The 54,961-nt window shown below is 64.9% G+C and carries 50 protein-coding genes, 3 tRNA genes and 3 riboswitches (2 of these 56 only partly in view); of the genes, 20 read left to right on the top strand and 33 right to left on the bottom strand.

The features are described from left to right. Positions 1-796, bottom strand: partial view of a L,D-transpeptidase family protein gene (locus AC6H0R_RS03600; RefSeq protein WP_497579973.1) — the 5' portion only. It extends 740 nt beyond the left edge of the window; only the first 796 of its 1,536 coding nucleotides appear in the window; the start codon lies at positions 794-796; its stop codon lies off the left edge, out of view. Positions 797-940: 144 nt separating this feature from the next. Here AC6H0R_RS03600 and AC6H0R_RS03595 point away from each other — a divergent pair, with 144 nt between their 5' ends. Continuing rightward, positions 941-1,657, top strand: a complete 717-nt coding sequence (locus AC6H0R_RS03595) for a murein L,D-transpeptidase catalytic domain family protein (RefSeq protein ID WP_497579972.1) — start codon at positions 941-943, stop codon at positions 1,655-1,657. 11 nt (positions 1,658-1,668) lie between these two features. Here AC6H0R_RS03595 and AC6H0R_RS03590 read toward each other — a convergent pair whose 3' ends face one another. Then, positions 1,669-2,859, bottom strand: coding sequence for a lytic murein transglycosylase (locus AC6H0R_RS03590; RefSeq protein WP_497579971.1), 1,191 nt, complete (start codon positions 2,857-2,859; stop codon positions 1,669-1,671). Between the two features lie 124 nt (positions 2,860-2,983). Between AC6H0R_RS03590 and AC6H0R_RS03585 the strand changes: the two genes are divergently transcribed. The 5 genes from AC6H0R_RS03585 to AC6H0R_RS03565 are packed head-to-tail and all read left to right on the top strand — an operon-like array spanning position 2,984 to position 10,015. Beyond that, positions 2,984-4,861, top strand: coding sequence for a peptide-binding protein (locus AC6H0R_RS03585; RefSeq protein WP_497579970.1), 1,878 nt, complete (start codon positions 2,984-2,986; stop codon positions 4,859-4,861). A 7-nt stretch (positions 4,862-4,868) separates the two neighbouring features. Then, complete coding sequence (locus AC6H0R_RS03580; protein ID WP_497579969.1) at positions 4,869-6,251, top strand: ABC transporter permease; 1,383 nt, start codon at positions 4,869-4,871, stop codon at positions 6,249-6,251. A gap of 13 nt (positions 6,252-6,264) precedes the next feature. Further along, entirely contained in the window at positions 6,265-7,437 is a 1,173-nt protein-coding gene (locus tag AC6H0R_RS03575) for an ABC transporter permease (protein ID WP_497579968.1), read from the top strand. Beyond that, positions 7,434-9,071, top strand: a complete 1,638-nt coding sequence (locus AC6H0R_RS03570; RefSeq protein ID WP_497579967.1) for an ABC transporter ATP-binding protein — start codon at positions 7,434-7,436, stop codon at positions 9,069-9,071. The genes AC6H0R_RS03575 and AC6H0R_RS03570 overlap by 4 nt, the downstream gene beginning before the upstream one ends. A gap of 8 nt (positions 9,072-9,079) precedes the next feature. Next, on the top strand, positions 9,080-10,015 hold the full coding sequence (locus AC6H0R_RS03565; RefSeq protein WP_497579966.1) for an AEC family transporter: 936 nt from the start codon (positions 9,080-9,082) through the stop codon (positions 10,013-10,015). 6 nt (positions 10,016-10,021) lie between these two features. Here the strand turns inward: AC6H0R_RS03565 and AC6H0R_RS03560 are convergent, their stop codons facing one another. From AC6H0R_RS03560 to AC6H0R_RS03535, 6 genes are all read right to left on the bottom strand, one after another. Beyond that, positions 10,022-10,981, bottom strand: coding sequence for an alpha-L-glutamate ligase-like protein (locus AC6H0R_RS03560; RefSeq protein ID WP_497579965.1), 960 nt, complete (start codon positions 10,979-10,981; stop codon positions 10,022-10,024). Positions 10,982-10,983: 2 nt separating this feature from the next. Continuing rightward, a complete protein-coding gene (locus AC6H0R_RS03555; protein WP_497579964.1) occupies positions 10,984-12,498 on the bottom strand; it encodes an inactive transglutaminase family protein in 1,515 nt (504 codons plus the stop codon). Beyond that, entirely contained in the window at positions 12,495-13,154 is a 660-nt protein-coding gene (locus tag AC6H0R_RS03550) for an ATP-dependent zinc protease family protein (RefSeq protein WP_497579963.1), read from the bottom strand. Before AC6H0R_RS03550 ends, AC6H0R_RS03555 begins: the two co-directional genes overlap by 4 nt. Positions 13,155-13,397: 243 nt before the next feature. Further along, complete coding sequence (locus tag AC6H0R_RS03545; RefSeq protein WP_497579962.1) at positions 13,398-13,748, bottom strand: hypothetical protein; 351 nt, start codon at positions 13,746-13,748, stop codon at positions 13,398-13,400. Positions 13,749-13,903: 155 nt separating this feature from the next. Continuing rightward, positions 13,904-14,731: a DUF3025 domain-containing protein gene (locus AC6H0R_RS03540; protein WP_497579961.1), complete on the bottom strand. Its 828-nt coding sequence runs from the start codon at positions 14,729-14,731 to the stop codon at positions 13,904-13,906. Positions 14,732-14,831: 100 nt separating this feature from the next. Further along, on the bottom strand, positions 14,832-15,833 hold the full coding sequence (locus AC6H0R_RS03535; protein WP_497579960.1) for a cytochrome-c peroxidase: 1,002 nt from the start codon (positions 15,831-15,833) through the stop codon (positions 14,832-14,834). Between the two features lie 21 nt (positions 15,834-15,854). Here AC6H0R_RS03535 and AC6H0R_RS03530 point away from each other — a divergent pair, with 21 nt between their 5' ends. After that, a complete protein-coding gene (locus AC6H0R_RS03530) occupies positions 15,855-16,208 on the top strand; it encodes a hypothetical protein (RefSeq protein WP_497579959.1) in 354 nt (117 codons plus the stop codon). A gap of 42 nt (positions 16,209-16,250) precedes the next feature. Here the strand turns inward: AC6H0R_RS03530 and AC6H0R_RS03525 are convergent, their stop codons facing one another. The 5 genes from AC6H0R_RS03525 to AC6H0R_RS03505 are packed head-to-tail and all read right to left on the bottom strand — an operon-like array spanning position 16,251 to position 18,747. Next, positions 16,251-16,439: a 4-oxalocrotonate tautomerase gene (locus tag AC6H0R_RS03525; RefSeq protein WP_497572093.1), complete on the bottom strand. Its 189-nt coding sequence runs from the start codon at positions 16,437-16,439 to the stop codon at positions 16,251-16,253. 26 nt (positions 16,440-16,465) lie between these two features. Then, positions 16,466-17,230, bottom strand: coding sequence for a class II aldolase/adducin family protein (locus AC6H0R_RS03520; RefSeq protein ID WP_497579958.1), 765 nt, complete (start codon positions 17,228-17,230; stop codon positions 16,466-16,468). 60 nt (positions 17,231-17,290) lie between these two features. After that, positions 17,291-17,551, bottom strand: coding sequence for a hypothetical protein (locus AC6H0R_RS03515; protein WP_497579957.1), 261 nt, complete (start codon positions 17,549-17,551; stop codon positions 17,291-17,293). Between the two features lie 54 nt (positions 17,552-17,605). Next, positions 17,606-18,154: a chromate transporter gene (locus AC6H0R_RS03510; RefSeq protein WP_497579956.1), complete on the bottom strand. Its 549-nt coding sequence runs from the start codon at positions 18,152-18,154 to the stop codon at positions 17,606-17,608. Next, positions 18,151-18,747: a chromate transporter gene (locus AC6H0R_RS03505; protein WP_497579955.1), complete on the bottom strand. Its 597-nt coding sequence runs from the start codon at positions 18,745-18,747 to the stop codon at positions 18,151-18,153. The genes AC6H0R_RS03510 and AC6H0R_RS03505 overlap by 4 nt, the downstream gene beginning before the upstream one ends. A 112-nt stretch (positions 18,748-18,859) precedes the next feature. Here AC6H0R_RS03505 and AC6H0R_RS03500 point away from each other — a divergent pair. The 4 genes from AC6H0R_RS03500 (at position 18,860) to AC6H0R_RS03485 (ending at position 19,901) form a co-directional block, all read left to right on the top strand. Next, positions 18,860-18,935 (top strand) — tRNA-Gly (locus AC6H0R_RS03500). Between the two features lie 63 nt (positions 18,936-18,998). After that, positions 18,999-19,072: transfer RNA gene (locus AC6H0R_RS03495), tRNA-Cys, on the top strand. A gap of 8 nt (positions 19,073-19,080) precedes the next feature. Beyond that, a tRNA-Gly gene (locus AC6H0R_RS03490) sits at positions 19,081-19,156 on the top strand. Positions 19,157-19,280: 124 nt separating this feature from the next. Continuing rightward, positions 19,281-19,901, top strand: a complete 621-nt coding sequence (locus tag AC6H0R_RS03485; RefSeq protein ID WP_497579954.1) for a hypothetical protein — start codon at positions 19,281-19,283, stop codon at positions 19,899-19,901. Positions 19,902-20,007: 106 nt separating this feature from the next. On the opposite strand, the gene AC6H0R_RS03480 is transcribed toward AC6H0R_RS03485, so the two are convergent. After that, entirely contained in the window at positions 20,008-21,570 is a 1,563-nt protein-coding gene (locus tag AC6H0R_RS03480) for an AAA family ATPase (RefSeq protein WP_497579953.1), read from the bottom strand. A gap of 134 nt (positions 21,571-21,704) precedes the next feature. Here AC6H0R_RS03480 and AC6H0R_RS03475 point away from each other — a divergent pair, with 134 nt between their 5' ends. Next, positions 21,705-22,004: a hypothetical protein gene (locus AC6H0R_RS03475; RefSeq protein ID WP_497579952.1), complete on the top strand. Its 300-nt coding sequence runs from the start codon at positions 21,705-21,707 to the stop codon at positions 22,002-22,004. A gap of 41 nt (positions 22,005-22,045) precedes the next feature. Then, positions 22,046-22,498, top strand: a complete 453-nt coding sequence (locus AC6H0R_RS03470; protein WP_497579951.1) for a hypothetical protein — start codon at positions 22,046-22,048, stop codon at positions 22,496-22,498. A 154-nt stretch (positions 22,499-22,652) separates the two neighbouring features. Here AC6H0R_RS03470 and AC6H0R_RS03465 read toward each other — a convergent pair whose 3' ends face one another. Both AC6H0R_RS03465 and AC6H0R_RS03460 read right to left on the bottom strand, forming a co-directional pair. Continuing rightward, positions 22,653-23,816, bottom strand: a complete 1,164-nt coding sequence (locus AC6H0R_RS03465; protein ID WP_497579950.1) for a CaiB/BaiF CoA transferase family protein — start codon at positions 23,814-23,816, stop codon at positions 22,653-22,655. Between the two features lie 158 nt (positions 23,817-23,974). Further along, positions 23,975-24,868 (bottom strand): LysR family transcriptional regulator, encoded by an 894-nt coding sequence (locus AC6H0R_RS03460; RefSeq protein WP_497579949.1) that lies wholly within the window; start codon positions 24,866-24,868, stop codon positions 23,975-23,977. 93 nt (positions 24,869-24,961) lie between these two features. On the opposite strand from AC6H0R_RS03460, the gene AC6H0R_RS03455 reads away from it, so the two are divergent. Next, positions 24,962-26,152 carry an alkaline phosphatase family protein gene (locus AC6H0R_RS03455; protein WP_497579948.1) on the top strand — a complete coding sequence of 397 codons (1,191 nt, stop codon included), beginning with the start codon at positions 24,962-24,964 and terminating at the stop codon, positions 26,150-26,152. Between the two features lie 88 nt (positions 26,153-26,240). Here AC6H0R_RS03455 and AC6H0R_RS03450 read toward each other — a convergent pair whose 3' ends face one another. The 11 genes from AC6H0R_RS03450 to AC6H0R_RS03400 all read right to left on the bottom strand — a co-directional run bounded on the left by AC6H0R_RS03450 (position 26,241) and on the right by AC6H0R_RS03400 (position 37,286). After that, positions 26,241-26,984, bottom strand: a complete 744-nt coding sequence (locus AC6H0R_RS03450; protein WP_497579947.1) for an HvfC family RiPP maturation protein — start codon at positions 26,982-26,984, stop codon at positions 26,241-26,243. Then, positions 26,981-27,838: an HvfB family MNIO-type RiPP peptide maturase gene (locus tag AC6H0R_RS03445; RefSeq protein ID WP_497579946.1), complete on the bottom strand. Its 858-nt coding sequence runs from the start codon at positions 27,836-27,838 to the stop codon at positions 26,981-26,983. Before AC6H0R_RS03445 ends, AC6H0R_RS03450 begins: the two co-directional genes overlap by 4 nt. A 66-nt stretch (positions 27,839-27,904) precedes the next feature. Continuing rightward, a complete protein-coding gene (locus AC6H0R_RS03440; RefSeq protein WP_497579945.1) occupies positions 27,905-28,192 on the bottom strand; it encodes a hypothetical protein in 288 nt (95 codons plus the stop codon). Between the two features lie 245 nt (positions 28,193-28,437). Next, the gene (locus tag AC6H0R_RS03435; protein WP_497579944.1) at positions 28,438-28,854 is read right to left on the bottom strand and encodes an ExbD/TolR family protein; all 417 of its coding nucleotides are present in this window, start codon (positions 28,852-28,854) and stop codon (positions 28,438-28,440) included. Continuing rightward, a complete protein-coding gene (locus tag AC6H0R_RS03430; RefSeq protein ID WP_497579943.1) occupies positions 28,854-29,699 on the bottom strand; it encodes a MotA/TolQ/ExbB proton channel family protein in 846 nt (281 codons plus the stop codon). Before AC6H0R_RS03430 ends, AC6H0R_RS03435 begins: the two co-directional genes overlap by 1 nt. A gap of 55 nt (positions 29,700-29,754) precedes the next feature. After that, positions 29,755-30,495 (bottom strand): energy transducer TonB, encoded by a 741-nt coding sequence (locus tag AC6H0R_RS03425; RefSeq protein ID WP_497579942.1) that lies wholly within the window; start codon positions 30,493-30,495, stop codon positions 29,755-29,757. 462 nt (positions 30,496-30,957) lie between these two features. Then, positions 30,958-33,453 carry a TonB-dependent siderophore receptor gene (locus AC6H0R_RS03420; RefSeq protein WP_497579941.1) on the bottom strand — a complete coding sequence of 832 codons (2,496 nt, stop codon included), beginning with the start codon at positions 33,451-33,453 and terminating at the stop codon, positions 30,958-30,960. A 117-nt stretch (positions 33,454-33,570) separates the two neighbouring features. Next, positions 33,571-34,536, bottom strand: a complete 966-nt coding sequence (locus tag AC6H0R_RS03415) for a FecR domain-containing protein (protein WP_497579940.1) — start codon at positions 34,534-34,536, stop codon at positions 33,571-33,573. Continuing rightward, complete coding sequence (locus AC6H0R_RS03410) at positions 34,526-35,032, bottom strand: sigma-70 family RNA polymerase sigma factor (RefSeq protein ID WP_497579939.1); 507 nt, start codon at positions 35,030-35,032, stop codon at positions 34,526-34,528. Before AC6H0R_RS03410 ends, AC6H0R_RS03415 begins: the two co-directional genes overlap by 11 nt. A 174-nt stretch (positions 35,033-35,206) precedes the next feature. Then, positions 35,207-36,496: an LLM class flavin-dependent oxidoreductase gene (locus tag AC6H0R_RS03405; protein ID WP_497579938.1), complete on the bottom strand. Its 1,290-nt coding sequence runs from the start codon at positions 36,494-36,496 to the stop codon at positions 35,207-35,209. A 10-nt stretch (positions 36,497-36,506) separates the two neighbouring features. After that, entirely contained in the window at positions 36,507-37,286 is a 780-nt protein-coding gene (locus AC6H0R_RS03400) for a 3-oxoacyl-ACP reductase (protein WP_497579937.1), read from the bottom strand. A 39-nt stretch (positions 37,287-37,325) separates the two neighbouring features. Beyond that, a riboswitch (TPP riboswitch) is annotated at positions 37,326-37,422 on the bottom strand. Between the two features lie 74 nt (positions 37,423-37,496). After that, a riboswitch (TPP riboswitch) is annotated at positions 37,497-37,599 on the top strand. A gap of 44 nt (positions 37,600-37,643) precedes the next feature. Between AC6H0R_RS03400 and AC6H0R_RS03395 the strand changes: the two genes are divergently transcribed. Beyond that, positions 37,644-39,095, top strand: a complete 1,452-nt coding sequence (locus AC6H0R_RS03395; protein ID WP_497579936.1) for a sodium:solute symporter family transporter — start codon at positions 37,644-37,646, stop codon at positions 39,093-39,095. 102 nt (positions 39,096-39,197) lie between these two features. Here the strand turns inward: AC6H0R_RS03395 and AC6H0R_RS03390 are convergent, their stop codons facing one another. Then, positions 39,198-41,312 carry a TonB-dependent siderophore receptor gene (locus AC6H0R_RS03390; RefSeq protein WP_497579935.1) on the bottom strand — a complete coding sequence of 705 codons (2,115 nt, stop codon included), beginning with the start codon at positions 41,310-41,312 and terminating at the stop codon, positions 39,198-39,200. A gap of 68 nt (positions 41,313-41,380) precedes the next feature. Beyond that, positions 41,381-41,479, bottom strand: a riboswitch (TPP riboswitch). Between the two features lie 171 nt (positions 41,480-41,650). Between AC6H0R_RS03390 and AC6H0R_RS03385 the strand changes: the two genes are divergently transcribed. Next, positions 41,651-42,082 carry a DUF6491 family protein gene (locus AC6H0R_RS03385; protein WP_497579934.1) on the top strand — a complete coding sequence of 144 codons (432 nt, stop codon included), beginning with the start codon at positions 41,651-41,653 and terminating at the stop codon, positions 42,080-42,082. A gap of 163 nt (positions 42,083-42,245) precedes the next feature. After that, positions 42,246-44,414: a TonB-dependent receptor gene (locus AC6H0R_RS03380; protein ID WP_497579933.1), complete on the top strand. Its 2,169-nt coding sequence runs from the start codon at positions 42,246-42,248 to the stop codon at positions 44,412-44,414. 80 nt (positions 44,415-44,494) lie between these two features. Here AC6H0R_RS03380 and AC6H0R_RS03375 read toward each other — a convergent pair whose 3' ends face one another. Next, the gene (locus AC6H0R_RS03375) at positions 44,495-45,403 is read right to left on the bottom strand and encodes a LysR family transcriptional regulator (protein WP_497579932.1); all 909 of its coding nucleotides are present in this window, start codon (positions 45,401-45,403) and stop codon (positions 44,495-44,497) included. A gap of 105 nt (positions 45,404-45,508) precedes the next feature. Here AC6H0R_RS03375 and metE point away from each other — a divergent pair, with 105 nt between their 5' ends. After that, a complete protein-coding gene (gene metE / locus AC6H0R_RS03370; RefSeq protein WP_497579931.1) occupies positions 45,509-47,830 on the top strand; it encodes a 5-methyltetrahydropteroyltriglutamate--homocysteine S-methyltransferase in 2,322 nt (773 codons plus the stop codon). 158 nt (positions 47,831-47,988) lie between these two features. Here the strand turns inward: metE and AC6H0R_RS03365 are convergent, their stop codons facing one another. Next, positions 47,989-50,397: a hypothetical protein gene (locus AC6H0R_RS03365; protein ID WP_497579930.1), complete on the bottom strand. Its 2,409-nt coding sequence runs from the start codon at positions 50,395-50,397 to the stop codon at positions 47,989-47,991. Continuing rightward, the gene (locus tag AC6H0R_RS03360) at positions 50,394-51,323 is read right to left on the bottom strand and encodes a PIN domain-containing protein (protein ID WP_497579929.1); all 930 of its coding nucleotides are present in this window, start codon (positions 51,321-51,323) and stop codon (positions 50,394-50,396) included. Before AC6H0R_RS03360 ends, AC6H0R_RS03365 begins: the two co-directional genes overlap by 4 nt. A gap of 629 nt (positions 51,324-51,952) precedes the next feature. On the opposite strand from AC6H0R_RS03360, the gene AC6H0R_RS03355 reads away from it, so the two are divergent. Next, positions 51,953-52,789 (top strand): secretin N-terminal domain-containing protein, encoded by an 837-nt coding sequence (locus AC6H0R_RS03355; protein WP_497579928.1) that lies wholly within the window; start codon positions 51,953-51,955, stop codon positions 52,787-52,789. A 90-nt stretch (positions 52,790-52,879) separates the two neighbouring features. Here the strand turns inward: AC6H0R_RS03355 and AC6H0R_RS03350 are convergent, their stop codons facing one another. Together AC6H0R_RS03350 and AC6H0R_RS03345 are read right to left on the bottom strand one after the other, a co-directional pair. Further along, complete coding sequence (locus tag AC6H0R_RS03350) at positions 52,880-54,127, bottom strand: type II toxin-antitoxin system HipA family toxin (protein WP_497579927.1); 1,248 nt, start codon at positions 54,125-54,127, stop codon at positions 52,880-52,882. Positions 54,128-54,131: 4 nt separating this feature from the next. Then, positions 54,132-54,422, bottom strand: a complete 291-nt coding sequence (locus AC6H0R_RS03345; RefSeq protein ID WP_497579926.1) for a helix-turn-helix domain-containing protein — start codon at positions 54,420-54,422, stop codon at positions 54,132-54,134. A 502-nt stretch (positions 54,423-54,924) separates the two neighbouring features. Here AC6H0R_RS03345 and AC6H0R_RS03340 point away from each other — a divergent pair. Beyond that, positions 54,925-54,961: the start of a CsbD family protein gene (locus tag AC6H0R_RS03340; protein ID WP_497579925.1), read on the top strand. It continues 164 nt past the right edge of the window; the window shows 37 of its 201 coding nt (coding positions 1-37); its start codon is at positions 54,925-54,927; its stop codon lies beyond the right edge, outside the window.

Below are 54,961 nucleotides of genomic sequence, written 5' to 3'. Positions count from 1 at the left end.
AGCGCCAGCGTTCCAGATTGGCGCGGCTGCGGTCAATGCGCTGCTGCAGGCTGAGGTTGAGCATGGCACGCGTGGCTTGGCCCAGCACGCCGTCCGGCTGCAGGCCATGTGTGTACTGGAAGCGGATCAGTGTTTCTGCCAGGCCGACATCGAAGAAGTCGCCCATGTCCGGCAGTTCCGACGTGAAGCCGTGGCGGGTGAGGCGTTCGCGCAGCAGCTCGACCGCCGGGTGGCGAACGCCTGCGCGCAAGGTAATGGCGTCGGGCAGGCGGGCCGGCTCCGGCGTGGCGACGTCGGTGCGCAAGTCAGCGAGGTGCTGGCGCAGCGCCGCATACACCGGCTGTGTCGGCCGCAGGGTCGCGAAGGCTGTGGAGATGTCCTGCAGCCCCGCTGCGGCATGCTGCGCCAGAGCGGTGGCCGTGATGCCCGTTGCGGTCGGGTCGGTGCGCCACAAGGGCTCGACGTCGGCTTGCTGCAGCCGGCCGTGCGCGAGATCGTCGAGCGCGCGCAGATAGGCCGTTGTGGCCAGTGTTTCGACGCAGGCGGACTGCATGCGCGACGCCCGGCGCAGCGCGGCGAGGCCGTAGTCGTCCGGCTCGAGACCGTCATCGCGCAGGTCCGCGAGCGCGCTGTCGAGGGCCGCCAGCCGTCCTGGAACAGACCACACGGACTGTTGCGCAGTCAGAACCTCAAAGCTCGCCAAGGCCTCCTCGAACTGCCCGGAAGCCGCCAGGGGCGTGCTCCACAGCGACAGCGCCATGCACAACGGCAGGGTTCCGCTCAGAAATCGATACAAGAGTTGTTCCAAATCAGTGCCTTCCAGGGCTTGAATTGCATGTGACTTGTCGCCATCCTCTCGCCTGCGATCCGCTGGCAATCTTGCCTGACGGGTCCGGTAGCGGGTCTGCCCAGGACTCGAGACTCAGGGAGATGCGGGCGCATGCTCAAACGGATCGGCCGGCAACTGCTGGCAGCAGGGAGTGCTTTTGCCTTGTGCGCGCAGGTGCAGGCCGTGCCGACGGTGGCCGGATCCGTTGTGGCGGAGCTTTCCGCACGCGCTCCAGCGCTGGACCGTCAGGTCCTGCAGCACGCCGTGTCGGCCATGCAGTGCGCCGTCAGCCATGGGGCCGAGCCGGCCCAGCGTCTGGCGGTCATCGATTATTCGCTGCCATCCTCCGAACGCAGGTTATGGATATTCGACCTGTCAAAGCGTGAATTGTTGCTGGCGGACTATGTTGCGCATGGCAACAAGTCGGGCGACAACCAGGCCACGGCATTTTCCAACGTGATCGGTAGCCATCAGTCCAGCCTTGGGCTGTTCCGTGCGGCCGAGACCTATCACGGCAAGCATGGCTACTCGCTGCGCATGGACGGGTTGGAGCCGGGGGTGAACGACCGGGCGCGCGAACGCGCCATCGTGATCCACGGTGCGGATTACGTCGATCCGTCGTGGATCACCAGGCAGGGCCGCATCGGCCGCAGTCAGGGTTGCCCGGCAGTGCGTCAGGAAATTGCCCGCACCGTGGTCGATACGCTCAAGGGCGGGCAGTTCGTGTTTGCGTGGTACCCCGACCAGGATTGGCTGCAATCTTCGGCCTATCTCAATTGCGATCCGTCGCGTGTGGCGGCCATGCTGGGCAAGGGTCGCGAGGGCTGAGTCCTCAGGACTTACCGACGCGACTGTCTGAGCGCTTTCAGCAGTTTCTTGCCTGCACGGCCATCCGCTTCCAGCCCGAGTTCGGGCTGGATCTCCTGGATAACGCGGCGGGTGTTGGTGCCGATCATGCCGTCTACCGCGCCGATGTCGTGGCCGCGCGCGATCAGCAATTCCTGCACTTCACGGCGTTCGACACGCGACAGGCCGGGGTCGTCGGTTGGCCACGGTGTGACGAAGGGCGCACCGCCGCGGATGCGGTCGGCCAGATGGGCGATGGCCAGCGCGTAGCTCTCCGCCGCGTTGTAGGAAAAGATCGCGTCGAAGTTGCGCGTGACCATGAAGACCGGGCCCTCGGGGCCGGCGGGCAGCAGCAGCGCGGTCGAGGTTGTGCCGCTTGGCAGCGGTGAACCATCGACCTTGCGTACCCCGCGTCGGGCCCATTCGCTCATGGCCTGCTTGCTGCGGCGGCCGGCGGTGGAGGCGTCAAAGCCTGCCGGCAGCTTGACCTCGAAGCCCCAGGGCTCGCCACTGAGCCAGTTCGAACGGGCGAGGTAGTTGGCAGTCGAGGCCAGTGCGTCGGCCGCGTTGCCCATCAGGTCACGCCGGCCGTCGCCGTCGAAATCCACTGCGATGCGGTTGAAGGTCGAGGGCATGAACTGGGTGTGGCCGAAGGCGCCGGCCCACGAGCCGTTGAAGGCCTCCGGTTCAATATGACCGTCCTCGAGGATCTTCAGCGCATGGAACAGTTCGCCACGGAAATAGCTCTGGCGCCGTCCGATGCACGACAGCGTGGCGAGCGAGCGCACCACCGGACGTTTGCCGAAGCTGCCGCCGTAGTTGCTCTCCACGCCCCATACCGCCACCACCACGGCGCGATCCACGCCGTAATCGCGCTCGATCACGGCCAGTTCCTTGCTCCAGCGTTCCAGCATGGCGCGACCGTCGCGCACGCGTTCTTCGTCCACCAGGCCGGCCATGTAATCCCAGATCGGGGTCGTGAACTCGGGTTGGCGGTCGAGCAGGGCGATGACGTCCATGTCCGGTTCGAGCGCCGAAGTGTGGCGGTCGAAGGTCTCGGCCTGCACGCCGCGCTTGGCGGCCTCGCCGCGCAAGTCAGCGAGGCAGGCGCGGAAGGCGTCGTCGGCGTGGGCAGCCGGCAGAGCGGTGATCAGGGCGGCGGCGAGGAGGCTGGGGCGGAGCATTGCGGGGTGTTCCGTGGTCGGCTGCAAGAGTCCTGATGGTACGTCAATCAAGGGGCCCGGCGCCCGGCACGAATTGCGTTAAAGTTTGTCCGATGCGCGACTATCGGGGCTTCGGACAAACGGTATGAAGAACGGAACGGGTACGGCACGCTGGATGTTCTGGGTGGCTTTCAGCGTCATCGCGGCGCTGATCGTGCTGGTCATGATCCAGATCGACCGCCAGTGGCAGCGTATGGGCGACATGACGCGCGTGATGCAGGAGCAGGCCGAGGACATCCGCCGTACGCGCGGTCTGTTGCGGGATCTGGAAGAGAGCCTGCGCAACGCCGAATTCCGCAGCGCGCCGGGCGCGTCCGGTGCTTTTTCCGGCGCCAGTTCGGGGTCTGACGCCTTTACCCGTGCTCGCCGTGCCGCAGCCAATCCCGATCATGCGTCGGGCGACTGGCTGATGCTGGCCTTCGGTACGGGCCTGAAGACCATCACGCCGCTGGTGTCCAGCGACGCCTACGCGACCGAGGTGCAGAACTACGTGATCGAGTCGCTGCTGTCGCGCGACCCCGACACGCTGGAATGGCAGGGCCTGATCGCACAGGACTGGGCCATCTCCGATGACGGGCTGACGATCACCTTCCGCCTCAAGCGCGACGTGAGCTTTTCCGATGGCGAACCGCTGACGGCGCACGACGTGGCCTTCAGCTTCGAGTTCATCATGAACGAGGTCATTGCCGCACCCCGCCACCGCGCCTACCTCGCAAAGGTCCAGCGGGTAACCGCGCTCGACGACTACACCGTCGAATTCGTGTTTGCCGAGCCGTATTTCAACAGCCTGCAACTGGCGGGTGGCATGGAGATACTGCCCGAGCATTTCTATCGGCGTTTTCTGGACGATCCCCGCACGTTCAACGAGAGTCGCGGTCTGCTGCTCGGCTCCGGCCCCTATCGCCTGGCCGACCCCGAGAGCTGGACGCCGGATCAGGGGCGCGTTGAGCTGGAGCGCAATCCGCGTTATTGGGGGCCGGTAGATCCGCCTCTCGACCGCATTGTGTGGCGCGTGATCGAGAACGACAGTGCCCGTCTGACAACCTTCCGCAACCAGGACATCGACCTCTACAGCGCCCGCCCGCGCGAATATCAGCAACTGCTCGACGACACCGCGCTGGCCGAGCGCAGTCATCATTTCGAATACATGAGTCCGACGGCGGGCTACAGCTACATCGCCTGGAACCAGGAGCGTGCCGGACAGCCGACGCGCTTTGCCGACCCGCGCGTGCGCTTGGCGATGACCCACCTCACGGATGTGGAGCGCGTCATCGAAGAGGTTTATCTGGGCTATGCCGAGCGCGCGGTGAGCCCTTTCAATCCGCGCTCCAAGCAGCATGACGTGGCACTGATGCCGATCCCGCACGATGTCGAACGCGCGCAGGCCTTGCTCGCCGAAGCCGGTTTTGCCGACCGCAACGGCGACGGCATTCTCGAGGGCGAAGACGGCAAGCCCTTCGAGTTCGAGTTGACCTTCTTCCAGGACAGCGAGGACACCCGACGCATGGTGCTGTTCCTGCGTGACCTGTATGCGCGTGCAGGCATCGTCATGAAGCCGCGCCCGACCGAGTGGTCGGTGATGCTGGACAACATCAACCGCAAGGATTTTGACGCCATCACGCTTGGCTGGACGTCCGGCGTCGAGACCGACATCTTCCAGATTTTCCACTCCAGCCAGATCGTCGATGGGGGTGACAACTTCACCACCTACCGCAATGCTGAGCTCGACCGACTCATCGACGCCGCTCGTGCCGAGGTGGACGAGGACCGTCGCATGGCCTTGTGGCGCCAGGCCGAGCGCGAACTGGTGACGGATCAGCCCTACACCTTCCTGTTCCGACGCAAGACCCTGGCCTTCATCGACCAGCGCATTGCCGGGCTGGAAAACACCGCGCTGGGCCTGAACCTGATGGCGGTGCCGGTGGAGATCTGGGTGCCGGCGGCACAGCAGCGGCGCAGGTAAGCGGGGCATGCTCAACTACCTGCTGCGCCGCGCGCTGTTGATGGTGCCGACCCTGCTCGGCATCACATTGGTCGTGTTCGTCGTGATGGCTGCGGCCCCCGGCGGGCTCACGGCGCAGTCGCTGGTCGACGGCAACAACATCGAGCCCGAAGCGCGCAAAGCGCTGGAGGACTACTACAACAAGCTCTACGGGCTCGATCAGCCAGCGCCGGTGCAGTATCTGCGCTGGCTCAACAATATCTCGCCGATCGGCTTCGAGCGTGAGGCCGACGGCACGCTGGGCGACTTCTCCTTTACCAAGGGGCCCGACCTCGGTCTCAGCTTCCGCTACGGCCGCCCGGTCACCGATCTGCTGGCCGAGCGTCTGCCGATCACCTTGCTGCTCAATCTGCTGTCGATCCCGTTGATCTACGCGGTTGCGATTGCCATCGGCGTGCAGGCCGCCCGAACGCGAGGCGGGCGCTTCGATGTGGCCTCCAACATCGTGCTGCTCGGCTTGTGGTCGGTGCCGACCATGCTGGCCGGTGTGCTGGCCATCGGCTTTCTGGCATCGGAGCAGTACTGGCGCTGGTTTCCGACCGGAGGCCTGGTGCGGCGCGAGGCTGTGGATCAGACCTTCCTGCCCTGGCTGGCGAGCGGTTCCGGCGTGTTGCTGATGCTGCTCATCGTCGCGCTGTGCACTTCGCTGCTGGTGTGGGCGGTGGCCACGGCTGTGCCGCGCACACGCAATATCGGCGGGGCGGTGTTGGGTGCGGTGTTGGGTTACGCCATGGCGGCTGATCTGGCCGGATGGGCGCCGGGCCTGTTGCATGTGCTGCTGACACTTGCTGGCGCGGGCTTGCTGGGCGCGCTGGCGGGCATTCCGGGTACGGCGCTGCGCATCGCGATTGCGGGCGGGCTGGGTCTGGTGCTCGGTGTGGTGGTGGCGCGAGCGGCCGGCGTGCAGGTGCTGCAGGCCGGCTACCTGTTCGACCGCGCCTGGCATCTGGTGTTGCCGGTGGTCGCGCTGTCCTACGGCGGGCTGGCCTTCCTGGCCAAGCTCACGCGTTCGTCGCTGCTGGAGAACCTCGCCGCTGACTACGCGCGCACCGCGCGCGCCAAAGGCGTGGACGAGGAGACGGTTCTGTGGCGCCACGTCTTCCGCAATTCGCTGCTGCCGCTTATCACGGTATCGGCCACGCTGCTGCCCAGCCTGCTGGCCGGTTCGGTGATCATCGAGAGCCTGTTTTCCATCGACGGCATGGGCAAACTCGCCATCGAGGCGGTGCAGACGCGAGACCGCGAGCTGGTGTTGTCGGTGACGCTGGTCTCCGGCTTGCTGACGCTGGCCGGCTATCTGCTGGCCGACATCGCCTACGCCATGGCTGATCCGCGGGTGAGTTATGACTGAGCGGAGCGCCACCTTGAAACCGTCGCCTTCGTGGTCGTCGCAGGTGCTCGGCGCGCTGCTGCTGCGCACTTCGGTGCGCCTGGGGCTGGCGTGGATCGGTTTGCTGGTGCTGGTGGCTGCCTTCGCGCCTTTTCTGGCCAACAGCCATCCGCTATACATGGTGGTCGATGGCGAAGCGCGTTTTCCGGCCTTCAGCCATCTGCAGGCCATTGACGTGACCTGGCTGGCCGGCCTGCCGCTGGCCATCGTCGCATGGCGTCTGCGCGGACCGGTGTTTCTGCGCTTTGCGGGCTGGTTCGTCGCGGTGGCTGTGGTCGGAGCCACGGCCTGGGCCACGGTCGTTCCGCCGCCGCTGGTGGTGTATGAGCAGTACCGTGAGCTGGAAAAGGCGGGGCGGGTGGACAGCATCGTGCGTGCGCCGATTCCGTATTCCGCCAAGGACTACCTGCGCGACTACGGCGACACCGGCATCGAGGCGCCGCTCAAGGGCGAGGACGGGCGCACGCACTGGTTCGGCACCGAAGACAGCGGCGCCGACGTGGCCGCGCGCATGATCGAGGCCACGCGCATCGCGCTCGGTATCGGCTTCATCGCCACCGGCATCGCGCTGGTCATCGGCACTATCATCGGCGGGCTGATGGGCTATTTCTCGGGCGTGATGGACATCATCGGCATGCGCCTGGTCGAGATCTTCGAGGCCATCCCCACGCTGTTCCTGCTGCTGACCTTCGTGGCGTTTTTCGGGCGCTCGATCTGGATGATGATGATCATCATCGGCATCACCTCATGGTCGGGCTACGCACGCTACGTGCGCGCCGAGTTCCTGCGCCTGCGTGAGCAGGATTTCGTGCAGGCGGCCATCGCTTGCGGTCTGCCGCTCCCCTCCATCCTGTTCCGCCACATGCTGCCCAACGGCGTGGCGCCGCTGCTGGTTGCGGCGAGCTTCGGTGTGGCTTCGGCCATCCTTGCCGAGACCACGCTGTCCTTTCTCGGGCTGGGGCTCGTGGATGATCCGTCGTGGGGTCAGTTGCTCAACCAGGCCGTGCAGTCTTCGACCTTCAACTGGTGGCTGGCGGTGTTCCCGGGCGGCGCCATCTTCCTCACCGTGTTCGCCTACAACCTCGTCGGCGAGGCGCTGCGCGACGCGGTGGATCCGCACACCCAGCGGCGAGGCAAGCGCGCATGAGCCGGCTGCTGGAAATCCGCGATCTCGTCACCGAACTGTCCGACGGCGAGCACTGGATGCGCGCCGTGGATGGCGTCAGCCTGGAGATCAAACGCGGCGAGACCTTCTGTCTGGTCGGCGAATCCGGCAGCGGCAAGTCCGTCAGCGCGCTGTCGGTGATGGGGCTGCTGCCCTATGCGCGGCATCGCCATCCGGCCGGCGAGGTGCATCTGTATGACGAAGCCGAAACCGGCGTACAACTGCTAGGCGCCGACGATGAGGTGATGACCGGTGTGCGAGGCGGGCGCATCGGCATGATCTTCCAGGAGCCGATGACCTCGCTGAACCCGGTGATGACGATTGCCGAACAGCTCGACGAGGTGCTGCAGCTTCACCGCCCGGAACTGGGCGTGGACGGGCGCGCCGAGCGCATCCGCGCGGCACTCGAAGAAGTGCGCATCCCCGATGCCGCCAGCCGCATGCGCGAATACCCGCACCGTCTTTCGGGCGGGCAGCGCCAGCGTGTGATGATCGCCATGGCGCTGATCTGCGAACCGGCGCTGCTGATTGCGGATGAGCCGACTACTGCGCTGGATGTGACCGTGCAGGCCGAGATCCTGCGCCTGATGCGCGAGCTGCAGCAGCGGCGCGGCATGGGCATGCTGTTCATTACGCACGATTTCGGCGTGGTTGCGCGCATTGCAGACACAGTGGGCGTGATGCGCCACGGCAAACTGGTGGAATGCGGGCCGGTTGCGGAGGTGCTGCGCAATCCCACCCACGAATACACGCAGAGCCTGATTGCCGCGTTGCCCGAACGCCTGCCGCGCATCGTGCGCGGCGAGGCGCGTGCCGCGCCGCTGGTCGAGGTGCGCGATCTGGCAGTGCATTTCCCGGTACGGCGCGGCCTGTTGCGGCGCGTGGTCGATCACTTCCGCGCGGTCGATGGCGTGAGCCTGGACGTGCACCCCGGCGAGGTCGTCGCGCTGGTCGGCGAATCGGGCTGTGGCAAGACCACGCTGGGCCGCGCGCTGCTGCGCCTGATCGAACCCACCGCCGGCACGCTGGCGCTGGAAGGGCAGGACATCACGCATCTGTCCGGCAACGACATGCGCGCCCTGCGCCGTCGCATGCAGGTGGTGTTCCAGGACCCCGGCTCCAGCCTCAACCCGCGCCTGCCGATCGCTACCACGCTGATCGAGCCGATGCGCGTACACGGCATTGGCGCGAGCGACGACGAACGCCGAGCCCGCGCAGCCGCATTGCTTGAACGCGTCGAGATGCCCACCGACAGCCTGTGGCGCTATCCGCACGAATTCTCCGGCGGCCAGCGACAGCGTCTGGCCATTGCCCGTGCGCTGGTGCTCGAACCGCGCTTCATCGTGTGCGACGAGATCACCTCGGCCCTCGACGTCTCGGTGCAGGCCGGCATCCTCAAGCTGTTGCGCCGACTCGTCGACGAGGAGGGGCTGGGCATGCTGTTCATCACCCACAACATGGGCGTGGTGGAATACCTGTCCGACCGCATGGCCGTGATGCATGCCGGCAAACTGGTCGAGACAGGCCGCACGGTCGAGGTGCTGGCCGATCCGCAACACGAATACACACGCAAGCTGCTGGCGGCGGTGCCGCGGCTGGATGCGCTGGCTGCGTAGGAGGGCGCGTGGACATCATCGTCGGCATCATCCTCCCCATCTTCGGCACGCTCGGCATCGGCTACGCCGCGGCGCGCTTCGGGGTGTTCGACGAGGCGGCCAACCGTGGTTTGTCGGTGTTCGTGTTCAACTTCGCGATGCCGCTGATGCTGTTCCGCTCGATCGCGCAGACCGACCTCCCCGACAGCATGCCGTGGGGTTACCTGCTGTCGTATTTCGGCGGCACCGCGCTGGCCTTCGGCGCGGCCATGCTGGTGGGGCGGCAGTTTTTTGCGCGCCGCCTCGACGAGCAGGGCGTGATGGGGCTGGGCGCGAGCTTCTCCAACACCGCCATGCTGGGCATTCCGCTGGTCATCACGGCCTACGGCCCGGACGCGGCGCTGCCGCTGTTCGCGCTGATCGCCTGCCACAGCCTGGTGCTGCTGCCGCCGACCACCATCCTGATCGAGGCTTCGCGCGGAGAGGGGCAGAGCGTCGGCACACTGCTGTGGACGCTGTTCAAGGGGGTGGTGGGCACGCCCATCATCTGGGGGCTGACCGCAGGCCTGGTGTTCGCGATGGCAGATTTCCCGCTGCCGGGGCCGGTGGATTCCATCGCCAAGGGCATCGGCGCCGCCGCTGCGCCGTGCGCGCTGTTCGCGCTGGGTGCTTCGCTGACGCGCTACAAGCTGTCCGGTAACCTGCGCGAGCCCTTGGCGGTGGTGGCGCTCAAGACGCTGGTGCATCCGTTGCTGGTGTGGCTGCTCGCCACACAGGTGTTCGACGTGCCCGAGCTGTGGGTGGTGGTGGCAGTGACGCTGGCGGCGCTGCCGGCCGGCGTCACGCCGTATCTGTTCGCGCAGCGCTATCAGGTGTGTCTGGCCAGCACCGCGTCGACGGTGTTCATCTCTACGCTGTTTTCGGTGGTGACGCTGTCGGCGCTGCTGTTCGTGGTGCGCGGCTAGGCGGACTTAGGCCGCTATGGCGTGCGTGCTGCGGTTGAAATGCTTCACCGAGAAAGCCACGCGCTCTTCCACGTTGCGGCCTTCGGGCTGGGCTTCGATCAGGTCCAGCCGGCCTCTGAGCCCCTCGCCGTTGGCCATCTGGATGGCCAGGCCGGGCCGGGCGTTGAGCTCCAGCAGCATCGGGCCGAGATCGCGGTCCAGCGCCAGATCAGCACCGAGATAGCCCAGGCCGGTCATTTCATAGCACGCCGCGGACAGCTTCAGCAGGGTGTCCCAGTCCGGGATGCGCAATGAGGCGACTTCTCGCCCGGTATCCGGATGCGCCGAGCACGGGCGGTCGAACTGCACCGCGCGCACGGCCGTGCCGCTGCCGATGTCCAGCCCGACGCCGACCGCGCCCTGATGCAGGTTGGCCTTGCCGTCGGAGGCGGCGGTGGACAGCCGCATCATCGACATCAGCGGGTAGCCGCGAAACACGATCACGCGGATGTCCGGCACGCCTTCGAAGGTGTAGTCGGCAAAGCGCTCGTCGAAGTTGATCAGCGTTTCGACAATGGCCACGTCCGGTGAGCCGCCAAGCGAATACAGCCCGGACAGGATGTTCGAGACGTGGCGTTCGAGATCATCCCGCCCGATGCGTGCGCCGCTGGGTTTGACGTACTCGTCGCCGTCGATGCGTTCTACCACCAGAATGCCCTTGCCGCTGCTGCCCTTGGCCGGCTTGATGACGAAACCAGGCCGCATCGCGACCATGCTGGCCACTCCGCGCACCTCGAACTGCGAATGCACGGTGCCGATCAGCGCCGGCGAGGTGATGCCGTGTTGGGTGGCGAGCAGCTTGGTCTGCAGCTTGTCGTCCACCAACGGATACAGCCGTCGGTCGTTGTAGCGGCCGATGTAGCGGCTGTTGCGCTGGTTCATGCCGATCACGCCTTTCGCGCGCAGTGCGCCTGCAATGCCCCACATCCTCATTGCTCCGCCAGCGGCTTGAAGCGCCGCAGCTCAAGCAGGCGGTAGCCCGTGTAGTTGCCGATCATCAGGATCAGCGCCATCAGGATCAGTTGCACGCCGAGGAAGTTGAAGGTGATGTGGCGCACCCACGGATTGGTCATCGCCAGATAGGCAATGACGGCCGTGAGCAGGCTGCCGCCGCCCTGGATCAGCACTTCCTTCGGGCCTTCCTCCTCCCACAGGATGGACATGCGTTCGATGGTCCACGACAGGATGATCATCGGGAAGAAGGTGATGGTCAGTCCGGCGTTGAGTCCGAAACGCCAGGACATCACCGAGAACACCGAGATGATGCCGATCACGGTGATGATCACTGCCGATACCCTGGCTACCAGCAGCAGATTGAGGTGCGAGAGGTAGCTTCGGATCACCAGCCCCACGGCCACCACCAGCAGGAAGCCGATCAGACCGGTCAGCAGCGAGGTCTGGATGAAGGCCAGCGCGATCAGCACCGGCATGAAGGTGCCGGAGGTCTGGATGCCGACCAGGATGCGCAGGATGACCACGATCAGCGCGCCGATCGGGATCAGCAGGATGGTCATGAACAGCGCCTGCTCTTCCAGCGGCAGGCTGTGGATCGAGAAATTCAGGATGGTGCTGTCCAGGTTCAGCCCGCGCAGCGCGGCACTGGCGGGCTGGCTGTGCTGCAGCATCGAGAAGCTGACCTGCGAATTGGTGCCGCCCTCCACCTGCAGCACCGGGCCGCTGTCCGCCTTCCACAGCATCATGCCGTCGGGACGCCCTTCGCTGCCGGTAGCCGGGTCGAGCAGGATCCACTCTTCGCCGTCATATACCTGCAGATACGGCGTCAGCACCTGCCGGCGGCGCCCGTCGCGCAACTGCAGGCCGGCCACTTCGCGCGCGGCGATGCCGGCCTGGTTGAGCAGACGCACGATCAGCTCCGGTGCGCTGAAGGGTTCCAGCAGCAGGCGTGCGTTCTCGCCCTGGGCTTCTCCGCTGATGCTGCTGACCAGTTCTCGCGCGAAGCTGAACGGGTCGGCCGAGCGCTGCCAGGCGTTGGCGATCAGTGCTTGCGCGGCCACGTCGTAGGGCGGTTCCCACAGCACCTCGTCCGGTACCGGCGGGGGCGGCAGTGCCGTACCGCGTTCGTTCGGCGCAACCATGACCTGAGCGGTGTAGTAGAGCTGCTGACTGCCGTTGGCGCTGCGGATGGCCCAGCGTGCCCGGCGTGCGCCGGGTGCGTCATCGAAGGTCAGGCCATAACCGGCCGAGGCCGTATGCTCGGTGAGCACGCGAAAGCCTTCCTGGTCCGATGGCAGGGCCAGATCGACGCGCACCGGCTCACCGTTGGCACGCAGATTGACCTGGGCCTGGACCTCCCACACCTCGCGCTCATCCCCGGGCGTCCATGGCACCTCGAAGCTGATATGGCGATGCACGCTGAGCGCAATGCCGCCGATCAACAGGCCTGCGATCAACAGCCAGAACGGCAAGCGCGAGAGCTTCTTCATTCTTCTTCCGCCGCTTCGTCGTCATCCTGGTCGCGCGCGGCGCTGGTGGCCGGCTCGCCACCGGGGAACTCGGGACGTGGGTGGGAGTAGCTCTGGCCGATGTCGATCACCGCGATGTCCATCATGAAGCGCCGGCCGAGCAGCACAGGATAGGTCAGATGGCTGCGGTCGTTGAGCGTGAACTCCACGCGCTGCTCGATGGGTCCGAGGGTCAGCGGCAGGCTGATGACCGGGCGACGGTCCGAGCCTGAGGCCTGCACGATGCGCACCTGACGCACCACCTTGGCCTCGAACTCCTGTTCGCGGACGGACGGCACCACGGCGGCGTCCTCGCTCAGCGCGAGGCGGAAGCGCACCCAGTTCTCGCCATCACGTTCAAACGGCGTGATGTCGCTGGCCGACAGGGACGAGGTGTTGGCGCCGGTGTCCAGGCGCGCCTTGAAGTACGAACCCAGCGAGGGCAGGCCGACCCATTCGGCGCGGCCCAACACCTGCTTGTCGCCGGCGCCGCCACTTTGCTTGCATTCGGACGCGGTCGAGCGCTGGCGGGCATCGGCATCGGCGACTACCTGTTGATGTACTTCGTCGAGCTGTGTCTGGACCTTGCCGAGGCCTGCGAACTGGTCTTGGGTGCGCACGTCACGATGGGCGCACATGTCTAGCACCGAGCGTTCGAGCGCGTCGAGGCGGGACAGGAGTTCAGGCGTATCGGAGGAGGGAAGGGTGCTGCAGGCAGCGAGGGAGAGGAGCAGAAGGCAGGTCGAAACTGTTTTTTTTAAGGGCATTGATCCGGTCTGGTTGTCCTGGGGAAGGGCGCCAAGAGGCGCCGGATTGGTCTGAACGCCGGGTGGTGGCTGAGTTCCGCCCGGCATGTTTCGGATTGTGGCGGGGGCGCGGGCTCAGCGTCCGGCGTTGCGATCACGCAGTGCGGTGGCGACTGCCGGCCAGGCGAAAGCGAAAGTCAGCAGGCCCGAGCCGAGTGCGATCGCCAGCAGTTCCAGCCAGTCGCTCCAGTCGGCCACCGCGCCAAAGCTCATGCCGGTGAGGCTTGGCACCATGAACAAGGCCGACACGCTCGACACGATGGCGGCAAACACCGCCAGCGGGCGTGTGGGCCGCCAGCGTGCGCCGCCGCGCCGCACGGCTACCGCCATCAGCACGATCCATGCGATGAACACCCCGGCCACCAGCAGGAAGTTGGCCGAGATCAGATCGGCAAGACGTTCAAGAATGCGTGGCAGTTCGTTCATGCGGTGATTCTCCAATCGGCTTCGGGCCGGATTCAGTTCTGCACAGGCTGCGGGGACAAGGCTGTGCGTGGGCCTGTGGATAAAACGCTTGTAGCTTGAAAGAGCGGAAAAAAGTCACACTGCCTTATTCTGCAGCAGCTGTGCCCTGCAGCGGTTCAGGCCCGGAGTTTACGGGGCTGCGGCGGGGGGCGGAACTGACGTGTGTCGCGATAGTAGTCGGCGCAGGCATTGTCCGGCGTAACGCCGGGGATGCCGAGCAGCGGCAGCGGGCGCAAGGCGCGCGGGCTGTTCAGCGCCGTGCCGGCGGCAATGCATCCGGCCAGCCAGACGTCCGCCTCGCGTTGCCGGGCCTGCGGTGCCAGCTCGAACCATGCGGGCGTGACCACACGGTGCAGCGTCTTGGCGCACAGGCCCACGAAGGGGCTGCGCAATTGCTCCCAGCTGCCGTGTCCCAACATCAGGAAGACGGTGTTGCCGGCCAGCTGTGCGCGGCGCTGCCAGAACACTTCGTGCCATTCGTGCGCAGCCAGCAGGGCCGGGATGTCGGGGTTGCTCGACACCACCAGCAGGCCGCATTCGTCGAACTGCGTGAGCGCGTCGCGCAATGGCCCGCGTCCGGCAATGCCGGCGGCGCGGCGAGCGGCGATTTCGCGCACATGGGCAGAATTCAGCGCGGCTTTGCTATGCGGCCACACGCACCACGACAGCGCGTTGAAGAAGTCGTGCCAGTCTGCGCTGCGCGTCGGCACGGCACCGGTGTCGTGAATGCGCGCCTCGTAGCCTTCGAGCGGCGCCGGCCCGGTGTCGAAGCGCACGGGCTGGCCCGAGGCCGTGGCGGTGCCGGGCGCGACTTCCTGCAGCAGTGCGTCGAGCGTGGCCACCTCCGGCAAGGACGCGGCGTCGAAGCGGCGCAGCAAGTGTGCGATCGGTTCGAACAGCTTGCGGTCGGCGTGGCAGGCAGGCGTTTCGGGCTGCGGATTCATTGGCAGGACGGGATGTGGCGAGCCGGGATTGTACCCGCCGGGCCGGCACCAAAAGAAAAGCCCCGCCAGGGCGGGGCTGTGACGGCGGCTGCGGCCGGGTTCAGTCGAACGGTGTCGGGCGCGGCGTGAGATCGGCCGACGGCGGCAGGATCGGCAGCGTGAAGTTGGGCTGGTCGCCGGTCAGCGTCTTCAGGAAGGCCACGATCTTAGCGTTCTCGTCGAGCGTGAAGTGACGGCCCAGTTGCAGGCGGCCCATGATGTCCACCGCTTCAGACAGCGTGTTGGCCGCGCCGTCATGGAAGTACGGGTAGGTCATCTCGACGTTGCGCAGCGTCGGCACCTTGAAGTTGAAGCGGTCGACGTCCTTGCCGGTCACGCCCGCGCGGCCTTCGGCCCCGCTGGCGGACTGGTAGGGCTCGACGATGCCCATCTTCTGGAAGGAGTTGCCGCCCACGGCCTCGCCGTTGTGGCAGGCCACGCAGCCGCTGTTCTTGAAGATCTCGTAGCCTTCGCGCTCATAGGCGCTGATGGCGGTGTTGTCGCCCAGCAGCCACAGGTCGAAGCGCGAGTTCGGTGTGACCAGCGTCTTCTCGAACTCGGCAATGGCGGCGGTGACCTGCTCGATGCCGATCTTCTCGGTCCGGAAGACCTGACGGAAATCGCGCACGTAGGCCGGGATGGATTCGAGCATGCCGATGGCCAGCGTGTGGCTGAAGGCCATCTCGCCGGGGTTGGCGATGGGGCCACCGGCCTGTTCCTGCAGGTCGGCCGCGCGACCGTCCCAGAACTGCGCGAGGTTCAGGCTGGAGTTGAGCACCGTCGGCGAGTTGATCGGGCCTTGCTGCCACTTGTCGCCGATCGAGGTCGGCAGGTTGTCGCTGCCGCCGCGCGACAGGTTGTGGCAGGAGTTGCACGAGATGAAGCCGGATTTGGACAGCCGTGGGTCGAAGTACAGCTTCTTGCCCAGTTCGACCATGCCGAGGTTGACCTCGGCGACCGGGCGGATGGGAGTGATCGGTTCATTCTTCACGGCTTGCGCGGCGGCCTGGATGGCGATGCCTCCGAGCAGCGCGAGGGCGACGGCGAGTGTCGTGCGCTTCATGTGCTTCTCCCTTCTCTTCGCGTGGTTATCGAGGCCGATTATCCGCGCTGCGCTTTCAGCAGGCTTGACCTGAATCAAGCTTTCCGCCCGGATCGAGCCGGATCGGCGCTACCATCCAGCGGTGATTCTTCAGGGGTGGGTGCTGTGCTGCGTGCCGTGTTGCTGGCTGGATTGTTTGTGGTGTTGGGCGGGTGTTCGGCGCTGGTGGCTGTGACCGGGGCGGCGGTCACCGTCGTGGCGACCGGGGTGAAGGTCACGGCAAAGACGGTGGGCGCGGTCGCCGATGCGGTGATCCCGGACGGCGACGATGACGAGGAAGATGACGAGGAAAAGTCGGATCCGGACAAGCCGCCGCAAGCCGCCCCGGAACAATGAAAACGGCCCGCATGTGCGGGCCGTTTGCGTTGTGCAGCAGGTTTACTTCGCTTCGGACCACGGCACCCCGGCCGTGCCCCAGTTGTGCTTGGGCAGGTCATAGATGATGACGTCGACGGAGTCCGCCGAGCAGCCCAGTACGCGGACCGAAGCCTCGGTGATGGCTTCCATCAGTTCCTTCTTTTGTTCCGGCGTGCGGCCTTCGAACAGTTCGACGCGGTAAGTCGGCATCGTGCTTCTCCTTGTTGGTTGCGGGTTCAGTTCAGGAAGTCGGGTTCTTCGCGTTCGAGCATGCGCAGCAGGGCCGGCCATTCGAGTTCGCCCTCGGGCTCCCAGTCGCCGGTGAGCTGCGCCAGCGTGTGGTCGAGCACGGCCTCGGACGGCAGCTTCAGCCCGCCGGGCGCGGCGGCCATGGCGGCCAATTGCGTGCGACAGGACTTTTCCAGCGTGTCCATCAGCACAAAGGCCTCGGCCACCGTTCGGCCGACCGTCATGGTGCCGTGGTTGCGCAGGATCAGCGCTGGATGCGGGCCGAGATTCTCCACCAGGCGCGTGGCTTCGGGTGGGGTCAGCGCAATGCCTTCGTAGTCGTGATAGCCGATGCTCTTCCAGAAGCGCATGGCGTGCTGCGACAGCGGCAGCAGGCCGCATTCGAGCATCGACACGGCAATGCCGGCGTCGGTGTGCAGGTGCATCACGCAGTGGGCATCTTCACGGGCGGCATGCACGGCAGCGTGGATCGCAAAGCCGGCCGGGTTGGCCCGGTACTGCTGGTCGCCGATCACCTGTCCGCTGCCGTCGATCACCAGCAGGTTGGATGCCGTGACCTCGGCAAATCGCAGCCCGAAGCGGTTGATCAGGAAGGCGTTCTCGATTTCGGGGTGACGCGCCGAGACGTGGGTGTAGATCAGGTCGTCCCAGCCACGGCGGGCCACCAGACGGTAAGCTGCGGCCAGATCAATGCGCGCCTGCCATTCGGCGGCGCTGATGCCGGGCGGGGGAGTGTGCAGCGGGGCGTTCATGGGCAGGGTCTGCTTGCGTCAAATGCGCGCAATTCTAGCACCCCGCCCCGGCCCGCCTTTTCAGCGCAGGTTCTGCGAAGTGAACAGCACGACCTTGTTGCCGGCGAAGGTGACATTGACGCGTGCGCCGCCTTCCTTGCCCCAGGTGCAGTTCTTGGCCGTCATCAAATCATCGCAGCTCGTCGGCTTGCCGATCAGGTCCTGCACCTCTTCGAAGCTCTGGCCGGGCCGGATCTTGTTGTAGTTCTCGGCGGTCACCTTGCTGCAGCCGGCCAGCATGGCAAGCAGCAGGGCAGGGGCGATGCGATACATGACGGTCATGGCGGACTCCGTGGATGTGATGCGTGGATTATGCCGCCGAAACCGTACACCGCGTCAGACGCCGCCCAGCGCGCCGAATGCCGCGCCGGCGGCAATCAGCCAGATCGGCGAGACCTTGGTTGTCAGCATCGCGGCAATCGTCAGCACGATCAGCGTCAGGCCGCCAAGGCGATGATCGGGCTGATTGATGAAAGGCAGCGCCAGAATGCTACCGGCCGCCACCAGCAGGCAGATGGTCATCGGCGCCAGTCCGTGGATGAAGGCCCGCACGCCCAGCGTTTCGCGCCGCTTGCGGCCCCAGCGGCTGGCCGTGAGGGTGACGATGGTCGAGGGCAGCAGCATGCCGATCAGCGACGCGGCCGCGCCGATCAGCCCGAACACCTGGTAGCCCAGCACCGCGACGAACAGCAGATTCGGCCCCGGCGCGGCCTGCGCGATGGCGATCGAGGTGGTGAATTCGGTGTTGTCGAGCCAGCCGTTCTGGCCCACCAGATAGCGGTGCATTTCGGGCGCGGTCGAAATCGCGCCGCCTACCGACAGCAGCGACAGCATCATGAAGCGCAGAAAGAACTCCGGCAGATCGGACAGCGCGAACTCGGTCATGTGCGCTTCTCCGCCCGCAGGATCGCCCAGCGCGCCAGACACCAGCCGACAAAGCCCAGCCCCGGCACCACCCACACCAGCGGCGCCCGAACCACCGCTACCAGCACGAAGGTGGTCACCCCGATGGCCACGCACAGCGGGATACCCATCGGATTGCCACGCAGCGCCCCGGCCAGCTTGAGGCCCATGCCGATGGTGAGGCCCGCGGCAACTGCACCCATGCCGCGCAGCGCTCCGGCCACGGCCGGCAGGTGTGCGTACTCGTTGTACACCGCGACCAGCGACAGCACGATGATCAGCGGAACGCACATCATGCCGGCCAGAGCGCTTACCGCCCCGCGCCAACCGAAATAGCGGTCGCCGATCATCAGCGCCAGATTGACGATATTTGCGCCGGGCAAGAGCTGCGACACCGACAGCAGTTCGACGAACTCCTGCCGCGTCATCCAGCGCTTGCGCTCGACCAGCGTGCGGTGAGCGACTGCCAACACGCCGCCAAAGCCCTGCAGGGCGAGCAGGGTGAAGGTCACGAACAGCTCCGTGAGCGAGCGCGGGGTGCAGATTTCCGGGGGCGATGTGGTCGAGTCGGTCACGGCGGCGGTCGCTGGTGGAGAGGAAACAAGCGTAGCGCGTCTCGTGATGTCTGAGGTGCTTTGACACCGCTTGACAGTGCTTCGGCGCTCACTATAATGGCGGTCTTCCCGAGCGGGAGTAGCTCAGTTGGTAGAGCGCAACCTTGCCAAGGTTGAGGTCGAGAGTTCGAGACTCTTCTCCCGCTCCAGAGTTTTTCGGAATTGCCTCAGGTGGTTCCGCCCGAGCGTGGCGCATCGGGAGCCGGTACGTTGGCGCGATGGCAGAGTGGTTATGCAGCGGCCTGCAAAGCCGTGTACCCCGGTTCGATTCCGAGTCGCGCCTCCAGAAGTAAAGCGGGAGTAGCTCAGTTGGTAGAGCGCAACCTTGCCAAGGTTGAGGTCGAGAGTTCGAGACTCTTCTCCCGCTCCAGATAATGCAAAAGGCCCAAACCCAGGTTTGGGCCTTTTGTTTTTTGCCGCAATGTTTCCGTACAGGCTGGCCGCATGCGGAACATGCCCTGGCATCTCGAGTGAATGACGAAGGAACGCGGGCGATGGATATTGCATTCCTCCTGTTGACGGTTTTCGTGGTCTGGCAGGTGCTGCGCGTGCGTTACCAGCGCGCGCACATTGCTTTGCTGGGCCGGCATCTGGCCAATCTGCGGCTCGAAAAGCACATGGAAACCCTGACCCAGGGCTACACCCGCGCCATCGGCGAAGACTCGGAATCCCGCCGGCTTCAGGTGCTGGAAACCTTTGCCCAGACCGAACACGCAGTGGCCGCGCAGGTGCAGTCGCTGGCAGACGCCATGCGCAAGGAAAGCGAGCAGGCCACGGCAATGGGGACGCTGGCCTTCTGCGTGCCGTACGTGGAGCGCGTGCTGCCTGCGGCGGCGCGGGATTTTCGTGCGCTGCTGCGCATCCACGCGGCGGGGCTGCGCCATGTGGTGGACAACGAGGCGCAGCTCGACCCGAAAACGCGCGCCTTCCATCTGTCGGCCGAGCTGTATCTCTTCCAGCACAGCTGCCACTGGTTCTGCAAATCCCGCGCCGTGGCCGATGCCCGGCTGATCATGCGGCATCAGGTGCAGCATCAGAAGGCACTGGATTCGGTGTCGGACGTGACGCGCAAGGCCTATCGGGCTTGGTTGCAGGGCCATGCCATTCAAGGCTGATTGAACGGCCTGCGGTTGCAGGGGCGCACACGTCCTGCGTTCCGTAGCTGAAAAAAGAACGGGCAGATCGCCGGATCTGCCCGTTCTTACGTCTACCACTTCGTCTTCAGTCCGCCATCACGCAGCGCTCCGCCGCCCACGCGCGCAAGTCGGCCACCCGCTCTGCCATGACCACCGACAGCGGCCGCGTGCGCGCCAGTTCGGTCAGCAGCATGGCCATGTCCGGGTTGCGGTTGTCGGGCAGGGCTTCGTAGAGCATCGACACCACCGCCTGCTCGATTTCTGCACCCGACAGGCCGGGCGAGCCTTCGGCCAACGCGCGCAAGTCGAAGCCCTCCAGCGGCAGGCGGTGGCGGTTCAGGTGAATGCGGAAGATGGTCTCTCGCGCCGGTGCGTCCGGCAGGTCGACGAAGAACAGCTCGTCGAAGCGGCCCTTGCGCACCAGCTCCGGCGGCAGCGCGTGCACCTCGTTGGCGGTCGCGACGATGAAGATGCGCGAGCTGCGCTCGGCCATCCAGGTCAGCAGGGTGCCCAGCACGCGGCGCGACACGCCGCCGTCGCCGCCCGAGGCATCCGCCGACAGGCCTTTCTCGATTTCGTCGATCCACAGCACGATGGGCTGCATGCCCTCGGCCGCCGCCAGCGCGTCGCGCAGCTTGCGCTCGGTCTCGCCGTGGAACTTGTCGTACAGCGAGCCGATATCCAGCCGCACCAGCGGCACGCCCCATTCGGCCGCCGTGACCTTGGCCGCCAGGCTCTTTCCGGTGCCCTGCACGCCGGTGATCAGCACACCCTTGGGCGAGGGCAGGCCGGGACGCGAGACTTCGCCGAGAAAGATCGGCTTGCGCTGGTTGATCCAGCGCCGCAGCCGCAGCAGCCCGCCGATGGAGGCCGGGTTCTCGGGCGCGGTTTCCAGCGTCAGGCCGGGCGTGGTCTGCTGCTTGTATCTGGCCGCGCGCAGCAGGTCGTCGTGCGTCAGCGCGCCGTCGTTGCGCACCGACTGGCGCATCAGCAGCCGCACATCCTCCTCGCACAGGCCCGAGGCGTAGCGCACCAGCGCATCCTCCACCGCCGGGGTACGGCGCACCTTGTCGCCGTCGCGCTCGAACATCGCGATTTCCTCGCCGAGGATCTCGCGGATGCGCGTCTCCTCCGGCAAGGAGAGCGCCACATGCGCCGAATGCCGCGCCAGCTTCGGCGGCAATTCCACCTGCGGCCCCACCAGCACCAGCGTGCGCTGATCCACCGGGTGATCCAGCGCAATCTCGCGCAGTCGCCGCAGCACCACCGGGTCTTCCAGATGGCGCTGCACGTCGAGCAGTACATACAGCCCGCGCTGCCCGCGCTCGTCGATGAACTTGAGTGCCGACGCCAGCGCCTGCGTGTCCGGCACCACGCGTTCGCCATCCGGGCCGCGTTCGTGCGTGTCGCGCCAGTCGTCCTGCAGTGAAAGGTCGGGTCGGTTCAGCCCGCGGCTTGTCGGCGCCGCGCCGTAAGCAAAGCCCGGCTGCGTCAGCCCGCCAGCGGCCGACCAGCGATACAGCGGCAGATTCTGATCACGCGCCAGATCCTCCAGCAGCCGCATCGCGCGGGTTTCTTCCATCGTCTCGATCTCGATGATCGGCGTGACGGAGCGGATCAGGGCCTTGAGGTCGCGGAGGTCGTTCATGATGTTTGGGTCGAAATGCTGGGCGAGCTATAGTAGCTCTTCGATTACCCCGGCGCGACTTCCTATTTTGAGCGTTCTGGTCTGAGTGCTTCGAGTTGATTCAGGGTTGCTAAGGCGGATTGCGGAGTGAATTTATGAGTTCAGTGTATTTTCTTGCGCTGGTAGGAGGAGTTCTGGGTGGTGGCGTTGCTTTCGCTTTTGCGTTTACAAGAGATCACTATAAGAACAACAAGTACAAAATTAAGTCCTCTTTAGAAGTTCTCGGGGGAGGGGTGACCGCTTGTGTTTTGATTCCTGCTCTGTTCTCGAGCCTAGAGAGTGCCGCGTCGATAGTAGCTTTAGGATTTGGGGTGGGGGCAGCTTGGTCGGCGATTTTGCAAGGCTTCCGCTCTTGGATTACTCGAGTAATTAAAGCCGCATTGGGGGGTGTATGAGCTTAAAAGCCTTTCTGCTTCGATGCGTGCATGGTTGTGGAATGACGAATCTGTCTGATCAAGAGGTGGAAGACTACTTGTCATTAAACTCCGAAGTTCTGAAAGAGGATGATTTGGATATCTCTGGGGTGAGGTTTAGCAGGTATTCAATTGATGAGATTCCGACAGTATTTCGGCTTGGAAGGCGTGACGATGAAACCTATGTAGTAGATATCTCAGAGGTTTTTGCGGTTCTTCGTTCGCATGACTCCATGGTTTTCGACGTCAACAAAAAGTTGAACGATATGAATTGGGTCAAGAGTAGTAGTGTTTTTTACTCGGACTTGTCCACTATACGGCGCCATGTTGAAGTGGTGATCGAGCACGAACGAATTTTGGAAAGACTTCTTGATAAGGTCGAGAAATCTGTTCGAGAGGCCGGGGTGAATGAAGATAGCGATAGAGCCGTTGCGGAGTTAAGCCGCATCAAACAGTTGCTGGCTTCCGAAAGATAGGGGTGCGTCTACATAAGCTGAGCGCTTATCAGACTTTGGCCTTCAGCTGACTTGGCAATTCGTACTTTTAAAGATCAATTTGTTCGCCCGAATCGCACTGAGGGCGATTCGGGCCAAAGCGTCGGCGTTGGGCGCGGAGATGCGGAGTTTCCGCTTACGAGACCTTCACCCCGATCTCCGCTGCAATCTCCTCATTATGTTCCCCTAGCAGCGGCGGGTGCCGACGTACCTGTTGCGGGGTGCCGAGCATCTTCACCGGGAAGCCGATGTTCTTGACCTTGCCCTCGATGGGGTGGTCGATCTCCATGCACATGCCGCGGTGCTGGCCGTGCTCGCTGCCGAAGGCTTCCGGGTAGGACAGGATCGGGCCGGCCGGAATCTTGGCGGCGAGCATCAGTTCGATCCATTCGTCGGCGTTCTTCTTGGCGAATTCTTCTTCCAGCGCTTCGATCAGCAGTTCGCGGTTTTTCAGACGCTGCGCGATGGTGGCGAATTCGGGCTGGGTGGCGAGTTCGGGCTGGCCGATGAGTTCGCACAGCTGGGTCCACAGCTTCTGGTTGGTGGCACCCATCACGAAATAGCCGTCCTTGGCCTTTACGGCCTGGTAGGGCGCACTCATCTTGTTGGCGGTGCCTACCGGCTCGGGCATTTCGCCGTTGCCCCAGTAGGCCGACATGTCCCAGATCGAGAAGGCCATCGCGGCGTCGAACAGCGAGGCGTCGATGTGCTGGCCTTCGCCGCTCTTCTGCGCGCCGATGTAGGCCGACAGCAGGCCGTAGGTGGCGAACAGGGCGCAGCCGATGTCGGCCACCGGCACGCCGGCCTTGACCGGCTTGCCGCCGGGGTAGCCGGTGACGCTCATCACGCCGGTCATGGCCTGCGCCATCAGGTCGAAACCGGGGCGCATGGCCCACGGGCCGCTCTGGCCGAAGCCCGAGATGCTCACATAAACGATCTTGGGGTTGATGGCCTTGATGGTTTCGTAGTCGATGCGCAGGCGCTGGACCACGCCGGGGCGGTAGTTCTCGACGATCACGTCGGCGGTCCTGGCCAGTTCGTAGAAGAACTCGCGGCCTTCGTCGCTCTTGAGGTCGAGGGAGAGCGAGCGCTTGTTCCGGTTCATGTTGAGGAAGCCCATGCTGTCCGGGCCCTTCATCTTGAAGCCCATCGCGCCGCGCGTCTGGTCGCCTTCGGGCGGCTCGACCTTGATCACGTCTGCGCCGAGGTCTGCCAGCAGCATGCAGGCGAAGGGGCCGGCCATGACCTGGCTGACGTCGAGTACGCGGATGCCTTCGAGGGGGAGTTTCTTGGCGGACATGACTGGAGGTTCCTTTCTGGGAGCGTGAGCAGAGGCCCGCAGGATGGCGGGCAGGCAATGAGTTCAGGAAGGACTATCGTCGCTCGGGCCGACGGCGGCAACGACGTGTTGCGCATGGCTGGTTTCGCAAATTGCGAAAGCGAGGTCGGCGGTAACGCTCAAGGTGCGGCGGGGCCGATCAGCTCCTGCACCACGTTCTCCAGCGTCTGCGCCTGCGCATGGCCCGCGACGCGCGACAGCACGAAGCGGCGGTGGTGCCAGTCGCCATCCAGTTCGACGCTGCCGAGCCCGGATTCCGGCCGGAAACTCGCCAGCACGTCCGGCGGCATCAGCCCCACGCCGAGTCCGTTGCGCACCAGCGCCAGCATGGAGTCGAAGCCCGACACCTCGAAGTCATTGGAGAAGGGTTTGCCGCGGCTCAGATAGGCGCGCTGCACCGCCGTGAGAATGGCCGAGCCGCGCCCGAGGCTCACCACCGGCAGTTCCAGCAGCGCGTCCAGCCCCAGCGGCGCACCGTCGAAGCGGTAGTGCGCCTTGCTGTAGACCAGCACCAGCCGGTCGTTGCGGTAGGGCAGCTTCTCCATGTCGAGGTAGCCGCTGCGGTGCTCGTAGATGCCGATGTCGACCACCTTGTCGCGCAGCATCTGCTGCACGATCTGGCTGTTTTCCTCAATCACGCGCAGCGCCACGCCGGGAAAGCGGCGGCGCACGCGCGCCATGTCCTGCGCCAGAAAGGGAATCACCACGGCCTTTGGGGCGCCGATCAGGATGCGGCCGCTCAGGCCTTCGTGCAGCGCCTTGGCGTCGCCTTCCAGGCGCACGACCAGGTTGTCGATCTGGCGCAGGTGTTCGAGCAGGCGAGCGCCGGATTCGGTGACCACCACGCCATGCGGCAGGCGCTGGAATAGCTTGGTGCCGAGTTGCGCCTCCAGATCCGACACGCGCCGCGAGGCCGCCGCCACCGCCAGATCCAGCCGGTCGGCGGCGCGCGAGATGCTGCCGTGCTCGACGATGGCCATGATCAGCCGGACGGTTGCGGTATCGAACTTCACGAAGGCCTCCTGACGCGGGCGCGTGCCGGCCCGTGGGCGAACGATAGCGCATCGTGCCGCGCAGGCCGACCGGCTTTTGCTACGCTGCGGGGCATGGACGCCGCCGACTTCCCCCTCACCTTGCCCCGCGACAGCGTGCTGCCCGACTACGGCGCGGGCGGCCTGCATGGTCTGGTGGGCGCATTCGGCGCGTATCTCGATCGCGCGCCCGGCGTACCGCCGCTTGCAGACCTGCCCGCGGCGTCCGGGCGCACGCTGGTATTCCTGCTCATCGATGGCCTGGGCGATGTCTTCCTGCAGCGCTTCGGCGCAGGCAGTGTGCTGGCTGCGCACCGGCAGGGGCGCATCACCTCAGTGTTTCCGTCCACAACCTCTGCGGCCGTCACTGCAACGATGACCGGTCTGTCGCCGGCACAGCACGGGCTCACCGGCTGGTTCATCCGCGACCGGCGCTTCGGCGGCATCATCGCGCCGCTACCGCTGTATCGGCGTGGTGCGGATTCGTTGGCCGCACTGCGCCTGACCCAACGACTGTTTCCGTATCGCAGCCTGTACCAGCAGCGTGCACGGCCCAGCCTGTTGGTGTCGCCGCGCGAGATTGCCTGGTCGCGTTTTTCGAAGCGGCATGCGCGCGGGGCACGCATCGTCGGCTACGGACGCGGGCTGGACGGGTTGGTGGAGGCGGTGGCGAAGGGCGCCGGCGAGATGCGGCAGGCGGGCGGCGGCTACATCCACGCCTATTACCCGCTGTTCGACACGCTCAGCCACGAGTTCGGCGCGACCTCGCCGCAGGCGGTGGAGGAGTTCCGGCGCGTGGATGCGGCCTTTGCCACGTTGCTCGAACGCCTGAAAGGTCTCGACTGCGAGGTGGTGGTGACGGCCGACCATGGCTTCACCGACGCTTCGGACGAGCGCACCGTGGACATGGACGATCACCCCAAACTCATGGCCATGCTCGAATGCCCGCTGTGGGGCGAGCGCCGCGCGGCCTTCTGCGCCGTGAAGAAGGGGCACGAGGCGGAATTCGAGGCGGCTGCGGCCGAGGTGTTTGCCGGCAATGCGGTGGTGGCGCGATCAAGCGATCTGGTCGCCGCCGGGCTGTTCGGGCCGGGGCCGCTGAATGCGCGTCTGGCCGAACGCACCGGCACGCACACCTTGCTGATGGAGCCCGGCTGGACGGTGGTGGACAGCGTGCCGGGCGAACACCGGCACAGCATGATCGGCGTGCACGGCGGGCTGTCGCCAGATGAAATGTGGATTCCGTTGATCCGGGCGCAGTGCTGACTGGGCCTAGTCTCGTAGGGCGCAATAACCGAAGGGCATTGCGCCGTATGGGCCACACATCCGGCGGATTACGCTGCGCTAATCCGCCCTACGACGCAGCGCCGAGCACGATGCCCTGCGCCTGCAGATCGGCCAGCAGACCGGTGGCGAAGCCGCAAAGGGCTTGCGGATCAGGGTGCTGCAGTTCGGCGGCGAGTTGTTCGACCGCCGCACGGCCGGTGGCGGATTCGGCGAGCAGGTCGAGCAGGCGCGAAGTCACCGCATTCACTTCGGTAAAGCGCACGTCGCCGGCCTCGTTGCGATGCGCGACGATGAAGGTCGGCTGCGGTCTGCGCGGCCGGAAGTCCGGGCCGATGCGGTGCACCGGCCATGCATACGCCAGATTCATCATCGCCGGGTTGAGCACAACGCGGCTTCCCAGCAGGTCGCCGACCGGGTCGTGCGGCGGCAGCGGCGCTTCCATCACATCCACCGCCAACTCAGCCCATTCGTGGCGCGCCAGATCGGCCAGCCAGCGCGGGCGCGGCATGGCGATGTCGGCCTCATCCAGATAACGCACGAACTCGCGCGGAATCTCGCGGAACCACGGGGTGGCGAGTGGCCAGTCGCGGTAGAAGCAGCGGATCAGTCGCGTCCAGCGCGTTTCACCGAGCAGGCGGCGACACACCGGGAAACAGCGGTCGACGAAGCCGCGCACGTTGTTGAACAGCAGGCGCTCGTACACGCGACTGCGGCGCGCCGGCAGCCCGGCCGGGCGGGCCACGTGATGCGGGTCGCGCAGGTGGCGCGCGAAATCGCGCTGGAAATCGCGGAACGAAGCCGGCGCGTTCATGGCGCCACGCTCTGCAGGGCGGGCGCGTGCTGCGCCTGGATGGCGACGATGCGCTCGACCTCGGCGGCCAGTTCGGCCAGCGGCGGGAAGTCGAAGTCGCGTTCCAGACAGGTGGGCACCGTGCGCCCCAGCCGCGCGCAGGCGGCATCGAGCAGCGCCCACACCGGGTCGATCACGTCGGTGCCGTGCGTGTCGATGAGCAGGCCGTCGTCTTCCGCGTGGTGGCCGGCGACGTGCATGTAGGCCACGCGCTCCAGTGGCAGGGTGTCGAGGTAGGCGACGGGGTCGAAGCCGAAATTGCGGCTGTTCACGAAGACGTTGTTCACGTCCAGATGCAGCAGGCAGTCGGCCTCGCGCGCGACGGCGGCGACGAATTCCGGCTCGCTCATCTCGGCGCCCGGCGGGGCGAGGTAGGCCGAGGTGTTCTCGATGCCGATGCGCATGCCGAGGATGTCCTGCGCGCGGCGGATGCGTTCGGCCACCCAGCGCACGGCTTCCTCCGTGAACGGGATCGGCAGCAGGTCATACAGGTGATGCGCGTCGGCGCACCACGACAGATGTTCGGTGTACAGCGTGATGCCGTGCTCGCGCATGAAGGCGCGCACGCGGCGCAGCAGGGCTTCGTCGAGCGGGCCGGGGCCGCCGAGCGACAGCGACAGGCCGTGACAGACAAAGGGAAAACGTTCGGTGAATTCGCGCAGCTCAAGTGCGCTGCGGCCGCCGACACCGGCCCAGTTCTCTGGCGCGATCTCGAAGAAGCCGACGGCGGACGGCACGCCCTGTTCGCGCAGCGGGGCGATCAACTCGCGGCGAAAGCCGAGGCCGGCGCCGGATGGAGTGCGTTCGACAGGCATCGCGAATCTCCGTCAAACGGCGACGAGGCCGCAGCCCCGTCGCCGGTACTCAGACAGCGGGCGGAATTACTTCTTGCCGCCGCAGGAGGCTTCGCCTTTCTTGTCATCCTTGGCGCCGCACTTGGCTTCTTCCTTCTTGTCGTCCTTGGCACCGCACTTGGCTTCTTCTTTCTTGTCGCCCTTGGCGCCGCACTTGGCCTCTTCGCCTTTCGCGTGGTTGGCCGCAACCTGATAGCCGGACGACAGCGAGGAAGCCGAGAACGGGTTCTCGGCTGTCGCGGCCACCGCGCCCATCGAGGCGAGGGCGAAAGTGGAGCCGAGGGCGAGCGAGACGAGTTTCTGTTTGCTGGACATGCTGATCTCCTTCTGTGGGTTGGATGAACATCGGCAACGATGCCTTCGCGGAGGAGGAGCGAGGGCTACGTTTGCGTGACGTCCGTGGCTTCGTCGGGCGGCTGCGCGATTCCTTACAGCGGTTCGCGATTTTTTCTGCGAGGCCGCATGCCGCGAAACCAGTGGTGAGAGACGCGCAATGCGGAACGGTTCCGCCCGGCTGCCCGCAGCGCTGAAGATTATGTCGCTGTGAGCAGCCGCTGAACCTACTGCTGAGGGTCGGTTACAAACCCGAGCTTCTGCATGCCGGCGCGCTGAGCTGCGGCCATGACCTTGATGACGCGCTCGTATTCCACGCTGCGGTCGCCGCGCACGTGGATCTCGGGTTGAGGATCCTCCAGCGCGACCTGGGTCAGACGCGCCTCGAGCATGTCCTGGTCGATCAGGTCCTCGTTCCAGTGCAGTCCGCCGTCGGCCGTGATGGCGATGGTGACTGTGCGTGGCTCGACCACGTTGGGCTCGTTGGCCGCGCGCGGCAGGTCAAGCTTCACCGAGTGCGTCATCACCGGCACGGTGATGATGAAGATGATGAGCAGCACCAGCATGATGTCGACCAGCGGGATCATGTTGATCTCGCTCATCTCGGTCTCGCCGGTGTCCTCCAGTCCGCTGCCGAAAGCCATCAGGAAGCCTCCCGCTTGGCATGCGCCACGCGCAGCTTGTTGGCGCGTACCGGGGCGCCGGTGACCATCAGCGCATGCAGGTGGTGGGCGAAACGGTTGAGCTGGCCCATCACGCCCTTGTTGGTGCGCACCAGCGCGTTGTAGCCGATCACCGCCGGGATCGCCACGGCCAGGCCGAAGGCGGTCATGATCAGCGCCTCACCGACCGGGCCGGCCACCTTGTCGATGCCGGCATTGCCCGACACACCGATGCCGACCAGCGCGTGATAGATGCCCCATACAGTGCCGAACAGGCCCACGAACGGCGCGACCGAGCCGACCGAGGCCAGCACCGACAGACCGCTGTGCATGCGCTCTGCGCTCTCATCGATGGTGGTGCGCAGGCAGGCCGTGAGCCACTCGGCGAGGCTCAGCTGGCCGTGCAGTTCTTCGCGGCGTGCGGCGTGGTGATCGCAGGCGTGGCCACCCTCTTCGACCAGACGGCGGAAAGGGTTGGTGCTGGCGTCGCCGCCCATCAGGTTGAGGCCTTCTTCTACGCTCTGCGCGTGCCAGAACGTCTGCGCGCGTTGGGCGGCGCGCTTGAGGCGCATGGCGCGCAGCGTGCGCGTGATGATCACGTACCACGACGCGATGGACATCACGAACAGCATGATGGCCACGGCCTTGATGACCAGATCGCCCTGCGCCCACAGCGCTTCGATGCCGTAGGGGTTGGCCATCAGCGTGTCGGCCGCGTCGGGGCCGGGCACCGGCAGCGTGGTGCTTGTCTCGGGAATGCCCGCCTTGGCCGCGGCGCCATCGGGTGGCATCGTGCCGGGGGCGGAGGATGCGGTTTCTTCGTTCATGGTGGTTTTCCTTGTTTGCTTGGGGCCCCTGCGAGCGCCCCGTGTGAATCGGTAATCAGTTGGTCAGCGAGAAAACGATCGGCTGCACATACCAGAAGGCAATCGGCTTGCCGCCACGCGTGGCCGGCACGTAGCGCCAGCGCTCCACGGCGTTCATCGCCGCGTCATCGAGGCGGCGGTGGCCGCTCGACTCGCGCAGCTTCACCTCGCTTACCGAGCCGTCCGGCTGGATATGCACGTCGAGCAGCACGCGACCTTCCTCACGCATGCGGCGCGACAGCGACGGATACGGCGGCGCCGGGTTGTTGAGGTGTGAGGCCTCGATGCGCGGTGGCGTGAACGGCGTCTCCGAAGGCGGCCCCGCAGGCCCCGGCGGGGGCGGCCGATGAGGCTTGGCCGGCGGCGCCTCCTTCTGCGGTGGTGTTTCCGGTGCCGGAGGCGGTGGCGGCGGTGGCGGCTCGACTTCCTCTACCGGAATCTCGATGGCCTTCTCCGACGGCGGCAAAGGCGGCGGCGGGGGCAGCGGTTTCGGCTTCGGCTTGGGTACCGGCTTGGGCTCGGGAGGCTTGGGCTTCGGCGGTTCCGGTTTCGGCTCGGGCTTGGGCGGCGGAGGTGGCGGCGGGGGAGGCTTGGGCACCGGCGGCACGACGGCCTCCGATGGCACCAGCACGCCCTGCATCGTCGGCTGTACGACTTCCGACGGACTCTGCTGGAGCGTGTACGTAGCCCACACCACGACGCCGATGTGCAGTGCCGTCACCGCGACCAGCGTTGAGCCGCGTTCGAAGCTGCTCATCGCAGCGCTCCGGGCTTGTACAGGGCGGGTGGGCGCGGAAGGCGCTGAAAGAAAGAACGGCTGTGTTGCATGGGTGATTCGGGATTCCTGTCGAAAATCATGGCGCCCGAGGGCGCCACGGAACAGCGGGCCGGCGGGTGTCGCAACAAGGCGAAGGCCCGCATCGAACCAGAGAAGAGAATGATTTGCAACTGCATTTGCGTTTGGGGCGGAGGTGCCCGGCCCTCACATCACGCTTTCATGCGGCGTTTCCGGTGGCTGAAGCTGGCGTCACGCCATTGATACCGGCGGGATACGCATTGCAATTGAGTGCTCTCATCAGACATGTCGTATGAGCGGCCCGAAAAGCGCGTCCGGATACAAATTGTTTCATGTCGTACCGGGCCTCCGATGCAGCGAAGCCCGTCGTCAGCCTGACCGGGCCGACGACGGGCTTCACCTGTTGTCTGACACAGCGCAGGCTTACCAGCGATAGCTCAGGGTGCCGCTGATCTTGCGGCCTTCGCCCCAGTAGCAGCTGGTGGTCGTCGACAGGCAGGTGCTGACGTAGCGCTTGTCGAAGAGGTTGTTGATGTTCAGCGCGAATTCCAGCCCATCCAGATCGGCGTTCTGCTGACCGAAGTCGTAGCGCAGCGCGAGGTCGGTGAGCGTGTAGTCGGGGACGTCGGTGGTGTTGGCGTTGTTGCCCCAGGTCTGCCCCATGTAGCGCACGCCGCCGCCGACGCTGACGCCGGTCAGCTGCCCTCCGAAGCGGTAATTGGCCCACAGCGAAGCCTGATGCCGCGGCACGAAGGACAGGCGGTTGCCCTGGTTGCTGGTGCCGCTGCCGGTCGGATTGTCCTTGGTGATCTCGCTGTCGGTGTGGGCGTAGGAGGCGATCAGCGTGAGCTGTTCGGAGAGTTCGAACTTGCCCTCGACCTCGAAGCCGCGCATGCGCACTTCACCGGACTGCACGCGGAAGCTGGTGTTCACCGGGTCGGGCGTGAGCACGTTCTGCTGCGTGAGCTGGTACACCGACAGCGTCAGCAGCGAGCGCGAATCCGCGGGCTGGTACTTCACGCCGGCCTCGATCTGCTGGCCGGTGGTGGGGTCGAAGGCGTTGCCGTCGCGGTCGGTGCCGCCGGCCGGCTGGAACGAGGTCGAGTAGCTCACATACGGATTGACGCCGTTCTCGAAGGCATAGGCGGCGCCCAGCCGGCCGGTGAACTCGCGGTCCTTCTGCTTGACGCGGGTGGTGGTGCCCGGCGTCACCATGTGCGTCACGGTGTCCGTGTTGGCGCGGTCGTAGCGGCCGCTGGCGGTGATCGTGAGCTTGTCGATCTCGATCTGGTCCTGCGCGTACAGACCGACCTGCGAGAGCTTCTGGTCGATCAGCATGCCGGGGCCGGGGCGGCTGACCGGCGTGCCGTAGACCGGGTCGTAGGCGTTGAAGGGCGTGCCGAGGATGCTCAGCTGCGATTCCTCGAAGGCACTCTTTTCACGCGAGTAGTCCACCCCCAGCAGCAGCGTGTGCTTTGCGCGGCCGGTGTCGAAGCGGGCGATGGCCTGGTTGTCGATGGTGAACAGCTTCGAGGTTTCCGGGAACGCCCACGCGTAGCGCAGCAGCGCCGACGGGTCGCAACTGGCGGCGCTGGGGCAGTAGGCCTGCACGCGCTGGGTGTCGGTATCGACTTCCATGTAGCGCATGTTCTGGCGCAGGGTCCAGCGTTCGGACAGCGCATGTTCCAGCTCGTAGCCGACCGACCATTGCTCGTTCTTGAAGTGGTCGTAGCCCGGTTCGCCGACGAAGGTGTCGCGCGGCAGACGCGGATAGGTGTCGGTGTCGAGCGTGCCGTTGAGCGGCAGGGCCGGCGCGCCGCCGCCTCCCGGCGAGTCGATCTTCTGGTACTCGGCCAGCAGGGTCAGCGTGGTGTCGTCGGTCGGGCGCAGGCTCAGCGACGGGGCGAAATAGCGTTTGCGTTCTTCCACGTGGTCGAACGAGGTCTTGCCGTCGCGCACCACGCCCACCAGGCGGTAGCTCACGTCGTCGCTGTCGCCCACCGGGCCGCCGAGGTCGAGCCCGATCTGCTTGCGGTCGTGGCTGCCGAGCTGGAGCTGGATCTCGCGGACGGGCTCGTCGGTGGGGCGCTTGCGCACCATGTTCACCAGCCCGCCCGGTGCCGCCTGGCCGTACAGCACCGAGGCCGGGCCCTTGAGCACTTCGACGCGTTCCAGTCCGAAGGTCTCGACGCGTGGCTGCGCATAGCCGCGCGCGCCGAAGGGCAGGCGCAGGCCGTCGAGGTAGCGCGCCGGGGTGAAGCCGCGCACCGTCAGCCAGTCGTGGCGCACATCGTTGTCACCGTATTGGCCGACCACGCCGGGGGTATAGCCCAGCGCCGAGGTGATCGACTGCACGCCCTGGTCGGCCATCTGCTCGGCAGAAATTACGGAAATGCTCTGCGGGATCTTGGTCAGCGCCGCATCGGTCTTGCTGCCGGTGGCACTGCGCAGCGCCACATAACCAGGCACCGGGCCACGTGCCGTCTCGCGCTCCACGGTGTCGGTGACCGTGACCGGCGCGAGCTGCACATCGCCACCGGTCTTGCGCAGCAGATAGCCGTTGCCGCGCGCCACCGCCTCCAGGCCGGTGCCTGCCAGCAGCGTCTGCAGGGCGGCGTGCGTGGTGTAGCGGCCCTGCAGGCCAGGGCTTTGCAGGCCGGCCGTCAGTTCGCTGGAAAACGACAGCAGCAGGCCGCTCTCGGCGCCGAAGCGGTTCAGCGTGTCGGTCAGGCTGCCGGCCGGAATGGCGTATTCGCGGCTTGCCGTTTGCTGCGCGTGCACGGCGGAGACTGGCAATACGCCGGCCGTGACGGTCAGGCTGAGCAGCGCGCCGCGCAGCGCGCGGGTCAGCACGCGCTGGCGCAGGCCGGCGCGGATCGGGTGACGGGATGCGCGTGCCGCGCGCATGGCGTGCTTCATGGGGTTCCCCTTTCGTGAGATGGCTGGAAAACGATGCTTTCCTTATCCATGCCCCGCGAAAACGGAATCGGGATCATTCGCTACGCAAAAAATGCAGGTCGTCGCAAAGGCAGCAGCTCAGGCGGGGGAGAGTCGCGTTTCCGTGCCGCCCCACCAGCGACGGCGGCGCTCCAGCCTGAGCTGCAGGGCGGCGGCCAACAGATCGAGCACCGCGTCCGGGTCGGCCAGCGGATAGGTGCCGCTGACTTTCAGCTTGGCGAGTGAGACATCGCAGCGCACCGCCTGGCCGGTGAGGCGCGACAGTTCGGCCGCGAACGTGGCCAGCGGCATGTCTTCGGCGACGAGGATGCCGCGCGTCCACGCCGTGTCGGCCTCGCGGGCCGCAACGGGCGTCTCGGCGGCGAACTCGCTGAAGCGGGTCTGCTGGCCGGCTTGCAGCGTCAGCCCCGCGGCCGTGCCGCTGCGCGGTTCGATCATTACCGCGCCTTCGTACACCGCGACGTGGGTGTGCGTGCCTTCTGCGCGCACCGAATAGCGCGTGCCGAGTGCACGGGCGCGGCCCTGCGGCGCGTCTACAAAGAACGGCCGGCCGGCAGCGTCCGCCGCAGTGGTGATCAGGATTTCGCCTCGATGCAGCACCAGCCGGCGTGCGCCCGCCTCGAAGTGCACGTCGAGCGCGGTCTCGGCGTTGAGCTCGATACGGCTGCCGTCGGCCAGCGTGAGCTCACGCCGCTCGCCGGGGCCGGTGCGCAGGTCGGCGACCAGCAGCGGCAACTGCCCCGACTCGCGCGCGAGCCAGACACTGCCACCCGCAGCAATCAGCACCGCCAGCGCCTTGAGCGCACGCCGCCGCGACTTGCCCGGCGCCAGCGCGGCGCGGCTCAGTGCAGGCGGGACCTGACGCATGCGAGCGCCAAAGGCCTCCATCGCCATCCACGCCTGCCGGTGCTCGGGCGAGGCGTCGAGCCAGCGCTGCCAGCGAGCGCGCAGTTCGGGGTTGTCGCCATCGGCCTGCAGGTCGAGCAGCCACATGGCAGCCTGATGGCGGACCTCGCTCGGCTTGGTGGACGGATCAGGCGGCATCGTCGAAACAGCAGGCGACCAGCGCCCTGGCCACGTAGCGTTTGATGGTGGGCACAGACACCCCGAGCTGCGCCGCGATTTCGGCCTGCGGCAGGCCGTCGAGCTGTGATAGCAGAAAGGCGCGCCGGATCAGCGGTCCCAGCGCGTCCAGACGGCGGTCGATCTCGACCAGGGTTTCAATCAGTTCGGCCCGCATTTCGGGCGATGGCGCCGCGGCCTCGGGCAGGCGCGCCAGCGTATCGAGCCAGGCCTGTTCGATTTTCAGCCGCCGGAAATGATTGGCCACCAGCCCTTTGGCGATCGTGGTCAGAAACGCGCGCGGCTCGCGCAGCGTGACCGGTTCGTCGCGGTCGAGCAGGCGCAGAAAGGTGTCATGTGCAAGGTCGGCGGCCCGGTGCGAGCAGCCAAGCTTCTTGCGCAGCCAGCCCTGCAGCCAACCGTGATGCTCGGTGTAGAGGGTGACAACGGGATCGGTGGGGCGGGCAGCGGTGCTCACGAGTTTCTCCGGGAGGCGGGAGCGCTGGCTGGCCCGAGTCGGGTTGGCTGGCTATTTCGGATTGAGAATTGTTCTCATGTTAGCGCAGTCATGCGGAGGCTTGAAGAGGTGTGGACAAAAAGGAACGGCACCGCGAGGGTGCCGTTCGATTGCCGGAGGTCTGTGGCTCGGCGCTCAGGCGCGCGGTGGCCGGGGTAGGCCGAAGTGGCCGCGCAAGGTGGTGTGCTCGTAGTCCTTGCGGAACAGGCCGCGCTTTTGCAGCACCGGGATGACGTGGTCGACAAAGTCTTCCACGCTGCCGGGCTCGGCCGGGGGCATCAGGTTGAAGCCGTCGGCGCCGCCGTTGCGGTACCAGTGCTCCATCTTGTCGGCGATCTGCTCGGGCGTGCCGACCATGGTGCAGTGGCCGCCACCGGCCGCGAGCCGGCCGAGCAGCTGGCGCACGGTGGGTTGCTCGGTTTCGATGATGCGCAGCACCGTGGCGTAACGCCCCTTCGGGCCCTTGAAGGCTTCGAGCGGCGGCAGCGGCGGTACGGGGGCATCGAGCTCCCAGCTCATGCAGTCCTGGTCGATGAAGGTCTGTAACTGCCGCAGCGAGCTTTCGGTCGGCAGCAGTTCGTCGAGTTCGCGCTGCTTGGCCTTGGCCTCGGCTTCGGTGGAGCCGACGTAGGTGACCAGCCCGGGCAGGATCGGCACCGGCGCATCGCGCCCGGCCGCCTTCACGCTTTCACGAATCGAGTTGTAGTAGGCCTGCGCCGAGGGCAGGTCGTAGGCCACGGCGTAGATGGCCTCGGCGTACTTGCCGGCCAGCGCGCGGCCTTCGTCCGATGCGCCGGCCTGGATCAGCACCGGGTTGCCCTGCGGCGGGCGCGGCACGGTCAGCGGGCCGTCGACCAGGAAGTGCTGGCCGTGGTGATTGATATTGCGCACGCGCTCGGGGTCGGCATACAGGCCGTGGCGGTCGTTGAGCACGGCGCCGTCGTCCCAACTGTCCCACAGCGCCAGCACGGCCTCGATGAATTCGTCGGCGCGGGCATAGCGCTCGGCGTGGCCGGGCATGGATTCGTAGCCATGGTTGCGCGCCTCGGCGTCGAACATCGAGGTGACCACGTTCCAGCCCACTCGCCCGCCCGAGATGTGATCGAGCGAGCCGATCAGGCGTGCGGCGTGAAACGGCGTGTAGAAGGTGCTCGAAACCGTGCAGATCAGGCCGACGCGGCTGGTGGCGCGGGCCATGGCGGTGAGCATGGTGACCGGTTCGAGGAACCAGCGCGGGCCGTCAGTGAGATTGACGGCGGCGTGGCCGTCGGCCAGGAACACGGCGTCGAGCTTGCCGCGTTCGGCCAGTTGCGCCATTTCCTCGTAGAAGCGGATATCACCGAGGCGCTCGACCGGCGATGCCGGGTGGCGCCAGGCCGCGTTGTGGTGGCCGCAGCCGAACAGGAAGAGGTTGATGTGCATCATGGTCGTGGCCTCAGTTCTTCACCAGCCCGCCGTCGACCACCAGGTTCTGCCCGGTGATGGCGCGCGACCACGGCGACGCGAAGAACAGCACGGCGTCGGCGAATTCCTCGGGCGTGGTGACGCGGCGCAGCGGCGTGCTCGCGGCGATCAGGTCGAACACGGCTTCGGGCGTGGCGGCGGACGCGTCGGTCGTGCGCAGCAGGCCGCCCGAAACCATGTTCACGGTGATGCCGTCCGGCCCCAGATCCTGCGACAGCGTGCGCGTGAGCGACAGCAGTGCGGCCTTGGCGGCGGTGTAGTCGTGATAGGGCACGACCGGGTTCTGGAACAGGTTGGTGCCGATGTTGATGATGTGGCCAAAGCCGGCCTGTTTCATGCCCGGCAGCGCAGCCTGCGTGGTGTTCAGCGCGCCACGCACGACGCCTTCCAACTGCTGCGCGATGCTCTCCCAGCGCAGCACGTCGGCGTGCTCACGGGCGTCGCCGTTGAAGCTGAAGGCGGGCAGGGCGTTGTTCACCACAGTGGTCACCGGCTGGCCGAAATGCGTCTGGGCGCGCTCGAACATGGCCTGCACCGCCGCGGCATCGCTCACGTCGGCCTGGATGGCGAGTGCCTGACCCGGTGCGGCGGTGCTGACCAGATCGTTGGCCGCGCTGGCGCTGTTCAGGTAGTTCACGATGACTTTCGCGCCGTGCGCGAGGAAGGCACGCGCGATATGCGCGCCGAGGCCGCGACCGGCGCCGGTGACGAGAACGAGTTGTTGCGCGAGGGGCGCAGAATGGCTGGACATGCTTTTCCCTTGTGATGAAGCTGGCAAGGGGGATGCACGAGCGGTGCGTGAGGACATCCCTTCGCCAGTACAAGCTGGATCAGGTTCGACGGGTGTGATCTCAGTCCGCAGATGCAGGACACCCCGTGTCGGGCGCAAACCTTATCACGGAAGAGCACTTCGGCGGCCTGCGCGGATGTCTTGCACCCGCTCGCAGGCGTATAATCCGCCGCTTGATCCTGGGGGAGCCGCATGCGGCTGAGAGATGGCGCCAGCCATGACCCCGATACTTGATCCGGGTAATACCGGCGTAAGGAAGGATGCACCGCCCTCACCGAGCGCGGGCTCCGTCCTTAGCCGTTTCAGGAGTCCCGCAGCATGCTCAGCGCACCGGCCGCCATCACGTGGCTCACCTTCTTCGCCGCCGCCTTTGCCATTGCCGGCATGGCCTACGCCCGCCGCTACCGCGGCAACCTTGAGGAATACATCGTCGCCCGCAACAGTCAGGGGTCGGTCGCGACCATCATGACCTTGCTGGCTTCGTCGCTCGGTGCGTGGATTCTGTTCTCGCCGGCGCAGGCGGCCACCTGGGGCGGTCTGGCCGCGGTGATCGGTTATGCGCTGGGCTCGATGTCGCCGCGCATCGCGATGATTCCGCTGGGCAAGCGCATGCGCGAGCTGATGCCCAACGGCCATTCGCTCACCGAATTCCTGATCGCGCGCTACGGCCGGCCGATGTACTGGCTGACGCTGCTGATCATGATTTTCTACATGTTCATCGCGCTCACCGCCGAGCTGACCGCCATCGGCAAGCTGGTGCAGTTGCTGGCGCCGGTGCCGCTGTGGGTGAGTGCGGCCATCGTGATGGTGGCGACGCTGATCTACACCACCTACGGCGGGCTGCGCGCGTCGATCTTCACCGACAAGATGCAGGTCATCATCATCATTCCGCTGGTCGCCGCGCTGATCGGGCTCGGCTGGCAGGTCACCGGCGGCATCGGCCCGGTGACCGAGCGCCTGCAGGAAACCGCGCCGCGCCTGCTCGACCTGGGTGACATGGCCGGCATCAAGGCCGGCCTGACCTTCTTCTTCGCCATCCTGCTCACCGGCATCTTCCACCAGGGCAACTGGCAGCGCATCTACTCGGCCAAGGACATCCCCTCGATGCGTCGCGGCTTCCTGCTGGGCGGCGTGCTGGTGGTGCCGTTCATCTTCATCATGGGGCTGTTCGGCCTGGCCTTCGTGGCGCTCACGCCGGGCGGGGATGACTCCGTTGCGCTGTTCACGGTGATCCTGTCGGAAATGCCGATGTGGCTCGCGATTGCGCTGATTCCGCTGGGCATCGCACTGGTCATGTCGAGCGTGGATACCGGTATCAGCGCCATCTCCAGCATCGTCGCGGTGGATGTGGGTCGAGCGATGCCCGCGGCCAGCCCGGCCAGCCTGCTGCGTCTGGCGCGCTGGCTGGTGGTGGTCATGGCGATTCCTGCGCTGATTGTGGCGGCACAGGGTTTCAGCGTGCTGTATCTCTTCCTGCTGGCCGACCTGCTGTGCGCGGCTGCAGCCTTCCCGGTGTTCTTCGGTCTGTTCAGCCGCGCTCACGACGGCTTCTCGGCCATGGTGGGCACGCTCGCCGGTCTGGTGGCCGGTCTGGTGATGTTCCCGCTGCCAGGTCAGCCGATGACGCACCTGCTGGAGTCCTTCCTGCTGGCGGCCGTGGTGCCGGTGGTGGTGATCTATGCGCTGCGCGTCGTGCGCCGTGGCAAGGCGCCGTTCGAGCTGGAATCGCTGTCGCTGTCTACGCGCAAGCTCAGCGAGGAACACATCTGATCTGCAGGCGGGGCAGGGCGCCGTAATACCGTCTGCTCCCTGACGTGACAAAAAAACGGGCCCCGGCATGCGCCGGGGCCCGTTCTTCATGGCGGAGCGGGATCAGAACTCGAAATGTGCGCTCAGGCGCATGGTGCGCGGCGCGCCCGGAATCAGGTAGCCGCCCAGCGTGTTCGAGGTGTCACCCCAGTAGAACTTGTCGAACAGGTTGTTGATGCCGAAGCGGAAGGTGGTGGGCGTGCCGCCGACTTCCGTGAGGTAGCTCGCGCCGATGTTGACCACGTGATAGCCGCTGACTTTGGTCAGGATGGTGCCGGCGGGGGCGAACAGCTTGCTGCTGGCGTACTGCCAGCTGCCGTTCAGGCGCAGGGCCGGCATGGACGGCACGGTGTATTCGCCATACACGATGCTCTTGTAGCGCGACACGTTGCCCACGCGTCGGCTCGATTCGGTGGCGTCGCCCTGCACGTCGGCCAGCGTCAGCGTCAGGCTGGCGCCGACCAGCAGGTTGCGCGTGACGCGTCCGTTGGCCGACAGCTCGAGGCCGCGGCGGCGGTCGGTGCCCGAGGCCTGGAAGGCCTGCCCTACACCCGGCAGATATTCGTACGGGCGCTGGAGTTGGAAAACGGCAGCGGCCACGCTCAGGTCGGGCGCGAGATCGGCTTTCACGCCCAGTTCGAGCTGGCGCGATTTCGACGGGTCGAGCACCTGACCGCTGTTGGTCGAGCCCACCGGCGCCGTGCCACCGGGTTCCAGACCCCGCGAGACCGAACCATAGAACGACAACGTCTTGTTCGGGCTGTACACCAGCGCCACGCTGGGCAGCACGAAGTTGTCGCTGGTGCGGCGCAGCAGCGTGCCGGCCGCATTGAACTGGTCGCGATCCAACGTCACATAGCGCAGGCCGGCATGCAGCTTGAACTGCTCGTTCAGGTGCAGCACGTCCTGCACGAACACGGCGCGCTCGGCATCCTTGCGGCGCAGGCTCACCGGGTTGTTGGCCAGCGGGCTGGGCGAGACGTCGACCGGGTCGTAGATGTTGCTGGTGCCGCGCGGGTCGAAGACGTAGTCGGCAAAGCTGTCGCGGCGGTTCATGGTGGCCGCGCCGAAGGTCAGCTCGTGGCGCACTGAGCCGGTGGCGAGCTTGCCCTTGAGCAGGGCCTGGGTGCTCAGCACCGTGCGTTTGTCGTTGTCGCGGCGCAGGTCGACCACCGTGTAGTCGCCGTTGGACTGGAAGTTCGACGGCAGCGCCACCGCGTCGTCACGGCGCAGCGTGTGGCGGTTGATCGACAGTTCGGTGCGCCAGTCATCGTTGAGGTCGTAGCTGAACTTCAGCCCGTAGTTGGTGGTGTCGTCCACCACCGGGCTGCTCCACGGCTGGTTGTTGAGCATGTCGCGGGCGCTCACGTTCTTCGGCACCGTGGTGCCGCCCAGCAGCTGAAAGCCGGGCACCGAGAGCTGCGACTTGTGCATGCGGTCGAGGTCGAACTGCAGCAGTGCGCGCTCGCTCAGGCGCCAGTCAAAGGCACCCGAAACGAACTGCCGCTCACCGTTCGAGCCGCGCACATACGAGCGCACCTTGGAGGCCGCCGCATTGAGGCGGTAGCCAAAGCGGCCGTCTTCGGTGCGCCCGCCCAGATCCACGGCGCCGTACAGCGTGCCGCGCTCGCTGGTTTCCAGCGTGACGGTACGCAGCGGCACGTCGGTCGGGCGCTTGGTGACGTAATTCAGCACGCCGCCGGACGAGGCGATGCCGGCCTGCAGACCGGCCAGCCCCTTGAGGATCTCGATCTGTTCCTTGTTCTCCAGTGCGACCGGCGAGGTGCCGAGGATCACCAGCCCGTCCTTGCGGTAGCTGGAGCCGTAATCGAGCTCGAAACCACGGATGGCCAGGCGATCCGACAGGCCGACGGCGTTGTACGAGTTCTGCACGCTGGCGTCGTACTTGCCGGCTTCGGTGGCGCTGCGGATGCCGCGCTCCTGCATCTGCTGCTGCGTGATGACCGTGATCGACGCCGGCGTTTCGCGCAGCGGCGCTTCGGAGAAGCCGCCCACGCTGGCCTTGCGGCCGATCTCGTCGGAGGCAGCGGTGTCGCTGACGACGACATCGGGCAGGGTGATTTCGGTGGGTTCGACGTCCTGTGCAAAAGCGACGGACGACAGCGCGAGCACTGCGGGCAGTGCGAGCAATTTCGGGGGACAGGGCAGGAAGGGCATCTTCGTTCGACTCGATCGCGTGAGGACTGCGCGCGAAGGGGCGGACGAGACAGCGGGGCGGAGGGCACCCCATGAACGTCATGCTTCCCTACGCTGGCATTATCCAGGTCAGGTTCAAGGGTCTTTCTCACCCGAAGACGACGTCTTCAGGACCCCTAGCGTGGCGCGATATTAGCACCGGGCAGACCGACACCAAAGAGCTGGATTTCGGGTTGTTGACGTGGGGCAAGTTCAGGCCGAGCTACTTGTTGTCAGCGCGCAAAAACCTTTTGTTTCTGCTTGCCTGCGTCAAATCCGGTCATGCTTGAACCGTGCACGCTCCACCGGAGGTGAAGAAGATGAAACATTCGGCGATCCGTTCTGTGGGCCCTGTCGGGGCTCTCCTGCTGGCGGGCGCGTTAACGGCGTGTGGCGCCTTGCAAGAGATGCCGGAGCCGCCGGCGGTTGTGCCGCAACAGCTGGAGAAGCGCGGCTACCGTTTGGGAGAGGCGGTGCGCACGGTGCCGTCGTTCTCGATATCGGGCTGGAACTACATTGACGATCAACACATGCAGATCGACGGTGGGCCGGGGCGCGTCTATCTGGTGACCTTCCTCTACCCGTGTCGCGAATTGGCCTGGGCCGAGCGCATTGGTTACACCGACAGCGCCGGCAGCTTCGGGCGCGGCGAGCGGATTGTGGTGCTCGACATGGGGCGACGTGTGGATTGCGCGGTGGGCGAGCTGCACAAGCTCGAACGCATCGAGCGAGACAAACCCACTGCGCCTTAGCGGCCCTGGCCGTCCGCACGGCCCCCGCTGCGGCACACCGCGGGCCGGGGCGAAGGCATGGAGTGGGTGTTGTAAATAACAAACATAAAAGCAAATGATAGTGATTCGTATTTGTAATGGTGCGTAAGATGCGTGTCCTTTTGAAACACGCACGGGTGACCGATTGCATAACGAATTCCTTCCCGGCCAGGCTGCGCCCCGGCTGAAACCTCTGGTGGTGGCGTTCTTCGCTGTTCTGGCGCCGCTGGCGGCACAGGCTGCCGATTCTGAAAAAGTGCAGACGATGGAAGAAGTCGTCGTCACGGCCGATGTGCTTGATCCGGATGACTCGCGTCCGCGTACCGTGTCCACGGCCACCAAGACGGCGCTCGACCCCAAGGACGTGCCGCAGGCCATCAACACGCTGGAGATGAGCAAGTCGAAGGTCTACGGGCTGAACGACTTGAGTGTGCTGCTCGACGGCACGCCCGGCGTCGATACCGAATACGACATGCGTGGCGACGGCATCAACATCCGCGGTTTCTCGGCGGACTCGAACGACATCTACCGTGACGGCGTGCGCGCAACCGGCCAGATCCGGCGCAGCACGGCCAACGTCGAGCGCATCGAGATCCTGAAGGGGCCGGCTTCGGTGCTGTACGGGCGGGGCCTGGGCGGCGGGGTGGTGAACCTGATCAGCAAGCAGGCCAGCTTTGATGCGGTGAGCAGCATCAACCTGCGCGCCGGCTCATGGGACAACCGGGGCACCACCGTGGACCTGAATCACGTGGTCAACCCCAATCTGGTGGTGCGTCTGACGGCGGACTACGAAGAGGCGGACAGCTTCCGCGACGGCATCTCCAACCGCAACCGCATGCTCTCGCCCAGCATCCTGTACGACAACCACGATAACTTCAGCTGGCTGCTGCAATACACCTACGACAAGGTGTGGCGCCGCCCCGACCGCGCGCCGGCCTTCAACACCCTGCCGGATGGCGTGTCGCGCGAGACCGCCTATGCGCACCCGGATGATTACGTCGAAGACGAGATGGAGATGTTCCGCTCGGTCATGAACTACCGCTTCAACGATGCGTGGGCGGTGAAATGGACCGCGGCCGTGCATGAGGCCAACCAGAGCTTTGACCACCTCTATGGCGGCGCCTATTGTCAGCTCGACGGCACGCTCAAGAGCAATGGCAACGCATGCGCCAACCCCGGTCTGATGACTTTCACGCGGGCATGGCAGGACACCAGCAACCGCACGATCACCAACAACGTGGATCTCACCGGCAAGTTCAACACCGGCTCGGTGAGCCACGATGTGCTGATCGGCATCGAGCTGAGCCGCGAGAACCGCAGCCCCGATCTGGCCACCTCGCAGAGCAGTTCCGACCCCTCGCTGGCCTATCCGTATCCGGTCGATCCCTATAACCCGGTGTGGGTGGCGCCCAAGACGCCGCGCGGCGAGGCGAAGACCTCCAACCGCCACAAAGCGGAATCGCAGGCCATCTACCTGCAGGATCTGATCGGCCTGAGCGAGCAGTGGAAGGTGCTGGCCGGACTGCGTTTCGACCGCTTCGAGTTCGGTTCCCACAACCTCATCACGGACCAGAAGCGCAGCTACAAGGGCACGACTGTCAGCCCGCGCCTGGGCGTGGTGTGGCAACCGGTGAAGGACCACAGCCTGTACGCGTCGTACAGCAAGAACTTCGCGCCGTATGGCGGCCGTGGCCTGATGAGTGTGTCGGTGGCCGACAGCGCCGTGTATGACGAAAAGCCGCAGTACTCCAACCAGTACGAAGTCGGCGTGAAGAGCGACTGGGCCGGCGGACGGCTGTCCACGCAGGTCGCCTTGTACGAACTGGAGCTGTACAACATCCGCTATCGCCCGGATGCGGTGAACGACCCCTACACGTGGGCGGTGCGCGGTGGTCAGCGCTCCCGCGGCCTGGAGTTGAGCATGGCAGGTCAGGTGGTGCCCAACTGGTATGTGCGTGGCGGCCTTGGCTTCCAGGAAGCCAAGGTCAGCAAGGACAAGGTCTCGCCCGCAGTGGAAGGCAACTACCTGCCCGATATCGCGCGCCGCACCGGCAACCTCTTCGTGCGCTACGCACCGCCGGGCAACTGGTATGGCGAAGTGGGCGTGACCTATCGCGGGGCTTCCTACACCGACAGCGCCAACACCAACAAACGCGACGGCTATACGCGCTGGGATGCTTCCGTGGGCTGGCGTCTGCTGCCTTGGACCATCACGTTGGCCATTACCAACCTGACCGACACCAAGTACCTGCGCTCGACCAGCATGCCGGGCGCGCCGCGCACGGCCTTGATCAGCGCCAACTACGTGTTCTGAGCAGAAGCTTGCCGGAGGTTCTCAAGCCCGCTCGAAGTTGAGCGGGCTTTTTGTTGTCTGCAGCTCGCAGGGGGAGGGCCTCAAGACGTGGGCGTCGGGCCGCGGTGCGTGCGCGCCAGTTCCACAAAGGCGTGCAGGTAGTCGATTTCCGCATCCGCCTCACGGATGCCGAGGTAGATCTGCTTGGCAATGCCGTTTCGGCCCAGGCGCACCGGGGCGATGTCGAGCTTGGCGGCGTATTCCTCCACCAGCCAGCGCGGCAGCGCCGCCACGCCGCGGCCGCTGGCCACCATCTGCAGCATGATGTCGGTGGTCTCGATGGGCTTGTGGCGCTTGGGTGCGATGCCGGCCGGCGTGAGGAACTGCGCGTAGATGTCGAGCCGGTCGGTTTCCACCGGGTAGGTTATCAGCGTCTCGTCGGAGAGCTGTTCGGGCCGCACAAAGGCCGCGCCGCGCAGCGCGTGCTGCGGCCCCACCACCAGCACCTGTTCGTAATCGAACACTGGCTCGAAGTGCAGACCGGGCTTGAACAGCGGGTCGGGCGTGACCAGCATGTCGATCTCGTAGCCGAACAGCGCGCCGATGCCGCCAAACTGGAATTTCTGCTTCACATCCACATCCACCGCCGGCCATGCGGCCAGATACGGCGACACGATCTTGAGCAGCCACTGGTAGCAGGGATGGCATTCCATGCCGATGCGCAAGGCGCCGCGTTCGCCGCGCGCGAACTGGCGCAGGCGCTCTTCGGCGTGGTCGAGCTGCGGTATCAGTCGGTTCGCCACGGCCAGCAGATATTCACCCGCCTGGGTCGGGCGCAGGCTGCGGCCTTCGCGGTGCCAGATGGCCACGCCCAGCTGGTCTTCGAGCTTGCGCATGGAGTGGCTCAGCGCCGATTGCGTGAGGTGAAGCTGCTCGGCAGCAGCGGTGAGCGTGCCGTGTTCGGCGACGGCGCGGACGATGGCGAGGTGGGCTCGTTCAAGCAGGGCCATAGATTAGTGTGTGAGCCGTATTCATGAATTCATGAAAAAGTACCATTTTTATTCATGAATTGCGCGGCCTAGCATGGCGACTTTCTGAACTACGGAATCTCCATCATGGCACTCACCCACAACCTCGGCTTCCCCCGCATCGGCGCACAGCGCGAACTCAAGTTTGGCCTCGAATCCTACTGGAAGGGCCAGTCCACCCGCGACGACCTGAAGGCGCTCGGCGCCCACCTGCGTGCCCGCCACTGGGGCAAGCAGTCTCAGCTCGACCTCGTTCCGGTGGGCGATTTTGCCTTCTACGACCAGGTGCTGGACATGAGCTTCACGCTGGGCAACCTGCCCGAGCGCGTGCGCGGTTTTCATGGTGACGCGTTGGACAACTACTTCCGCGTGGCCCGAGGCCGCTCTGCGGACTCGTCCACACCTCGGCGCTCGGCTGCGTCTGCAGAAGAGCATTCCGGCTGCTGCGGTGGCGTGGCCGCGGGCGAGATGACCAAGTGGTTCGATACCAACTACCACTACATCGTCCCCGAGTTTGCCGCCGACACCACGTTTGCGCTGGATGCCTCGCGCCTTGTGGAGCAGCTGCGCGAAGCCCGCGAGCAGGGCGTTAAGGCCAAGCCGGTGATCATCGGCCCGGTCACCTACCTGTGGCTCGGCAAGGCCAAGGACGACTCCAACAAGCTCGACCTGCTGGCGCGCCTGCTGCCGGTGTATGCCCAACTCCTCGACCGCCTGGCCGACGAGGGCGCCGAGTGGGTGCAGATCGACGAGCCGGTGCTGGTCACCGAACTCGACGCCGACTGGAAGCACGCCTTCAACCTCGCCTATCACGAGCTCAAGGCGAGCAAGGTCAAGCTGCTGCTCGCCACCTACTTCGGCACGCTGCAAGAGAACCTGCATCTGGCCGCCAACCTGCCGGTGGCCGGCGTACATCTGGACGCCGTGCGGGCGCGGGACGAGGTGAACAGCCTGCTTAACCTGCTGCCAGCCAGCAAGGTGGTATCGCTGGGCGTGATCGACGGCCGCAACATCTGGAAGACGGATCTGGCCGCCGCGCTCGACTGGCTTGAACCGCTGCAGGAACGCCTGGGCGAGCGCCTGTGGATTGCGCCGTCGTGCTCGCTGCTGCATGTGCCGGTGGATCTCGACAGCGAAGAGCGCCTGGATGCCGAGGTGCGTTCGTGGCTGGCCTTTGCCCGCCAGAAGCTCGAAGAGCTGCACGTGCTCGCCCTGGCGCTCAATTTCGGCCGCGCTACCGTGCAGGCCGAGCTCGAGGCCAACCGTGCCGCAGTCGAAGCGCGCCGCGCTTCGCCGCGCGTGCACAACCCGGCCGTCAAAGCCGCGCTGCAAAAGCTCACCACCCAGCTCGGCCAGCGCAAGAGCCCGTATGCCGACCGCGCCGGCAAGCAGGCCGCGCATCTGAAGCTGCCGAAATTCCCCACCACCACCATCGGCTCCTTCCCGCAGACCGCCGACATCCGCCTGGCGCGCAGCCAGTTCAAGGCCGGCGAGCTGGACGAGGCGGCCTACCGCGCCGCGATGGAAAACGAGATCACCCGCAGCGTGCGCGAGCAGGAGGCGCTGGGGCTGGACGTGCTGGTGCACGGCGAGGCCGAGCGCAACGACATGGTCGAATACTTCGGCGAACAGCTCGACGGCTACGCCTTCAGCCAGTTCGGCTGGGTGCAGAGCTACGGCTCACGCTGCGTCAAACCGCCCCTCCTGTTCGGCGACATCAGCCGCCCCAGGGCCATGACCGTGGAGTGGATCCGCTTCGCCCAGTCGCTCACCGACAAGCCCATGAAAGGCATGCTCACCGGCCCGGTGACCATCCTCAACTGGTCATTCGTGCGCGACGACCAGCCGCGCGCAACCACCTGCTGGCAGCTCGCGCTCGCCATCCGCGAAGAAGTGCTCGACCTGGAGAAGGCCGGCGTGCGCGTCATCCAGATCGACGAGGCCGCCTTGCGCGAGGGCCTGCCGCTGCGCCGCGCCCAGTGGCAGCACTACCTCGACTGGGCCGTCACCGCCTTCCGCATCACCGCCAACGGCGTGGAGGACGAAACGCAGATCCACACCCACATGTGCTACTCGGAGTTCAACGACATCATCGCGTCCATCGCCGACATGGACGCCGACGTCATCACCATCGAAACCTCGCGCTCCGACATGGAACTGCTCGACGCCTTCGACCACTTCAACTACCCCAACCAAATCGGCCCCGGCGTGTACGACATCCACTCACCCAACATCCCGGACCAGCAGCACATGGTGCAGTTGATGAAAAAAGCCGCAGAGCGCATTCCGGCCGAACGGCTGTGGGTGAACCCGGATTGCGGGCTGAAGACGCGGCAGTGGAATGAGGTGATCCCGGCGCTGAAGAATATGGTCGAGGCGGCGAGGGTGTTGCGGGGGGAGGTTGCGTGATGTGAGGTCTGGGTGATTGTCTCTGTAGTGCTTGATGTCCCGGCATTGTGCCGGGACTCATTCAATTGCGATTTGAACTTTAGATCGGTCATCACTCCCCAGGGTTCGATGATGTCTAATGAATTAGATTGAATAGAGTGGTGAGCCAAACGTAGCCTTCAGTTCTCACCTTCTCCTGCGCCATAGCGGTATTTGCGTAACGCCAGCCATTCGTCTGTTCGCTGTCGTTCATTCTCAATCTGACGTTGCAGTCCATCAATGAGCCACTGGGCGAAGGCTTGTACACGCTCATCCTCATCGTTCTTCCAATCAGAAATTGCATCCAACTTCCGTTCGAGCGCCTCAACGATGCCGTACTCGCCGGTCACGACGCCCGTTGCCTCAATAGCGGCCGCGACTTCGTTCCACGCTCTTGAGCGCTCTGGCACAACTTTGATGATGGCCTTGCAGGCAGCCAAGATTGAGGGCGACCCGTCGTAGGTCTGAAGGATTCCGGTGACGAATCCGATATCGTCTGTGCGGCCGGTCTGGATGTACGTGAGCAGCAGTTTCTCCAGCGGTTCACTGAAGGTCGGGAGCGCCGCCTTGACTAGCCGGGCCCCGCGAAAGCCGAAAAGGGACCGAACTTCTTTATCGAAGTCGTTCCGTATGGCCGTCAGCAGCGCGTCCGGCGAACGTGCAAGTAGGTCACTAAGCTTGTGAAGCTCATACGGAATGGGCTCAAACCGCTTCCTGCCGTTCTCATCATGCTTTAGCTGGGCAAGTCGCCTAGCGTGCTCCAAGCGGCAGACGAAGAAGTCGATTACCTGTTGAAGGTCCTGTTTTGCGATTGCGTTAAGGATGTCTTCGGTTTGATAGTCCAGATTCGGAAGAGTGGTGAGGGCGGTAAGTATCTCGGCGCGCTCGTTTGGCTCCATCGCGTTTACCAGAGTTTGGAGGTCTCTAGAAAACCAAAGGACGCTAGCCCACCGAGCATCATTGTGTTTGGTAAGTCCCCGTAGCGATTGCATGAAAATGGGCTTTGCACCCGCAACACCATCGGCGTGAAGGCTCGCTGCTACGCCCATTACTTGGATGAGAGCATCCCGCTCATCAAGCGTCTCTGCGCGCTCAGCGACCGTCGTCAGAATGTCTAGCCGCGACGCACCCATACGATACAGAGACTTGGCGATGGCCGTCAGATTCCTGCCATATTTGATCCAGTTAGCCACAACGGCTTCGATTTCTTTCTGTTTCGTGCTGGCCCATAAGCCTCGTATTAGGGGAATCAGGAAAGGCGAAATGGCTTCTTCGTAGTCGGTGACGAGTTCGAGAGCGAGGTAAGGTATCAGTCGACCAATTGACTCAAGAAAGTCGTAGTACACTGGGAACATTGCTAGATCGTCAGAGTGGGTCTTTGAGAACTCTAGAATGCGATCGCGCCACGTTCCGTAGCTGGCGTCGTTGATCTCGCCGAGATATTGGCGTGCCGCTTGATGTCGCTTTGTGTCGCTGTGATCCCACGCTGCGTCGGAGCGTTCTAGGTCCTCCCACGTTCCGAAAATGCCCTCGAAGCCAATGAGTTGCTTGTAGACTTGATATTCCACATGTGCGTCTAGCGCATTACGCACCTCCAGCGCCTTGTCTCTAACCGCTTGAGAGACTCCGTGGTAGAAGATCCAGTAAGCTTGGTGCTCAATAGATTGCACCAGTGGGAGTGCTTCAGTCGCCACAAGATCGCGCATGAACTCGAGAACTGTGATTGTGTCCCGCTGCTGCATCGCAGTTGTGGCGGCGTCGCAAATTGAGCCCTCCCGTCTCGTCGCCGACTCTAGGGTCTGCAGCACTTTTTTTCGGTGGTCAACATTCTCCTTAAGTCTGTAGATGTGTTTTGCGAGCTCAATCGCCTCAGCACGCATGGACGCTACGCCACCGTCGCTCACGACCGACCCTCGTCGGATCGTGACGCTGTGAGCTGACCAGTGGGTCCCCTCTATGGTCGGTGAAAGTAACGCACTAAGGGCCCGGAGAATGATGTTCGCGCTATCGCGAACCGTGTCGTCGTCCAGTGTCGCAAGGTGGGCCACCATGCGCGTTTGTGGTTTCGCACCAAGTTGCTGTTCGCCATAGAAGACGTCTAGGTCAAATCGTGCAATCGCCTCAAGAGCCTGTTCTGCTTTGGCCCGGGTTTCCTCGTCCGCGGAGCGCGACATGTCTAAAAGGAAGTCGACAACCTGTTCAGTGTGGACGTAGCGTAGTGCGTCAGCGACTTCAATGGCCTCGCGAATGAGGGCCCATGGTGTACGGTAGCGAAGCCTTTCCCCGGTGATCGGACTATTGCCCTCGGTCAAGCTCCGTGTCGGCACTGAGCGCGCGAACGCTTCCAGTGTCGACACTATCGCCATGTGGAATCGTGGGACAAGCACAGCCAGCGTTTTCAGGGCCTCTGACAGCTCGTCGTATTCGACGCTTACTTGCAGTGTCTTCGTAGCGCGATCAAATTCTTCGCTCAGACGCTCATCTACTGCTTCTGATTTGATGCCGACCAACTTCGAAAGCGCCGCGAGGCGGAGTTCTTGCTTACTCATTGAGTCACCTTCAGGAGTACTGCGATCACAGGCTCTGAACTGGCGGCTCGTTGGGCCAGCGCCCGGCTCGTGGGGATAAGGTGACTGCCGGTGTCGTTGAGCCGGCCGGACAGTACTAGCGTATATGCCTCGTGTTCGCTGATAGCACGATCAAACCCTGCGTTCTCAAGCACTAAAAAAAGCTCTTCCTTCGAGGGAGTATTTAATGCCTCGATCAAACCTAGAACTATGACGTCCATGTCCTTAAATGCTGGACTGCGAAGTTGATCGAGAGGAACTGGCGGCTCCTCGAGAATTGGTGGGCATATAGGAGCAACGGCAGTCGCTTTTTCGATGTCGTCTAGTAGAGTTGATACGTCTCGGTAAATGTTGAAACCTTCGTTCTTAAATGCCTCGGCTAGCTTTTTGTCGTCGACCAATGCACAGTGGATACCCTTTCGGGGCTTGATTTCAATCCCCGCTTCGAGTATCCACGAATCAGGGATATCTTTGCGCCGATTCTCGCGTTCTTCGATTCGGCTAAATGGCAGATCTACCTTGAAGTACCTTGCCCATGCTTTAGCTGCGTGCTCAATAGATATCTGGATTACTTCGATGTTGTTCTTGACGACAAATTGTTCAAAGCTATTTTCCGAGTTGCGGGTGACATCTTCGATATTCCATATATCCAAATGAGGTTCCGGGAGGCCATCTACCAGCATGCCCAGCATGCCTTGCTGCAGTTTGGAAAACGATGACTTCATCTGTTCCACTGCCTTGCTATGCTTTTCGAGTTGAGCGGTGCGCTCTTCCTCAAGGGCTATGCGCGGGATGTATATCTTTAGAACTCCCATCTGCGAGCGCATTAGCAGGCGCTTGAAGTCGGGGTGATGGAACGGAAGCCTGCGCAACATACTCGTGTCGATAACGAGGTGAAAGGTATCCATGGGCAACCGATAGAAGTAAGCGATCGTATGAGCGAGTTTATATTTTATACCGCTTGGCGCTTGGGACTGTTGACGCTGCGATAACCCGCTCCATCATTCCAATTTCGCTGCGACCCAGCCCCACGCTGCAGGCTTCGTCTCCCCAGTCGCTGAAGGCGCGATCCACCTCCGCAAGAATCGCTTTAGCCCGTGCGGAGCTGACCCGGTACAACTCGGCGCAGGCCAGTGCTACTCGCGGGGTCAGGTCGAGGTTTTATACCTCACGAGAATCTTTGTTCTGAGCGTCACAGCATTCAGCACGGTGAGCCGAATAGCCCCCGACGTTCGCACGGGCTTCTTACACGCCAACCAGCGGCGCAGCCGTCCTGGCTGGAAGCGTTGGCCGATGACAGCCGGGAATTGGTCGATGCCGTGGCGGGATGATGTTTATACCCCACTGCTTTTCTGCTCGTAGCGCCGGGCGGCACGCCGCAAGAGCTGGCGATTGCGTTTCTTCGACGTTAATACAGCATCAAACGGTGTCTCCCCGATCGCGACGTGAGGCGCTATCGGGTAGCCTGTCGCAGAGAGGACCCGCTGCAGTACGCGCCTACCCGCCGGTCAGACGAACAAACGTTGTGAGCCCCGACATGCCTCGCCTTCCGCTCCCCGCTACCACCGATCTGCTGCGTCGCCGGATGCTGTGCCGTCTCGCCGCTCTGCCGTTGTGCGTTCTTGCCTCGCCAGCCTTCGCGCAGCAGCTTGAAACCATTCAGCTCCGCCATCAGACGCCCGACCGCGTGCTGCCGATACTCCAGCCTCTTCTCGCGCCCGGCGGAACCCTGACCGGTTTCAATGACAAGCTCTTCCTGCGTACGACGCCAGACAACCGCCAGCAGATCCTGCAGGTGCTGGCCGAGATCGACACCCCGTCACGGCAACTGATCATCCAGGTGAGTAGTCAGGGCAGCCATAGCGAAGGCCGGCGAGGCTACTCGATTGGCGGTGATGTGGTCGTCGGAGGCAGCGGCACCCGAATTGAAGGCAGAGCCCGTGACAGCGAACGCACGCGCAGCAGTTCCGGCGAGCAGCGCGTACGTGCCACCGAAGGCAGCCCGGCTTTCATACAGGTCGGGCGCTCGTTTGCGATCCCGCTGCGCGAGGTGGTGATCGGCCCGAACGGGGCGGTCATCCGTGAGACCACGGTCTGGCGGGATGTCGGGAGCGGGTTTCATGCAGTGCCGCGCCTCAGCGGACAACGCGTGACACTCGAAATCACCCAATTCGCCGATACCGCCACGAGCCGACGCGGAGATGCCGACACTCGCCAACTGAGCACAACGATCAGCGGCCAACTGGGCGAATGGATCGAACTCGGCGGCACGGCTACTTCGGACCAAAGCCGGAGCAGCGAACTGCTTGGTCGCGGCACGGGTCGGGAGGCGAGCCAGCAATCGATCTGGTTGAAGGTGGATCTGGCGCAGTAAGCCGAAGTTTGCAGGTCCCTCCCGGGCGCGCCGATGTGAGCGTGCGCGGGGGCGGGCCAAGAATTTATACCCCTTGGCGCCTGCGATTGCTCACGCCGCGATTACCCGCTCCATCATCGCAATCTCGCTACGACCCACCCCCAAAATCTCGGCTTCGTCACGCCAACCGCTTACGGTGCGATCGACCTCCGCGAGAATCGCTTTCGCCCGTGCGGAACTGACCCGATACAACTCGGCGCAGGCCAGTGCCAGATCGACATCCGGCGCAGCGCTGTGGCCGTCGATGGTGAGTGAGTGCGTATCCCGGTGGGGGTTGGGATTGACGTCGTAGGCGGGGGCCAGCCGCCAGCCGCTGGGTACGCGGATGAAGCCATGGTTGCGCAGGTGGTCGTCGCGGTTGCCGATACGGATGTTGAACAGCACGCGCCGGAAGAGTTGTTCGAGGTCGGAATCGACATGGCCCTGGGCGCCGTTGTCGCTCAGGAACTGGGCCAGATCGAGATAGCTGCCGCCTTCTTCGCCATCGGTGTATTCCAGCAGCGTCATGGCCGACGAGAACATGCGGCGGCTGTTGCCGTCGCGGTCGAAGCGCCGCGAGCAATAGGTGAGGTAGCGGTCGGTGAGCTTGCGCCCCTGCGCATCCGGCACCTGAATGCCGGCGCGCAGCGCCAGGGTGCGCGTTGCGAGTTCCCATGCGCCAACGTCGTAGCGGTCGTTTTGTGCAGGGAACTTGGCAATCCACAGTGCGCCGTCTTCGCCGGTGAAGTTGGCCTTGGGGCGGGCGCCGCCCAAGGACGTGCCGGGTGCGATCAGCATTGCCAGCCACTGCTCGTATTCGGGCAGCGCTTCGGCTCCGGCATCTTCCACTGCACGGCTTGCCTGCGCGAGTTCCGGCAGGCTGGTGACGGGCGGTGCTGCAAGCGGGCTGTTGTCGAGAAACGGTGTGTCGTCCGACGCGCGCAGCCGCAGTGCGCCCATGCGGGTGAGGTCGTGTACACCGAGCAGGAAGTCGACTTCCTGCAGGCGAGGGGGGGCACGCCCTTCGCGTCGCGCGGCGATGGCTTCGCGTCGCTCCATCAGCACGCGTCCCCAGCGGTCCGGTGCGGAATCCATAAACACGCCAAATGCGGGCGCCGGGTGGGCCGGGTGCTGTTCGCCGCCGTACAGTTCCAGCCGGGGGTCGAGCATGAAGGCGCGGTGGTTCTGCAGCCACGCGGGGTCGTACTCGAAAGAGGGTGGCACATCGGTCCGCGATGCATGGCGCCACAGTGTGCCGACCATCGCGCACACGCCCAGCTCACGCGCATCGAGGTGCACCTGCCAGGATTCGCGCGCCACTGCGTCAGCCCTCGCCGCCGCTGGCGCGTGCGGTAGGCCGCGTGCGCGTCGCAGGCTCCAGTTCGAGATCCTGCAACTTGCGGCCCAATTCGTCGTCTCGCGCGAGCAGGTCCAGATCGCGATCCAGACCCAGCACGCGCAACGCCCGCAGGTAGGTGCCCAGCGCGATGTTGGCGTCACCCTTTTCAAGCCGATTGAGCGTGTCACGCGAGATGCCCATCCGCTCCGCCATCTGGATAGTCGTGATCTTGCGGCGCTTCCGCGCAAGACGCAGGCGCCCTCCGAGTGCCGTCATCTGGCGCTCAAGAGCAGGGAAGGGCTTTTGGAAGGATCGAGGCATGATGTCCGATACTTTGTTGTTTAGTGCATAAAGTGTCAATAGTATCGCTCATAAATAGGGATCCTTACGCGGAATCGAGGTGCTAATCATTGCCCGCTAGCTACGCAAGCTGGACTTGGCGCCACGGTTCCAGGTCAGCGTCGTATCTGCTGCGAGACCGTAAGGGGCAAGAGAATTTCCGGTTCAGGAAACTTCGGACCACTTACAGCTGGAAACCCTTGAGTGTTCCCGCTCGGGAACGTGGTGCCTGGTGTGCTCTCAGACCTGTACGTCAGACAGCCTGGCGCGTACTTCTGCCGGACGTGCGATACGTCCAGTTCCATGCGGGAGTGCGAACGCAGTGCGGCGAAGGCCGGCCCGGCATTGTCCAAGGGGCCGCCGCAGCAAGGCCGCACGCCGGCTTGTTCCCGCTGTTGGGGACGGCGGCCGGATGGACCTCAACCCGAAGGAGTAATCAATGACGAACGACGACATCATCAAAGGCAAATGGAAGC

This window comes from Pseudazoarcus sp. NS36 (assembly GCF_059703705.1).
Note: the sequence above shows the minus strand (reverse complement) of the source record. Positions and strands in the feature narration are given on the sequence as shown.

What these genes read in the sequence shown, in the direction of transcription:
- AC6H0R_RS03595 (WP_497579972.1), top strand. Translation starts at nt 941, where the DNA reads ATGCTCAAACGGATCGGCCGGCAACTGCTGGCAGCAGGGAGTGCTTTT.
- AC6H0R_RS03590 (WP_497579971.1), bottom strand. Translation starts at nt 2,859, where the DNA reads ATGCTCCGCCCCAGCCTCCTCGCCGCCGCCCTGATCACCGCTCTGCCG.
- AC6H0R_RS03585 (WP_497579970.1), top strand. Translation starts at nt 2,984, where the DNA reads ATGAAGAACGGAACGGGTACGGCACGCTGGATGTTCTGGGTGGCTTTC.
- AC6H0R_RS03580 (WP_497579969.1), top strand. Translation starts at nt 4,869, where the DNA reads ATGCTCAACTACCTGCTGCGCCGCGCGCTGTTGATGGTGCCGACCCTG.
- AC6H0R_RS03570 (WP_497579967.1), top strand. Translation starts at nt 7,434, where the DNA reads ATGAGCCGGCTGCTGGAAATCCGCGATCTCGTCACCGAACTGTCCGAC.
- AC6H0R_RS03560 (WP_497579965.1), bottom strand. Translation starts at nt 10,981, where the DNA reads ATGTGGGGCATTGCAGGCGCACTGCGCGCGAAAGGCGTGATCGGCATG.
- AC6H0R_RS03555 (WP_497579964.1), bottom strand. Translation starts at nt 12,498, where the DNA reads ATGAAGAAGCTCTCGCGCTTGCCGTTCTGGCTGTTGATCGCAGGCCTG.
- AC6H0R_RS03550 (WP_497579963.1), bottom strand. Translation starts at nt 13,154, where the DNA reads ATGTGCGCCCATCGTGACGTGCGCACCCAAGACCAGTTCGCAGGCCTC.
- AC6H0R_RS03545 (WP_497579962.1), bottom strand. Translation starts at nt 13,748, where the DNA reads ATGAACGAACTGCCACGCATTCTTGAACGTCTTGCCGATCTGATCTCG.
- AC6H0R_RS03540 (WP_497579961.1), bottom strand. Translation starts at nt 14,731, where the DNA reads ATGAATCCGCAGCCCGAAACGCCTGCCTGCCACGCCGACCGCAAGCTG.
- AC6H0R_RS03535 (WP_497579960.1), bottom strand. Translation starts at nt 15,833, where the DNA reads ATGAAGCGCACGACACTCGCCGTCGCCCTCGCGCTGCTCGGAGGCATC.
- AC6H0R_RS03525 (WP_497572093.1), bottom strand. Translation starts at nt 16,439, where the DNA reads ATGCCGACTTACCGCGTCGAACTGTTCGAAGGCCGCACGCCGGAACAA.
- AC6H0R_RS03520 (WP_497579958.1), bottom strand. Translation starts at nt 17,230, where the DNA reads ATGAACGCCCCGCTGCACACTCCCCCGCCCGGCATCAGCGCCGCCGAA.
- AC6H0R_RS03515 (WP_497579957.1), bottom strand. Translation starts at nt 17,551, where the DNA reads ATGACCGTCATGTATCGCATCGCCCCTGCCCTGCTGCTTGCCATGCTG.
- AC6H0R_RS03510 (WP_497579956.1), bottom strand. Translation starts at nt 18,154, where the DNA reads ATGACCGAGTTCGCGCTGTCCGATCTGCCGGAGTTCTTTCTGCGCTTC.
- AC6H0R_RS03485 (WP_497579954.1), top strand. Translation starts at nt 19,281, where the DNA reads ATGGATATTGCATTCCTCCTGTTGACGGTTTTCGTGGTCTGGCAGGTG.
- AC6H0R_RS03480 (WP_497579953.1), bottom strand. Translation starts at nt 21,570, where the DNA reads ATGAACGACCTCCGCGACCTCAAGGCCCTGATCCGCTCCGTCACGCCG.
- AC6H0R_RS03475 (WP_497579952.1), top strand. Translation starts at nt 21,705, where the DNA reads ATGAGTTCAGTGTATTTTCTTGCGCTGGTAGGAGGAGTTCTGGGTGGT.
- AC6H0R_RS03470 (WP_497579951.1), top strand. Translation starts at nt 22,046, where the DNA reads ATGACGAATCTGTCTGATCAAGAGGTGGAAGACTACTTGTCATTAAAC.
- AC6H0R_RS03465 (WP_497579950.1), bottom strand. Translation starts at nt 23,816, where the DNA reads ATGTCCGCCAAGAAACTCCCCCTCGAAGGCATCCGCGTACTCGACGTC.
- AC6H0R_RS03455 (WP_497579948.1), top strand. Translation starts at nt 24,962, where the DNA reads ATGGACGCCGCCGACTTCCCCCTCACCTTGCCCCGCGACAGCGTGCTG.
- AC6H0R_RS03450 (WP_497579947.1), bottom strand. Translation starts at nt 26,984, where the DNA reads ATGAACGCGCCGGCTTCGTTCCGCGATTTCCAGCGCGATTTCGCGCGC.
- AC6H0R_RS03445 (WP_497579946.1), bottom strand. Translation starts at nt 27,838, where the DNA reads ATGCCTGTCGAACGCACTCCATCCGGCGCCGGCCTCGGCTTTCGCCGC.
- AC6H0R_RS03440 (WP_497579945.1), bottom strand. Translation starts at nt 28,192, where the DNA reads ATGTCCAGCAAACAGAAACTCGTCTCGCTCGCCCTCGGCTCCACTTTC.
- AC6H0R_RS03435 (WP_497579944.1), bottom strand. Translation starts at nt 28,854, where the DNA reads ATGGCTTTCGGCAGCGGACTGGAGGACACCGGCGAGACCGAGATGAGC.
- AC6H0R_RS03430 (WP_497579943.1), bottom strand. Translation starts at nt 29,699, where the DNA reads ATGAACGAAGAAACCGCATCCTCCGCCCCCGGCACGATGCCACCCGAT.
- AC6H0R_RS03425 (WP_497579942.1), bottom strand. Translation starts at nt 30,495, where the DNA reads ATGAGCAGCTTCGAACGCGGCTCAACGCTGGTCGCGGTGACGGCACTG.
- AC6H0R_RS03420 (WP_497579941.1), bottom strand. Translation starts at nt 33,453, where the DNA reads ATGAAGCACGCCATGCGCGCGGCACGCGCATCCCGTCACCCGATCCGC.
- AC6H0R_RS03415 (WP_497579940.1), bottom strand. Translation starts at nt 34,536, where the DNA reads ATGCCGCCTGATCCGTCCACCAAGCCGAGCGAGGTCCGCCATCAGGCT.
- AC6H0R_RS03405 (WP_497579938.1), bottom strand. Translation starts at nt 36,496, where the DNA reads ATGATGCACATCAACCTCTTCCTGTTCGGCTGCGGCCACCACAACGCG.
- AC6H0R_RS03400 (WP_497579937.1), bottom strand. Translation starts at nt 37,286, where the DNA reads ATGTCCAGCCATTCTGCGCCCCTCGCGCAACAACTCGTTCTCGTCACC.
- AC6H0R_RS03395 (WP_497579936.1), top strand. Translation starts at nt 37,644, where the DNA reads ATGCTCAGCGCACCGGCCGCCATCACGTGGCTCACCTTCTTCGCCGCC.
- AC6H0R_RS03390 (WP_497579935.1), bottom strand. Translation starts at nt 41,312, where the DNA reads ATGCCCTTCCTGCCCTGTCCCCCGAAATTGCTCGCACTGCCCGCAGTG.
- AC6H0R_RS03385 (WP_497579934.1), top strand. Translation starts at nt 41,651, where the DNA reads ATGAAACATTCGGCGATCCGTTCTGTGGGCCCTGTCGGGGCTCTCCTG.
- AC6H0R_RS03375 (WP_497579932.1), bottom strand. Translation starts at nt 45,403, where the DNA reads ATGGCCCTGCTTGAACGAGCCCACCTCGCCATCGTCCGCGCCGTCGCC.
- metE (WP_497579931.1), top strand. Translation starts at nt 45,509, where the DNA reads ATGGCACTCACCCACAACCTCGGCTTCCCCCGCATCGGCGCACAGCGC.
- AC6H0R_RS03365 (WP_497579930.1), bottom strand. Translation starts at nt 50,397, where the DNA reads ATGAGTAAGCAAGAACTCCGCCTCGCGGCGCTTTCGAAGTTGGTCGGC.
- AC6H0R_RS03360 (WP_497579929.1), bottom strand. Translation starts at nt 51,323, where the DNA reads ATGGATACCTTTCACCTCGTTATCGACACGAGTATGTTGCGCAGGCTT.
- AC6H0R_RS03355 (WP_497579928.1), top strand. Translation starts at nt 51,953, where the DNA reads ATGCCTCGCCTTCCGCTCCCCGCTACCACCGATCTGCTGCGTCGCCGG.
- AC6H0R_RS03345 (WP_497579926.1), bottom strand. Translation starts at nt 54,422, where the DNA reads ATGACGGCACTCGGAGGGCGCCTGCGTCTTGCGCGGAAGCGCCGCAAG.